Below are 57,034 nucleotides of genomic sequence, written 5' to 3'. Positions count from 1 at the left end.
ACCTGACCGGCTGCGATCGCGTCCGAAGGCAGGTTCGAGCGAAGCGAGAACCTGATCGCGCAGCGAGCCGCCAAGGCGAGACGTAGCGATGCCAGCGATCGCCCGCAGTGCTCGACGATGGAGGGCCACCAGGCCCGAAGGAGGAGAGCACTGCCATGAAGGAGTACGGCGCGGGCCGGGCGGCCCGCGCGAGGGGCGGCGCCGACGTTCGGAGAGTCGGGCTTGGCTGTAACCCAAGCGTCGTTGACTGAGTGGGTTCGAATCCCACCCGCCTCACACGGTGACGCGCCGTCCGGGACGCCGGACGTTGCGCGCACCCGCCTTCTGAACTAATGTCTGGACACGTGTCCGGAAAATCCGAGCCCATGACCGAGTCCACGCGGCGCCGCCTCACCGAGCGGCAGGCCGACACGGTGCGGCGGCTGACCGACGCCGCCGTGGTGGAGGTCGGCGAGACCGGCTACGAGGGCCTGACCGTCCGCAACGTGGCCCGCCGCGCAGGGGTGGCGCCCGCGACCGCCTACACCTACTTCGCCTCCAAGAACCACCTCATCACCGAGGTGTTCTGGCGGCGGCTCAGCGCCCTGCCCCCGGTGGAGGCGGACGGGACGCTCCGCGAGCGGGTCGTGGAGACGCTCCGCGAGATCGCGCTGCTGGTGTCGGACGAACCGGACCTCGCCGCGGCGTGCACCACCGCGCTGCTCGGCACCGACCCCGACGTCCGCGAACTGCGGATGCGGATCGGCTACGCGATCCGCGAACGGCTCCGCGCGGCGCTGCGCGAGCACGACGACCCCAAGATCCTCGGCGCGCTGGAGCTGGCCTACACCGGCGCGCTCGTGTACGCGGGCATGGGCTACACGTCCTACGCCCGCATGGCCGACCGGCTCGCCGAGATGGCGGAGCTCATCCTCCCCGAACTTCCCGAGTGAGGTGACGGCCGTGGACCCTGCCGCGCAGGTCTCCTACAGCCCCTTCGACTACTCCGTCCACGAGGACCCCTACCCCCTCTACGCGCGGCTGCGCGAGGAGGCGCCCCTCTACCGCAACGACGAGATCGGCTTCTGGGCGCTGTCCCGGCACGCCGACGTGTCCGCGGCCTTCCGCGACCACGCGACGTTCTCCAACTCCCACGGCGTATCCGTGGAGCCGAGCGCCTGGGGCCCGCACGCGCCCCGGACGATGTCGTTCCTCGCGCTCGATCCGCCGCGCCACACCCGGATGCGCGCCCTCGTCTCCAAGGGCTTCACGCCACGGCGGGTGAAGGAGCTGGAGGACGGCATCCTGTCGCTGACCAGGCGCTACCTGGAGCCCGCCCTGGAGAATGGCGAGTTCGACTTCGTCGCCGACTTCGCGGGCCTGCTGCCCATGGACGTCATCTCGGAGATGATGGGCGTCCCCGAGGCCGACCGGGCCGAGGTGCGCCGTCTCGCGGACACGGTCGTCCACCGGGAGGAGGGGCTGAACGACGTCCCGCCCGCCGGAATGGACGCGGCGCTCACCCTCGTCGGCTACTACCAGGACATGGTCGCCGAACGGCGCCGCGGGCCGACCGGCGACCTGACCTCGGCGCTGCTGGACGCCGAGATCGACGGCGACCGGCTCACCGACGAGGAGGTCATCGCGTTCCTGTTCCTGATGGTGGTCGCCGGGAACGAGACCACCACCAAGCTGCTCGCCAACGCCCTGTACTGGGGGGCGCGCAACCCGGACCAGGCCGCCAAGCCGCTCCGCGACCCGGCCCGCGTGGACGACTGGATCGAGGAGACGCTCCGCTACGACACCTCCAGCCAGATGCTCGCCAGGAAGGTCGTGCGGGACGTCGAACTGCACGGGCGGCGGGTCCGCGAGGGCGACCGCGTGCTCCTGCTCGTCGGCTCTGCCAACCGCGACCCGCGCGTGTTCCCCGACGCCGAGACCTACGACCTCGACCGCGACACCTCGCAGCTCGTCAGCTTCGGCGGCGGGCGGCACTTCTGCCTCGGCGCGAACCTGGCACGGCTGGAGGCGCGCATCGCGCTGACAGAGTTCGTGCGCCGCGTCGGCTCCTACGAGGTCGACCACGAGAACGCCGAGCGAGTCCACTCGGTGAACGTCCGCGGGTTCGCGACGCTGCCCGTACGTGTGGAGGTGCGGTAGATGCCCAGGTTCGACCCCCATCCCGAGCGGCGCGCGGCCGTGGTCGCCGGCGCCTCCTCGGGCATCGGCGCGGCGACGGCGACGGCGCTGGCGATGGCCGGGCACCCCGTCGCGCTCGGCGCGCGGCGCACCGACAAGTGCGAGGAACTGGCGGCGACGGTCCGCGCCGGCGGGGGAGAGGCGTTCGCGCACCCGCTGGACGTCGCCGACTCCGACTCGGTCAAGGCGTTCGCCGCGGCCGCAGAGGACGCGCTCGGCCCCATCGAGATCGTGGTGTCCAGCGCAGGCGACCTGTCCGCCGGGCGCGTCCACGAACTCGACACCGCCGAGTTCCTCGCGCAGGTGCAGGTCCACCTCGTCGGCGCGCACCGGCTCGTCTCGCATTTCGTCCCGCAGATGGTGGCGCGGCGGCGCGGCGACATCGTGTTCGTCTCCTCCGACACCGTCCCCGCCCCCCGTTCCTGGACGGGCGCCTACGTCGCGGCCAAGAACGGCGTGGAGGGCATGGCCCGCACCATGCAGATGGAGCTGGAGGGGACGGGTGTGCGGGCGTCGATCGTCCGGCCCGGACCGACCGCGACCGGCATGGGCATGAGCTGGGACGCGGAGACGACCGGCGCCGTCCTGGAGGACTGGGCGAAGTGGGGCCACGCCCGCCACCCGTACTTCCTGCGCCCGTCCGACGTGGCCGCCGCCGTCGCCGCGATCGTCGCGGCTCCGCGCGGGGCCCACCTCCGGCTCGTCGAAGTACAGCCCGAAGCGCCGCTGGAAGAGTCGTGACCGCCCTGACACCGCACGCCGTGTAGGACGGGCCCGCCCGTCTGCAGGAGCCGGTCCGGCCCGGGCCGGACGATCAGATCTGCCCCTCGGGCTTCGCCGGGATCGTCGCCTCGATCGCGGGGCCCAGCTCGATCAGCACGTCCCCGGCCGGGTTGTACTTCGGCGGCACGGTCACCTCGACGTAGGCCTGCCGCGCCACGGCGGTGAAGGTCACCGGCCGGTCGGCGGGCTGCCCGAACCAGTCGATCCCGTTGATGGTCACCAGCTCGGACGCCGGACGGAGCGTCGCGGGCCGCGGCACCCCGCAGCGCAGCGCGATCGCGGGCGATCCCCAGGCGGCGGTCAGCGGCGAGTCCGGGGAGGCGTCGCGGCGCTTCAGCCCGTGGACCTTCTCCGGCAGCCGCAGCCCCTGGCACAGCCGCTGGGTCACCGCGTCCGGACTCGGCACCGGAACCTGGACCGCCCCGTCACCGCACGCCGACGCGACCAGCGCCAGACCACCGAGCACGACCGCGGAACGCCTGCCCACCCCGAGCCGCCATCCCGCCGCACCTCGCCCCGCACTCATGAAGCGCGCGGGCGTCACGGAACGCACACCCACCGTCGAGCGCTCGGCGTTCGTAGAACGCCGGGGTGCCGCGGAGCGCACGACTGCCGTCAGACGTTCGGCTGTCCTGTGGCGCGCGGAGGCCCTGGGAGGCGCAGCCGCCGTCGAGCGCTCTGCGTTCGTCGAATGCCGGGGTGTCGTGGAGCGCGCAGCTGCCATCAAAGGCTCGGCTGCCGTGGAGCGCTCAGCCGGCCTGGGACGCACACCCGCCGTCGGGTGCTCGGCTTTCGTGGAGCGCCGGGGCGTTGTGGGGCGCGCGGGTCGCGTCGAGCACTCGGATGTCGGGGGGTGCTCAGATGTGGACGATCGGGCAGGTGAGGGTCCGCGTGATGCCCTCGACCGCCTGGATCTGCGCGACGACGAGCTTGCCCAGCTCGTCCACATTGCGCGCCTCCGCTCGGACGATCACGTCGTAGGGTCCGGTGACGTCCTCCGCCCGGGTGACGCCGGTTATGCCGGAGATGTGGCCCGCCACTTCGGCTGCCTTACCGACTTCGGTCTGGATGAGGATGTAGGCCTGCACCATCACGTCCTCCCCAAGCGGAGAATCAACCGTCGGACGGTTCACCGTATCGTGTTACGCGCCGCCACGGGCGGTCGGGGTACGGCGTGCCCGGTGGGAATCGGGAGAAACGCGGGAAAACGGGGGAACGGCGCAGATGGGGACGATCGGTGAGCTGGGCGAATTCGGCCTGATCGGCCGTTTGGTCCGGCGGTTGCCGCAGGGGCCGGCGGTCCGGCTCGGCCCCGGCGACGACGCCGCGGTGATCGCCGCACCGGACGGCCGCGTCGTCGCCACCACCGACCTCCTCGTGGAAGGACGGCACTTCCGGCGCGACTGGTCCGGCCCCTACGACATCGGCCGCAAGGCCGCCGCGCAGAACCTCGCCGACGTCGTCGCGATGGGCGCGGCCCCCACGGCGCTGCTCGTCGGCTTCGCGGCCCCGCCCGAGACGGACGCGGGCTGGGCCGAGCGGCTCTACGACGGGCTCGCCGACGAGTGCCGCGCGGCGGGGGCGTCCGTCGCGGGAGGCGACGTCGTCGCCGCGCCGCGGGTCACCCTCGCGATCACCGCGCTGGGCGACCTCGGCGGCGCCGCGCCGCTCACCCGGTCCGGGGCCCGCCCCGGCGACGTCGTGGCCGTCCGGGGCAGGCTCGGCTTCGCTGCCGCCGGCCTCGCGCTGCTGGAGGCCGGGCAGGACGGTCCCGAGGAGTTGATCGCGGCGCACCGCCGTCCCGAGCCCCCCTACACCGCAGGGGAGGAGGCGCGGAAGCACGGCGCCACCGCCCTGCTCGACGTGAGCGACGGGCTCGTCCAGGACCTCGGGCACATCGCCGAGGCGAGCGGCGTCCGGATCGACGTCGACTCCGCGTCGCTGCCCGTCCCGGAGATCCTCGGCCCGGACGGGCAGGGGCACGTGCTCACCGGCGGCGAGGACCACGGGTTCGCCGGAACCTACCCGCCGGACGCCGTCCTGCCTCCATCCTGGACACGGATCGGAACCGTCGCCGAAGGGACCGGTGTACGCGTGGATGGACGTGAACCGCCGGCCGGAGCGTGGGACCATTTCCCAGCCTGAACGCCCTGCGCGCACAGCGCGTACAGCCGGGTGCGTTGACGCATCCGGTAGGCATGCTTGATGCGGGTTTGGTATACATCCTGTGATCGAAGAGGGATGGGATGGGACGACACTCCAGGCTTGAGCAACCGGAAGACGACCCCGTACCCGGCGCCGATGCGTCGCGAGGGTCGTACTACGGGGCTCCGGTCGACCCCTCCTACGACATCTTCTCGGGGCCGACCGACGACCGGGTCTACGTGTCGCCGCACGACCGGGTCAGATCGGGGCCCCCGCCGGTCGCCGAACGCCAGCACGACCCGCCGCCAGAGCCATACCGGTTCGAACCGCTCCCTGGGGACTACCCCGGCGACTACCCGGGCTCTCCCACGTCGTCGTTCCCCGAACTGCCGCGCGAACGGCTTCTGGACCCCGCCGAGATGCCCGAGCTGGAATCCGCGGACCCGTCCGACGCCTCCGGCAAGCGCGGCTGGACGAAGCTCGTCTCCGTGCTCCCGCTCCCACTGCTCCCGATCGTCGCCCTGGTCATCGCCGTCGGGATCGTCTCCTACGCGCTGAGCACCCAGCAGATCTCCCTCAACTTCGCGGGCGGCTCACCGAAGACCAGCCAGACCGACCCGCGCGACAACCAGGTCTCCCAGCGCGGCCCCGGCGAGCGCGCCAGCCGCGGCGGCCGCCCCGACGGCCTGGTCGTCGGGTTCCGCGTCGCCTCCCGCACTCCCGGCGGCTTCAAGGCCACCGCCACCATCGCCAACAAGGGGCAGCTCCCCGTCAGCAAGTGGGCGCTCGCGTTCAAGATCCCGAACGCGACGGTCACCGCCCTCAGCGGCGCCACCGTCGTGCGGACCGGCGAGATCGGCTTCGTCCGCGGCCGCACCGGGATCGCGCCCGGCGGCACCGTGCGGATCGTGTTCACCGCGCAGGGGACCCCGTCCAAGCCGTCCAGCTGCGTCCTCAACAAGCTGTCCTGCACGCTGGTCTGAGCTCGGCTCCAGGCGGCTCGGCGCTTCCGGCGGCCTCCGATCCCCGCACCCCGGACCCTGGCGGGCGCGCCTTCAGGGGGCGTCGCCGTTCCTCCACGGCTCGCCGGTCCCGGCGGATCGCCATAAAGTGGGCGGTATGACGCGCTCCGCCCTTGCTCCGCCCCTCGTGCTCACCATCGCGGGCTCGGACTCCGGCGGCGGCGCCGGAATCCAAGCCGACCTGAAGACCATGCTGGCCCTCGGCGTCCACGGGATGAGCGTCATCGCCGCCGTCACCGCGCAGAACTCCCTCGGCGTCCAGGGCTACTGGGAGCTGCCGCCCGAGGCCGTTCGCGCCCAGCTCGACTCGGTGCTGTCCGACATCGGAGTCCACGCGATCAAGACCGGCATGCTCGCCTCCACGGGCCTGGTCGAGATCGTCGCCGAGGCGCTCGCCGCGTCCGACGCCCCCGCCGTCGTCGACCCGGTCGGCGTCTCCAAGCACGGCGACTCGCTGCTCGCCCCGGAGGCCGTGGACGCCGTCCGCTCGGTGCTGCTGCCTGCGGCGACCGTCGTCACGCCGAACCTGTACGAGGTGGAGCAGCTCACCGGCGTCAAGGTCGTGGACGAGTCGGGGCTGCGCGAGGCGGCCGAGGCGGTCAAGGCGCTGGGCCCCGCGTGGGTGCTGATCAAGGGAGGGCACCTGCCCGGCGAGCCCGCCGACCTGCTGTTCGACGGGGAGGACGAGCACCGCTTCACCGCCCCCCGGCACGACAACCGGCACACCCACGGGACCGGCTGCACGCTCGCGTCCGCCATCGCCTCGCACCTGGCACTCGGCGACGACGTCCCGGCGGCGGTGGCGAAGGCGAAGGAGTACGTGACGGGGGCGATCGCGGCGGGCTTCCCGCTCGGCGCCGGCATCGGTCCCGTCGACCACGCCTGGCGGCAGCGCGGCTGAACGGCGGCGGCAGCGTGCGGGAGCCCGTGGAAGCAGGGGAGCACGGAGCCCCGAGAATGCGAAAGTCGGCTCACCGGGAGATCCCGATGAGCCGACCGAAGCCGTGAAGCGGACCGCCCCGCCGGGGCGGCCCGGGGCGGGTCAGACCGTCGGCTTGACGACCTTGCCGGCCTTGATGCAGGACGTGCAGGCGTTGATCCGCTTGGTGCTGCCGTTCACGACGGCGCGCACGCGCTGGATGTTGGGGTTCCAGCGGCGCGGGGTGCGGCGGTGCGAGTGGGAGACGCGCATGCCGAAACCGGGTCCCTTGCCGCAGACGTCGCAGACGGAAGCCACGGGAAACTCCAAGTGGTGTCGATGCTCTGATCGGAGCGCCACCCGGTGCCGCCTCGGGCGGGCCGGGCATCATGGGCGCTCACTGATGAGCGCCACGAACGTGGCGCGTGGACCAGACTAGCCGACAGCCAGTCGGGTTAGCGAATCGACGGCGCCGGGACGCGGCGGCGCGGAAGGGAGCACGGTGGCGCTGGACGATGCGGCGGCCCTCGACGGTGCGGCGGTGCGGCGGTGGTGCAGGCTCGCGGCGGAGGCGCTCGGGCGGACCAGGGCCGAGATCGACGCGCTCAACGTCTTCCCCGTCCCGGACGGGGACACCGGCACCAACCTGCACCTGACCGTCATCGCGGCGGCCGACGCCCTGGACGAGCCGCCGGGCGGCGCCGACCCGTGGCGGACCCTGGCGCAGGGGGCGCTGCTCGGCGCGCGGGGCAACTCCGGCGTGATCCTGAGCCAGGTGTTCCGGGGCCTCGCCGACGTCCTCGGCCCCCTGGAGGCGCCGCCGGACGGCGCCTCCTTCGCGGCGGCCCTCGACCACGCGTCCGTCCTGGCCCGCGGGGCCGTCGAGCATCCCGTCGAGGGCACGATCCTCAGCGTCCTCGCCGAGGCCGCCGCGGCGTCCGCGACCGCCTCGGGAACCGGGCTCCCCGAGGCCGCGCGGGCCGCCGCCGCGGGCGCACGGCAGGCGCTGCGCCGCACCACCGGCCAGCTGGACGTGCTCGCGCGCAGCGGGGTCGTGGACGCCGGCGCGGCCGGGCTGTGCGTGGTGCTCGACGCCCTCGTCGCGGTGGCCACCGACGAGTACCCGGAGCGGTACGAGATCCCGGCCCGCACCGCCGGGACGCCTCCGCCCGCCGGGGAGCCCCCGGCCCCCCAGGGATTCGGATACGAGGTGATGTACCTGCTCGACGCGCCCGACGACGCCGTCCACACCCTGCGCGAGCGCCTCGACGGCCTCGGCGACTCCCTGGTCGTGGTCGGCGGCGACGGGCTGTGGAACGTCCACGTCCACGTCGACGACGCCGGGTCGGCGATCGAGGCGGGCATGGCGGCGGGACGCCCGCACCGGATCCGCGTCACCTACCTGCACGCCGCCGAGGGCCATCCGCACGCGCCGCACACCGGCCGCGCGGTGATCGCCGTCACCGCCGCCGACGGGTTGGCCGCGCTGTTCGAGGAGTGCGGAGCGCGGGTCGTGCGGCGCGAGCCCGGCGCCGTCCCGCCGCTCGCCGTGCTCGCCGAGGCGATCCTCGCCGCCGGCGACGAGGTGACCGTCCTGCCGAACGAACCAGAGGTCCTCGCCCTCGCCGAAGCCGCGGCGGAGCGCGCGCGGGACGGCGGGGCCCGCATCGCGGTGGTCCCGACCAAGGCGTCCGTCCAGGGGATGGCGGCGCTCGCCGTGCACGACCCGCTGCGCCGCTTCGCCGAGGACGTGATCGAGATGACCCGCGCCGCCGGAGCCACCCGCTTCGGCCATCTGGAGGTCGCCGCGCAGGAGGCCGTGACGAGCGCGGGCCTCTGCCAGCCGGGCGACGTCCTCGGCCTGATCGAGGGGGACGTCGCGACGATCGGCGCGGACCTCGCCGAGGTGGCCCGCGACGTCCTGGACCGGATGCTCTCGGGCGGCGGCGAGCTGGTCACCCTGATCGCCGGCCGCCACGCCCCGCCCGGGCTCGCCGCCGGACTGGAGGACCACCTGCGCCGCCGGCGCCCCGACGCGGAGGTCGGCGTGTACGCCGGCGACCAGGAACGCTACCCGCTGCTCATCGGCGTCGAGTGAATCCCGTCGCCCCCATCGGCTAGAAAAGACCCGTGGCTAACCTCGACGAGCCGTTGCGCAAGGTCCTCGGCGACAAGACGGCGGGCGCGCTGAAGAAGGGCCTCGACCTGCACACGGTCGGCGACCTGCTGCACCACTACCCGCGCCGCTACGCCCACCGCGGCGAGCTGACCCAGCTCAGCGGCCTGCAGGACGGCGAGCACGTCACGGTCATGGCGGAGGTCGTGAAGGTGCAGGGCCGCTCCCTCACCCGCAGCCCCGGCTACGTCCTGGAGATCACCGTCACCGACGGGACCGGCCTGCTCAAGCTCAGCTTCTTCGGCCGCAAGGGCTCCTACCGGCCCGAGAAGGAGCTGTCGCCGGGCACCCGCGGCCTGTTCGCCGGCAAGATCAGCACCTACGTGCCCCGCAGCGGCAAGACCGTCCGGCAGCTGACGCACCCGCAGTACAAGGTCGTCCACGAGAAGGGCGCCGAGGAGGCCGCGCAGGAGTGGGCCGACGAGATCATCCCGATCTACCCGTCCACCAAGGCGCTGCCCATCGAGGCGATCAGCACGTCCGTCGAGACCGTCCTCGCCCAGCTCGACCTGCCGGACGACCCCATGCCCGACGCGCTCCTCAGCCGCCGCCACCTGATCGGCCTGCGCGAGGCATACGAGGGCATCCACCGCCCCCGGACCTGGGACGAGCTGGGCCGCGCCAAGGCCCGCCTCAAATGGGACGAGGCCTTCGTCGTCCAGATCGCCCTCGCCCAGCGCCGCGTCGTCGCCGCCTCCCTGCCCGCCAAGCCGCGCTCCCCGTCCTTCGGCGGCATCCAAGCGGAGTTCGACGCCCGCCTCCCCTTCGAACTCACCGAGGGCCAACGCCAGGTGGGCGACGAGATAGCCGCCGACCTGGCCAAGAGCCACCCCATGCACCGCCTCCTCCAGGGCGACGTCGGAGCGGGAAAGACGGTGGTCGCGTTGCGGGCGATGTTGCAGGTGGTGGACGGGGGAGGGCAGGCGGCGCTGCTGGCGCCGACCGAGGTGCTGGCTCAGCAGCACTACCGGTCGATCACCGGAATGCTCGGCGATCTGGCGCAGGCGGGGCAGATCGGCGGGGCCGAGCACGCCACGCGGGTGGCGCTGCTGACCGGGTCGCAGGGGGCGAAGGCGCGCAAGGAGGCGCTGCTGGAGGCGGCGTCCGGGGCGGCGGGGATCGTCGTCGGCACCCATGCGCTGCTGCAGGAGACCGTCCAGTTCGCCGATCTCGGCCTCGTCGTGGTGGACGAGCAGCACAGGTTCGGTGTCGAGCAGCGCGACGCCCTGCGCGAGAAGGTCGACGGCGGCCGCCCGCACGTGCTGGTCATGACGGCGACGCCGATCCCGCGCACGGTCGCGATGACCGTCTTCGGCGACCTGGAGACCTCGGTGCTCGGCCAGCTCCCGGCGGGGCGGTCGCAGATCCAGACGCACGTCGTGCCGCCCGAGAAGCCGGCGTTCCTCGCCCGCACCTGGGAGCGGATCAAGGAGGAGGCGGCGAACGGTCGGCAGATCTACATCGTCTGCCCGCGCATCGGCGAGCAGGAGGGCGACGAGGGCGACTCCGTCGTCGCCGAGGAGGCCGACCGCCGGTCCCCGCTCGGGATCATGGAGGTGCTGCCGAAGCTGGAGGAGCTGCTCGACGGGCTGCGCATCGGCGTCCTGCACGGCAAGCTGCACCCGGACGAGAAGGACGCGGTCATGCGCCGGTTCACCGCGCGGGAGCTGGACGTCCTGCTCGCCACCACGGTCATCGAGGTCGGCGTGGACGTGCCCAACGCCACCGTCATGGTGATCATGGACGCGGACCGGTTCGGTGTCTCCCAGCTCCACCAGCTGCGCGGACGCGTCGGCCGCGGGTCGCTGCACGGCCTCTGCCTGCTCGTCACCGACGCCGCGCCGGGCAGCAAGGCCCGCGAGCGGCTGGACGCCGTCGCCTCCACCACCGACGGGTTCAAACTGTCCCGGCTCGACCTGGAGCAGCGCCGCGAGGGCGACGTGCTCGGCGCGGCGCAGGCCGGGCGCTCGTCCAGCCTGCGGCTGCTCACGCTCCAGCGGGACGAGGACGTGATTCGCGACGCGCGCGAGGAGGCGACCGCCCTCGTCGGGTCCGACCCGGACCTGTCGGCGCACCCCGGGCTGGCCACCGTCCTCGCGTCCCTGCTCGACGAGGAGCGCGCCGACTTCCTGGAGAAGACGTAACAGATATTGCCGACCTATTTAGTTGACAATATCTCCCGGCCAGGTCAGGATGAACGCGTGACTTCGAGTCGTGCTCTGATCGCCCGCCTGCACGTCGACCTCCGGCGCCAGGCGAGCGCCCTGTGTTCCCGTCGCTGATCCCGCGCCCCCGGCGGACTCATGCCCGCCACGGATCCGACGGCCAGACCAGGAGGCCACACCCATGACTCACACCACCCGGCTGCGACTGGACCAGGCGGAGGAACTCCTCCGCGACCCCGACCCCGCCACCCGCGCCGAGGCCCTCGCGGCGCTCACCAGGGCGGCCCGCACGGGCGAGGCGCCGCGCGGCACCGGCGACACCTTCGCCTGGGCCCTCGCCGACGAGCACGAGGACGTGCGCCGCGTCGCCGCGGACGCGCTGCGCGACCTGCCCGAGCTGTACTTCGGCGACGACGGCGTCGACGCCCTGCTGCTCGCCGCGGCCGACGGCCGCGACACCACCGTCCGCGAGACCGCGGCCGACCTCGTCGGGATCCTCGCCAAGGGCGCCGGAGAGCTCTACGCGCAGGGGTTCGAGGACGACGAGCCCCACGTCCGCATCCAGGCCGTCCTCGGCCTGGTGGCGCTGCGCGAGGTCGCCCGCGTCGCCGAGGCCGCCGACGACCCGTCCCGCGAGGTCCGCGTCGCCGTCGCCGAGGGACTCGCCCGCCTCGCCCGGCCCTCCGGCCTGCCCGCGCTCGAACACCTCCTCGCCGACCACGATCCCGTCGTCCGCATCGCCGCCCTCGACGCCGCGGCCGACCTCGGCGTCCCCGAACCGCTGGAAGGACGTGTCGTCACCGCGATCGCCCACGCCAACTGGCAGGTCCGCCGCCACGCCGTCCGCGCCCTGGCCGAGGCCCGCCCCGAGGTCGCCGTCCAGCCCCTGGTCAAGGCCCTGCGCGACCGCACGGTCGACGTCCGCCGCGCCGCCGTCCAGGCCCTCGAACAGTGGGCCACCGACCTCCCCGAGGTGGTCACCGCCCTGACCGAGACCCTCGCCGACCCAGACCCAGGCGTCCGCACCCAAGCACGCTGGTCTCTGGCCTGAGGGCAGAGACTCAGCGATTCACGGCCCGGTCTTCCTACTGGGAGGAAGACCGGCCATGAGCGGGACCGCCAGCGTGGCACGGCGCTGGCGGTCTTGCTTATTGCTTTTTCTCCTCCTTCGGGCCTGGCGGCCCTCCATCGTCGGAAAAGCGGGCGATCGCTGGCATCGCTCCGGCTCGCCTGGCGGCTCGCTGCGCGATCAGATTCTTGCTCCGCTCGAATCTGCCTTCGGACGCGATCGCACCATTGGGGTTGTTGCGTGGTGCTGTGGTGGCTGAGGTCGTCGCGGTGGGTGGCTCCCGTCGCGGGGACGCCTGGGGATGAGTTCCTGCGGCCTCCTTCGGTCGTTGGATTGTGCAACTTTTGTGCGGATCGCCCGGCCGGGGGCGGTTGTTGGCGTGATCAGCGGGGGGCGGGGCGGATACTGGGACGGTGAGCAGGGTCATCGCGGGCATCGCGGGAGGGCGGCGGCTGGCCGTCCCGGCGGGACGGGACACCAGGCCGACCAGCGACCGCGCCAGGGAGGGGCTCTTCTCCACGGTGCTGGCCCTGCTCGGGCCGCTGGACGGGCTGCGCGTCGCCGACCTGTACGCGGGCTCGGGCGCGGTCGGACTCGAGGCCCTGTCCCGGGGGGCCGCCCACGCGCTGCTGGTCGAGTCGCATCCGCGGGCGATGAAGGTGATCCGGCAGAACGCCGGGACGCTCGGGCTGCCCGGCGCGGTCCCCTGCGCGGAGAAGGTGGAGCGGCTCGTCCGCGGGAAGCCGGACGAGCCCTACGACCTGATCTTCGCCGACCCGCCCTACGCGGTGCCGGACGCGTCCGTCACCGCCCTGCTGGAGGGACTGCGCGACAACGGGTGGGCGGCCCCGGACGCGCTGGTCGTCGTGGAACGCGCCGCCCGCGGCCCCGCGCTGGAATGGCCCGACGGCTACGAGGCCGAGCGGGAGCGGCGCTACGGCGAGGCGGTGTTCTGGTACGGCCGCGCCGCCGTTGAGGACCGCCGTTGAGAAGCCGCCGGTTCGGGTAGGGGAGAGCGCATGAGGCCCGGGATCGACCGCGCGCTGGCGCGCACCTGGGTGATCACCCTGCTCCTGGTGCTCGCGCTCCTGGTGAACGTCACCTACGTGCAGGGCTTCCAGGCGCAGGGGCTGCGGGACGACTCGCTCAACGCCCGCCAGTTCGAGGACCGCTTCAAGATCGACCGGGGCCCCATCGTCGCGCGCGGCGAGCGGCTCGCCTGGTCCGACCAGGTGGACGGCGACCGTTTCCAGCGCCGCTACAAGGACGGCGCCGTCTTCGCGCCGATCACCGGCTACTTCTCGGTGTTCTCCCAGACCGGCCTGGAGGAGGCGGAGAACCACTTCCTGGACGGGACCGACGCCCGGCTCGCCACCTCCAACCTCGTCGACAAGCTGATCGGCAAGCACGTCCCGGGCGGCACGGTGGAGGCCACCGTCGACCCCGACGCGCAGCGCGCCGCCTACGAGGCGCTGAAGGCCGGCGGTGCGCGGCGCGGGGCGGCGGTCGCCCTCGACGCGCGCACCGGCGCGGTCCTGGTGATGGCGTCCACGCCGTCCTACGACCCGAACGAGGTGTCGACCCTCGACCGCAAGAAGGCAGTGGAGGCGTTCGACCGGCTCGGCGACCAGCCGCGCAAGCCGCTGCTCAACAAGGCCGCCTACGAGCTGTTCCCGCCCGGCTCCACGTTCAAGACCGTCGTCGCCGCGACGGCGCTGAAGGCCGGGACGGACGAGGGCACGCAGGTCAAGGCCGGACGGAGCTACCGGCCACCGGGCGCCGGGCGGGCGATCAACAACGACGCGGGCGACATCGGCGGATCCTGCGACCTGTCCCAGATCCCCCTCATCGAGGCGTACGCACAGTCCTGCAACACCACGTTCGCCTACATGGGCGCGCAGAAGCCCGGCAACGACGCCGTCAACGCGCAGGCGGGCAGATTCGGGTTCGGCGACCGGATCGAGTTCGCGGAGGGCCTGAAGAGCGCCCCCAGTTCCTTCCCCAGGACCGACCAGCCCTCGCTCAGCGCGCTCGGCTCCATCGGGCAGGGCAGCACGGTCGCCACCCCGCTCCAGATGGCCATGGTCGCCGCCGCGGTCCTCAACGACGGGGAGGTCATGCGGCCCCGGCTGGTGGACAGGCTGCGCGCACCGGACGGCTCGACGGTCGACAAGATCTCGCCCCAGCGGCTGTCCCGCGCCCTCACCGGCGACCAGGCGAAGCAGATGCGGGACATGATGGAGGCCGTCGTCGAGCGGGGCACCGGCAAGTCCCTGCGGGGGACGTCCGTCCTCGGCGGCAAGACCGGGACCGCCGACGTCGAGGGCGCCTCCTACAACGACCGCTGGTTCATCGGGTTCGGCCCGCGGAGCGACCCCAGGTACGCGGTCGCGGTGATGACGGAGGCGTCCGGGTACGGCATCGAGTCGGGCCCGATCGCCGCCAGGATCCTGGACGCCCTGGGCGGCTGAGGACGCCCCCGGCGAGCCCGGTGGAAACCCGGCCGAACGTGATTTGGTACGTTCACGCCGCAGGTCAGAAACCGGGACCGAAGGGGTTCGCGCCGTGCGCCGTGTCGTCTGTCCGGGATCGTTCGACCCCGTCACCAACGGGCATCTCGACATCATCAGCCGCGCCTCCCGCCTCTACGACGAGGTGGTCGTCGCCGTGCTGATCAACAAGAACAAGAAGAGCCTGTTCACCGTGGACGAGCGCGCCGACATGATCTCCGAGGTCACCCGGGAGTACGGCAACGTCACGGTCGACACCTTCTACGGGCTCACCGTCGACTACTGCAAGGAGCAGGACATCCCGGTGATCGTCCGGGGGCTGCGGGCCGTCAGCGACTACGAGTACGAGTTGCAGATGGCCCAGATGAACCACCGGATCGCGGGGGTGGAGACGCTGTTCATGGCGACGAACCCCGAGTACGCGTTCCTGTCCTCCAGCCTCATGAAGGAGGTCGTCAGGTTCGGTGGGGACGTCTCCGGGCTCGTCCCCGACAGCGTCCACGACCGCCTGGTCCAGCGGCTCCAGCACCAGGCCTGACCGCCCGGAGGCGGGCCCGCCCCTGGTGGCCGGGCCGCGAGTTGGGTCAGCGGCCGGTGTTCGGTACCCTGGGACATCGGCCATCACAGGCGGCCGCCGTTCACCATGCCTCACGAAAGCAGGATTCCGCTGACACGCAACGACCCCAGCGCTCCGTTCAAGCTCGACACCCGAGCTCTGAGCAGGCAACCCGGGTCGTCGCGGGAGGAGCACCTGTCCGTGCCGGCACCGGAGAATTTCGGCGTCGAGATGGTGGGCGTCCCCGAGGGCGCCGCGATCGAGCTGGACCTCCGGCTCGAAGCGGTCCTGGAGGGGGTGCTCGTCACCGGCACGGCGACGGTCCCTCTCAAGGGGGAGTGCTCCCGCTGCCTCGACCCGATCGCCTCGACCTTCGAGGCGGACTTCCAGGAGCTGTACGTCTACGACGACACCCGCTCGGGCGGGAACGCCGAGGACGACGAGCTCCGCCTCGAGGGCGACCTGATCGACCTCGAACCGGTCCTGCGGGACGCGGTGGTGCTCGCACTGCCGCTGTCCCCGCTGTGCCGGGACGACTGCCCGGGCCTGTGCCCGGACTGCGGTGCGCGGCTCGCCGACGTCGAGCCGGGCCATCGCCACGACGTCGCCGACCCCCGGTGGGCGGCGCTGCGGGACCTTGCCGGCGACATCGCGCCGGCAGCCCCCGACCGGGGGAACGGGAGCTCCGGCACCCGTGATTCATCGGATCGAGAAGGAAAGCAGGAGGGCTGACGTGGCCGTCCCGAAGCGGAAGAAGTCGCGCAGCAACACGCGGCACCGGCGCTCGCAGTGGAAGACCGCCGCGCCGAACCTGGTCGAGTGCCCGACGTGCCGCGACCACAAGCTGCCGCACACCGCGTGCGCGACATGCGGAACCTACGACCGGCGGCAGGTCATCGCCCCGTCGGCCTGAGTCTTCTCGCATCCTGGGGGGCGGAACCGCGCGAGCGGCCCGCCCCCCATGGTGCGGAAGGACACGCACCCCGACCACCCGGCGCGTGACGTCGGCGTGGTGACCGGCGCGGAGATCGCGCCCGGAGCCGTGGTGCACGCCGGGATCAGACCGACCGGCGCGCACCTCGTCTTCGCGGACCCCTCCGGCCGAGCGTCCTCGCCGTCCCGGCCTCCGGCCGCGCGCCGCAGACGCGACCGCGCGCTGCGCGGTGCACGGCCTGCGAGGAGGGCCTGTGAGCGCCAAGAAGAACGAACCCGCGCCGGATCGCGCGGAACTGACCGGCGCGCTCGGCGTCCACGTCGACGACGAGCTTCTCGAACGCGCCCTGACACACCGTTCCTACGCCTACGAGAACGGCGGCCTGCCCACCAACGAGCGCCTGGAGTTCCTCGGCGACTCGGTGCTCGGGCTCGTCGTCACCGACACGCTGTTCCGCGGCCATCCCGACCTGCCCGAGGGCCAGCTCGCGAAGCTGCGCGCCGCCGTGGTCAACATGCGCGCCCTCGCCGGCGTGGCCCGAGGCCTCGGTGTGGGCGCCCACATCCGGCTCGGCCGCGGCGAGGAGGGCACCGGGGGCCGCGACAAGGCCTCGATCCTCGCCGACACGCTGGAGGCGCTGATCGGCGCCGTGTACCTCGACCGGGGGCTGGAGGAGGCGTCCGCCCTGGTGCACCGGCTCTTCGACGCGCTGATCAAGCGCTCGGCCGGCCTCGGCGCCGGCCTGGACTGGAAGACCTCGCTGCAGGAGCTCACCGCCGTCGAGGACCTCGGCGTCCCCGAGTACCACGTCGCAGAGAGCGGCCCCGACCACCAGAAGACGTTCCGCGCCTCCGTGCGGGTCGGCGGGCAGACCTACGGGGCAGGGGAGGGCCGCAGCAAGAAGGAGGCCGAGCAGCACGCCGCCGAGGCCGCCTGGAACGCCATCCGGGAGATCGTCGTCCAGCGCGAGGCCGAGGCGCAGGGGGAGGCGGTGGCGCAGGCGGGGGCACAGGCGCAGGCAGCGGCGCAGGCGGAGCCTGAGCAGGGCGGAGACCCGGCCAGGGACGCCGGGCAGGCGGCGCAGGCCGGTGCCTGAGCTTCCCGAGGTCGAGGTCGTCCGGCGCGGCCTGGAGAGCTGGACGAGCGGGCGCACCGTCGCGTCCGCCGAGGTCCTCCATCCGAGATCCGTGCGCAGGCACGAGGCGGGGCCCGCCGACTTCGCCGGGCGCCTCGCGGGGCGCACCGTGCTGGCCCCTCGGCGGCGCGGGAAGTACCTGTGGATCCCGCTCCAGGCCGAGGAGGGCGGCGCCCCCGGCGAGGCGGTGCTCGCGCACCTCGGCATGAGCGGGCAGCTGCTCGTCGGCGAGCCCGACCGGGAGCGCGAGAAGCACCTGCGGGTCCGCGTCGAGTTCGAGGACAAGGGCCTCGACCTCCGCTTCGTCGACCAGCGGACGTTCGGGCACCTCATGGTCGCCGACCTCGTCCCCGACGCCTTCGACGCCCGGGCGCTCGTCCCCGCGCCGATCGCGCACATCGCGGCCGACCCGCTGGAGGACGCCTTCGACGCGGAGGCCTTCTACCGCGCCCTGCGCCGCCGCAAGACCGGCATCAAGCGGGCCCTCCTCGACCAGTCCCTCATCAGCGGGGTCGGCAACATCTACGCCGACGAGGCGCTGTGGCGCGCCAGGCTGCACTGGGCGCGCCCGACCGAGACGATGACCCGGGCGGAGGCCGAACGCGTCCTGGAGGCCGCGCGAGAGGTCATGGGGGCCGCCCTGGCGGTCGGCGGGACCTCCTTCGACAGCCTCTACGTGAACGTCAACGGCGAGAGCGGCTACTTCGAGCGGTCCCTGGACGCATACGGCAGGCGGGACGAGCCGTGCCGCCGCTGCGGCTCCCCGATCCGCCGCGACGAGTTCATGAACCGCTCGTCCTACAGCTGCCCGGTGTGCCAACCCCGCCCCAGGCGGGCACGGTACTAGCGGCGCCGAGGGGGGAGCGATGAACGTGGACGCCGAGCACGAGGGCGGGAACGACGACGAGACCGTGCGGCTCACGGCGTGGGTGCGCGGGCGCGTCCAGGGCGTCGGGTTCCGCTGGTGGGTGAGGTCGCGGGCGCTCGAACTGGGCCTGGACGGCAGCGCCACCAACCTGCGCGACGGCCGAGTCGAGGTCGTCGCCGAGGGGCCGCGCCACGGCTGCCGGCGGCTCCTGGAGATGCTGGACGGCGACGTGCCCGGCGGCGTTCCGGGACGTCCCGGCGCCGTGACCGGCGTCGCCGACCGCTGGAGCGCGCCCCGCGGCGAGGCCGCCGGGTTCCACGAACGGTGACCGGGTAGGGAGTACCGGTTTGTACCTGCTAAACTAGGAGTGGAAGGTTGTTACTGGCCTGTGATGTGCGCCTTGACCGGCGCAGGGGCCGGTGCGACTCTAGACGGTACGCGCACCGACTTCAGCAGTTTCTCGTGCGCGATCCCTGCTGGTTACTCAGCGTGGAGGACCCTTAGTCATGGCGAAGGCTCTACTCGGCCACGTCGGCGGTCCCGACCCCCGGATGGTCGCGGAGATGCGGCGCCTTCAGCAGCGCGTACGTGACCTGGAGGCCGAGCTCGTACGGCTCCAGGCGGAGAACGACGCGCTTGCGACGGCGACGGACGACGAAGTGATGTCGCTGCCGGTGAAGGAACGCGAACCGGCTCTTACTTGATTGCTTTTTTCTCCTCCTTCGGGCCTGGCGGCCCTCCATCGTCGTACAAAGCGGGCGATCGCTGGCATCGCTTCGGCTCGCCTTGGCGGCTCGCTGCGCGATCAGGTTCTCGCAAGCTCGAACCTGCCTTCGGACGCGATCGCAACCGTTGGGCTTGTCGCGTGGTTGCGCCGGTGGTTGGAGGTAGTTGCAGTAGACGGTTGCCGTCGTCGCGCATGGCTCACCCGGCTCGGTGCTTGATCGAGCTGTGTGGGCCTGAAGTTGTGCCGTGATGCGATCCCGGTCGTTGCCGGGGTGGCTGAGTTGGGGGCGGCGGTCGGTTCTCGCTATTGCGCGTGACTCGCTGGGGGCGCGGATTCGCTCGTGCTGGCGGGGTGCAGTCATCGGCTCCGTTTTTCTTCGGGACCTTCCTGGGGCGCGCCGCCCTGGGTGACTGGGCGTGTGCCGTGCTCTGGGGGTGTGCTGCCGGTATCGTTCGACCGATGTTCTTCGTGTGGATACCGGGGGGACGGCTGGCGCGTGTATCTGAAGAACCTGACGCTGCGCGGCTTCAAGTCCTTCGCGTCCTCCACGACGCTCAAGTTCGAGCCGGGGATCACCGCCGTCGTGGGGCCCAACGGGTCCGGCAAGTCCAATGTCGTGGACGCGCTGGCCTGGGTTATGGGGGAGCAGGGCGCCAAGTCGCTGCGCGGCGGCAAGATGGAGGACGTCATCTTCGCCGGGACGGCCAGCCGGGCGCCGCTCGGGCGGGCCGAGGTCGTGCTGACGATCGACAACTCCGACGGCGCGCTGCCGATCGACTACAGCGAGGTCACGATCAGCCGGCTGATGTTCCGGTCGGGATCGAGCGAGTACGCGATCAACGGCGACTCGTGCCGGCTGCTGGACATCCAGGAGCTGCTGTCGGACTCCGGCATCGGCCGCGAGATGCACGTGATCATCGGGCAGGGGCAGCTCGACCGCGTCCTGCACTCGGGGCCGGAGGGGCGCCGCGCGGTGATCGAGGAGGCCGCGGGCGTCCTCAAGCACCGCAAGCGCAAGGAGAAGGCCCTCCGCAAGCTGGACGCGATGCAGGGCAACCTCACGCGCGTGCAAGACCTCACGGGTGAGCTGCGGCGGCAGCTGAAGCCGCTCGGCAGGCAGGCCGAGATCGCGCGCCGGGCAGCCGTCATCCAGGCCGGCCTGCGGGACGCCCGGCTGCGGCTGCTCGCCGACGACCTGGTGACGCTGCGGACGAAGCTGGAGCAGGAGGCCGCCGACGAGGCCGCCATCCGGGAGCGGCGCACCGAGACCGAGCGGGCGCTGGCCGAGGCGCAGGAGCGCGAGGCCGTCCTGGAGGCCGAGGAGGCGGAGCAGGCGCCGAAGCTCGCGCAGGTCCAGGACACCTGGTTCCAGCTGTCGGCGCTGAAGGAGCGGCTGCGGGGCGTCGCCGACCTCGCCGGCGAGCGGCACCGCAACGCCGCCGAGGCGCGCGAGGAGGAGCGGCGCGGCCGCGACCCCGAGGACATGGAGCGCGAGGCCGCCGAGATCCGCGAGCAGGAGGAGATGCTCCGCGAAGCCCTCGACGAGGCGCGCGACGGCCTGTCCCACGCCGTCGACGAGCGGGCGGCGGCCGAGGAGGCCCTCGCCGCCGAGGAGCGCCGCCTGCAGTCCGCCGCGCGCGCCGCCGCCGACCGCCGCGAGGAGCTGGCCCGGCTGCGCGGCCGGGTGGAGGCGCTGCGCAGCAAGGCGCAGGCCGGGCGGTCGGAGATCGGGCGGCTCGCGCAGGCGCGGGAGGAGGCCGGGCAGCGCGCCGAGTCCGCGCAGGCCGAGTTCGAGGCGTTCGAGGCCGAGGTCGTCGAGGACCCGGCGCTCGCCGCCGAGCACGAGACCGCGCAAGCGGCGCTCGCCGCCGCCAAGGACGCCGCCGAGTCGGCCCGCGCCGCCGTGGACGGCCCGCGCCGCGCGCTGAAGGAGGCCCGGGCGGCCGCCGGGGCGGCGCGCACCGCCGACCAGGCGGCGCAGAAGCAGGTCGCGGCGCTCCAGGCGCGGATCGAGGCCCTGAACCTGACGCTCGCCAGCGCCGCCGACGGCGGGGAGGCGCTGCTGTCGGCGGCCTCCGACGGCTCGCTCGACGGGGTGCTCGGCACGGTCGCCTCGCTGCTGAACGTCCGGTCCGGATACCAGACCGCCATCGCCGCCGCGCTCGGCAACGCCGCCGAGGCCATCGCGGTCGGGTCCCTGGACACCGCCGAGGCCGCCCTCGCCCTCCTGCGCTCCCGCGACGCCGGACGCGCCGGGCTGGTCGTCGGGGGCGGCGTGCCGGCGCGGGCCGAGCGGGTCGCCGGGGCCGACTACGCGGTCGACGCGGTCACCGTCCCGGACGCCGTGCGTCCCGCGTTCGAGCACCTGCTGCGCGACGTGGTCGTGGCCGACGACGTCCCTGCCGCGGTCGCGCTCGTGCGCGGGGAGCCGTCGCTCCGGGCCGTCACGCGGGACGGGGAGCTCGTCGGGGCGCACTGGGCGCAGGGCGGCGGCGCGGGCGGCGGGCAGAGCCTGCTGCAGATGCGCGCGACACTCGACCAGGCCACCGAGGACCTCGCCGCGGCCGAGACGGCCGCGGCCGCCGCCGCGGACGGCCTCGCCGGGGTGGTGGAGCGCGAGCACGCCGCCCAGACCGCGGTCGAGGCGGCCGAGGCCGCCGCCGGTGAGGCCCGGGCCGGGGTCGACCACGCGCAGGCCGAACTCGACCGCGTCCGCGCGCGGCTGCGGGAGTACGACGCGCAGGCCGCGCAGGAGGCCAAGCGCGCCGCGCGCCTGGAGGCGGGCGTCCGGGCCGCGCAAGGGGAGGCCGAACGGCTCACCAAGGCCCTCGACGCGGCCGGGGAGTCCCTCGAACGCGACACCGAGGCGGCCGAGGAGCTCGCGGTCCGGCTCGCCGAGGCGGAGGAGGCCGCCGAGGTCGCCGACGAGGCCGGGCACGACACCGAGGCCCGCGACGAGCTGAACGCCCGCTGCCAGGAGCTGCGCAGCGTGGAGATGGAGGCGCGGCTCTCGGTCCGCACCGCCGAGGAGCGCGTCCAGGCCATCTCCGGACGCGCCGACGCGCTCGAACGCGGAGCCCGCCGCGAGCGCGAGGAGCGCGCCCGCGCCGCCCACCGCCGCGCCCGCCGCGAGGAGCAGGCCAGGGTTGCCAAGGCCGTCCTGCGGGGCGCGCGGACGACGCTGGAGCGCATCGAGCACTCCCTCGCCGCCGCCGTGCGGCGCCGCGAGGCGGCCGAGCAGGCCAAGGCGGCGCGCGAGGCCGAGCTGAAGGTCGTCCGCGGGCAGGTGCGGGAGCTCTCCTCCACGCTCGAACGCCTCGTCAACGTCGTGCACGGCAACGAGGTCGCCCGCGCCGAGCAGAGGCTGCGGCTGGAGCAGTACGAGCAGCGGGCCCTGGAGGAGTTCGGCCTGGAGGTCGAGGCGCTGGTGTCGGAGTACGGGCCCGACCAGCCCGTCCCCGCCGACCCGGAGAAGGGCGAGGACGCGCCGCCCGCCCCGTACGAGCGGGCCGTCCAGGAGAAGCGCGCCAAAGTCGCCGAGCGGCAGCTCAACCAGCTCGGCAAGGTCAACCCGCTCGCCCTGGAGGAGTTCGCGGCCCTGGAGGAGCGGCACGCTTTCCTCACCTCCCAGCTGGAGGACCTGAAGAAGACGCAGCGCGAGCTGCTCGGCCTGGTCAAGGAGGTCGACGAGCGCGTCCAGCAGGTCTTCGCCGCCGCCTACGACGACACCGCCCGCGAGTTCGAGCGGATCTTCGCCCGGCTGTTCCCCGGCGGTGAGGGCAGCCTCTCGCTGACCGAGCCGGACGACATGCTCGCCACGGGCGTCGAGGTCTCGGCCCGCCCGCCCGGCAAGAAGGTCAAGCGGCTGTCGCTGCTGTCGGGCGGCGAGCGGTCCCTCGTCGCCATCGCCTTCCTCGTCGCCGTGTTCAAGGCCCGCCCGTCCCCGTTCTACGTGCTGGACGAGGTCGAGGCCGCGCTCGACGACACCAACACCCAGCGGCTCATCACGGTCTTCGAGGAGCTGCGCGAGTCGTCCCAGCTGATCGTCATCACGCATCAGAAGCGCACCATGGAGGGCGCGGACGCGCTCTACGGCGTCAGCATGCGCGGCGACGGCGTCACCCAGGTCGTCAGCCAGCGCCTGCGCGACCTCGACTGACGCGCCGACCGCGCGGGGCCGGCTACGGCGCCGCGGCGGGCGCGAAGAGGTAGCCGCGCACGGCGGTGCGGCCGCACGCGGCTTGGACCGCCTCCAGCTCGCCGCTCTCCCCGGTGTCGACGCTCACGCACATGCCGTCGCCGCGCGTCGCCTCGGGGACGATGCGGAACAGCGACCTGCCCGCCGGCGTCAGCACGAACCGCTGCCGGGGATCCTTCCCGCACCTGTTCATGTGCAGCGGGGAGCGCTCGGCGCGGGCGTCGAGCGTGACGCACCACAGCGCGTCGTCCATCGTGTAGGCCTTCAGCTGGAACGTCCCAGAAGAGGCCGGGACGGGGGCGAGCCGGATCCGCTGGAGCCGGTCCTGCGCCACGCACCTGTCCTGCGCCAGCTGCGGCTTCAGGCGGTCGTCCGGCATGATCGAAAGGCAGTTGCCGGAGCGCTCCTCGCCGGGCAGCGGCATGACCGTGTACCAGCCGGGCAGGGGCGGCACGGACTCTCCGGGAGGGGAGGGCACGGCCCCTCCCGCCGGGGGCGGCGCGGGCTCGCCGGAGGCCCCCGGCCGCGGGTGCGGCTCCGCTCCGCCGCCGAACACCCCCGGCAGCGTCGACACCACCACGCCGAGCGTGATGACGACCGGCGCGGCCACCAGCAGGGACAGCCTGCGCCGGCCGCCCGGCCCGCTTCGGGACGTCCCGTGTCGCCCGGGACGCGGCGGTGGCGCGGCGGCGGCCAGGTTCAGCTCCATCGCCGGAAGCTCGGCGGTCCACGGGTCGTCGCCCTCGGCGGGGCCGCGAACGCGGTCGTAGGCCCGCAGCCAGCGCTCGCGCTCGTCCGGGGCGAGGCCGCAGGCGGTGACGAAGGCGGCGACCAGCTCCCGGCCGGGCGGGGCGCCTGCGCCGCGGAGCGCCTCGATTCCGGACGGGTCGGCCGCACCGTCCGCGCGCATGCGCTCCTCGACCTCGGAAAGGGACAGGCCGGCCCACTGCCGCAGACCGTGCATCAGGTCGAGGAAATCGACGGGGCCGCGAGCCGCATCCGGCCGCGGGACCGCTCTCGGAGCCTGCACCGGCGTCCTCCCGGGAACACTTGTTCTCGTGGGCATCGTAGCGATCTCCCCGTTCGGAATGGCTAATGTTCCCTCTGTGGTCTTTGACCAGATCCATGGCGCCATGAGTTCGGCGCCCGTCAACTGGAGGACTCCCCGCGATGCCGCGCTCCGGTGAACCGGCTCTGCCCGCTTTGCAGCGTCCAGTGGAGAGCAGGGTCGGTGCCGCGTTCGTCCTTCTGATGCAGCTGCGCGTCCTCGTCATCGGGGTGACCGTGCTCGTGGACGGGCAGGTGCGCGGCGACCCGTGGGCGATCGGCGTGCTCGTCCTCGCGGCCGTGGTCTCCGGCGTGGTGCTGGCGGGCTGGGAGAAGGTCGTGCTGCGGCTGTTCGAGCAGCCCGCGCTGCTGGCCTTCGACGTGCTCCTGGGTTACGCCGTGCTGGCGGTGGGCGGGATCTTCGGCCCCTACTTCCTCGTGACGGTGGTGACGGCCGGTCTCGCCGGGCTGCTGTACCGGTGGCCCGTCGCCGCGCTGCTCTGCGCGCAGCAGGCCGTCCTGTACTACACGGCGCTCTACCGCAACGCGTCCTCCGAGGACGGCGCCGCCGTGTCGCTGCTCGTCACCCTGCCCGTCTTCTACGGGGTGGCGGCGCTCGTCGGCACGGTGCTGCGCCGCCTGTTCGACGAGCACGCCGCCGCCGAGGAGTCGCGCTGGCGGGCCGAGGCGGTGGCGATGGCCGCCGAGGAGCGGACCCGGCTGGCCCGCGACATGCACGACTCGCTGACCGCGACGCTCTCCGGCATCGCGCTGTCGGCCAACGGCCTGCCGGCCTGGGTCCGCAAGTCCCCCGACCGGGCCGAGGCGGAGGCGCGGCGCATCGCCGCGGCCGCCCAGGTCGCCGCCCGCGAGGCGCGCTCGCTCATCACGGAGCTGCGCGAGGACGCCGCCGGTGTCCCGCTGGGGGACGCCCTGCGGGAGCTGGCGGGGGAGTGGGAGGCGCGCACCGGCGTCCCGGTACGGGTGGACGCCGGGCCGGGCGCGGACCTCGCCGCGGCCGCGCGGCGCGAGATGGTCACGATCGCGCGGGAGGCCTTGGAGAACGTGCGGCGGCACGCGCACGCGTCCGCCGTCGAGATCGTCGCCGAGATCGTGGACGGCGAACTGGAGGTGCGGGTGCGGGACGACGGTGCGGGCATGGCCGGACGGCCGGACGATCCCCGCCGACTGGACTCGCTCGCCGAGGGCGGCCACTATGGGCTCGTCGGCATGCACGAGCGGGCCGCGCGGGCGGGCGGCCGGCTGGCGGTGCGTTCCGCCCCGGGAGGCGGCACCGAGATCGCGGCCACCATGCCTATGGCGGGTGCGGCCGCAGACGCCGAGTCCGCACGGGTCCCGCCCGGGAGCCGGTGATGGACGAGCCTGTGGGAGACGAGACCGTGCCGGACGAGCCCGGCGGCTACCGCGTCATGGTCGTGGACGACAACCCCTTCATCCGCGCGGGCCTCACCTCCGCGCTGGAGGGCACCGACGACATCGAGGTGGTGGGCGAGGCGGGCGACGGCATCGAGGCCGAGGAGATGGCGCGGCGGCTCGTGCCCGACGTGGTCCTGCTCGACGTCCGGATGCCGCGCGCCGACGGGGTGAGCGCCGCCGCCGCGCTGAGCCGGACCAGCCGCGTGATCATGCTCTCCCAGGTGGAGGAGCCCGAGGTGGTGCTGGCCGCCGTCCGCAACGGCGCCGTCGGCTACCTGGTGCACAACACCTTCACGGTGGACGAGCTCGCGGCGGCGATCCGGGACACCGTCCGGCACCGGGCCCACCCCCTCTCGCAAGCGGCCGGCGCCGCGCTCATCGACGCCGTGCGGACGCGGCCCCCCGCGGCGCGCGCGGCCGATCCCGCCGAGCAGCGTGCGCGTTTCGGCCTTTCCTCGCGCGAGGCCGAGGTCATGGATCTGATCGTGCGCGGCCATGCGAACCACGACATCGCGGCCAAGCTATTTCTGACCGAGAAGACCGTCAAGAACTACATCAACCGCATTTACGCGAAACTCGGCGCACCGAACCGGGCCACGGCCATCGTGACCTGGCTCGGGCTGCCTCCCGGGGGCTGAGCTGCGCCTCCGCGGTTGGGGTCCCCGGCCGTCACCCCTAGGGCCCTAGGGCCCTAGGGGCTCCGCCGGCGGCCGCGTAGCGTCTCCGTCGAACGGAGTCCATGAAGGGCCGCCGCGGCGTCCGATGTCATTTCACGATCTGCCAGAGCCCCTCATGGCGGCGCAAGGTGAACTCGCTCTGGAGGGTGCTCTCCGACATGGTCCCGCTCGTCCAGTGCAGGGCGGAGAAAGGGATGACCGCCTTCCCTCCCGCCAGCCGGCCGCCCCGCACGCTCACGGTCCGGAGCGCCTGCCGCTCCCGCGGCCGGAGCCAGTGCGGCGTGTTGCGCACGCCGGCGGGGCAGTCGCCGCGCAGCGCGGGGCCGCGGACGAAGGCGCCGCCCTGCGCCACGTACCGGCACACCGCCGGGTTCCCGTCGGCCTGGCCGCGCAGGAACGCCTGGAGCGCGGCCCGCGCGCCCTCGATCCCCTCCGGGGCGCCCGGGTCGGAGTTCTGCGCGGTCTCCGAGGGCGACGGGGACGGCGACCCGGCCGCTTCGCCGGCGCCGTCCCCGCCGCCGCGGCCCGCGCCTCCGGCGTTTTCGCCGCCGCAGCCCGCCGTGAGGAGCGCCGCCGCGAGTGCCGCGGCGGCGAGCGCGCCGCCGGCGGCGCGGGCATCGGAACGGTGAGTCATGACGTGCCCTCCTCGGGCCGGGGACGCCGATCCCCTGTCCGGACACCGCCTTTTCAGGGTGATCAGGCGGACAGCCGGAAGATTAACGCCTTGACCGGAGATCGGCCAGGGTTCACGCGAACGTCCGGGCAGGAAACTGGACACTTGTCCGGGCGCCTTCCGCCTTGAAGTCGTACTTTAGCGAGCGCGCCCTGAATCTATTGTGATCGGAAAAGGGATAGCTCGGTCGCGTGGGTGGGCCGAATGGGTGCCTGTCGGTAAGGCGGGCCGCCCGATGAGAAGAAGAGATCGATGGCGGGCGGGCGTTCTCGGGCGGCGCGTGCTCGCGATGTCGATTATCCGGCTGGGCCTTCCGGGCCCGATCACCGGACCCGGCGGCCCGCCGCCTCCGGTGCGGTCGGCGGGCCCGGCGGGGCGCCGAGGGCCTCGCCGAAGCCGCAGGAAATCGTCCGGCGGCGAGGTCGAGAGGCGGGCCGGGATGCCGCGGACACAGGGGCGCGCGGCACCCCGGCACCCCGGCCCCCCGAGTCCCGCGCGGCGCGAAGAGGGCCGGTTCTCCATCGGCGTGATGCGTGTCACATATTTCTTGGAACGTGACATCACCCCACCGTTCGCATTTCGGGCGGGGCGGCGGATCTCACCCCCGGTCTCTTCCCCTGCCGTATCGCCGATTGGCGGCTTCGCATCCGCGCCGGTGACGCGTAATCGGCGGGGATCTGCGTACACCGACCGTGATGACCCGGCGACGCTGGCGGGCTTGTGTGCCCCGGGCCCATCCACTACCCATATGCACTGCGGTTCTCCGGCTCCCTCATCGGACTCCCCTCGTCCGGTGCCGAGAACCGCCGGAGAGGTGCTGCTCGTGGATCCGCAGAAACTCAAAGACAATTTCGCCCTCGTCGCGGCGAACGGCCTGGACGTCGCCGAATATTTCTACGCCGACCTTTTCGCGCGGGAACCGGGGCTCAGGTCGATGTTCCCGGCGGGGATGGCCAAGCAGCACGAGGTGCTGCTGGCGGCGCTGTCCCAGATCGTCTCGACGGTGGACGACCCCGAGGCGCTCGTCCCCTTCCTCACCGACCTCGGACACCGCCACCACGGCTTCGGCGTCGTCGCCGAGCACTACGCCCCCGTCGGCGCCAGCCTGCTCGCCACCCTCGCCTACTTCAGCGGCCCGGCGTGGAGCCCCGAACTCGAGCGCGACTGGACGGCCGCCTACGGCGTCGTCGCCAAGGTCATGACGGAGGCCGCGGCGGAGCCCGTCGCCTGATCCGTGGACGCCCAGCGACTCAAGGACAGCTTCGCGCAGGTCGCCGAGCAGGGCGACGCGGTCGCGCTGTTCTTCTACTCCGACCTCTTCGTGCGCAATCCCCACCTGCGCGACATGTTCCCGATCGGGATGAGCGGCCAGCGCGACAAGCTGCTGCGCGCGCTCGGCCACATCGTCTCCCAGGTGGACGACCTGGCCAACCTCGTCCCGTTCCTGCAGCAGCTCGGCCGTGACCACCGCCGGTTCGGCATCGTCGCGGAGCACTACCCGCACGTCGGGGCCAGCCTCCTGACCACCCTGCGGCACTATTCCGGCCAGTCCTGGAGCCACGATCTGGAGAGCGACTGGAACGCCGCCTACAGCCTCGTCGCCAAGGTCATGCTTGAGGCAGCCGACGAGAACGCCCTCAGCGCGCCCGCCTGGTGGAACGGCCAGGTCGTCGCCGTCGAGCGGCGGCGCTTCGACATCAGCGTCCTGCGCGTCCAGCCCGACCGGCCCCTTCCGTACGCGCCGGGCCAGTCCGTGGCGCTGGAGGTGCCGTCCAGGCTGCGGCACTGGCGGTACTACTCGATGGCGAACGCGCCGCGCCCCGATCACACCGTCGACTTCCACGTCCGGCTGGTGGACGGCGGGCCCGTGAGCCCCGTGCTGGTGCGCGCCACCCAGACCGGCGACCGCGTCCGCATGGGAGCCCCCATCGGCACGCTCACGCTGGACGAGAGCTCCCCGCGCGACGTCCTGCTCGTCGCGGGCAGCACCGGCCTCGCGCCGCTCAAGGCGATCCTGGAGCAGCTCTCCCGCCGCGACGTCCCGCCGCGCGTGCACCTGTTCTTCGGCGCCCGCAGCCGCGACGGCCTCTACGACCTGGAGGACCTGACCAAGCTGGCGGGCGAGTTCCCGTGGCTGACCGTCGTCCCGGCCGTGTCGGACGAGCCCGGCGGGCACGGGTTCTCCTCGCTGCTCCAGTCGGGGGACGACGGCGTCGAGCACGGCAACCTGTCCGACGTGGTCGCGAGGCGCGGCCCATGGGACGGTCACGACGCCTACGTGTGCGGGCCGTCCGTCATGGTCGGGCACACCGTCGAGCAGCTGACGCGGCTCGGCGTCCCCCGTGACCGCATCCGCCTCGAAACCTTCGCCGACGCACAGAGGTGAGAGCGTTGAACTCCCCGAACCTTCCGGTCGTGTCCGAGGGCTCGCGGTTGACCCCGGGCGAGCTCCACTCGGTGGTGTTCGCCCGGGCCGCCCTCGGGCGCCGCGGTTACGACGAGGAGCAGGTCCGCAACTTCCTGCAGTACGTGGAGCGGGAACTCGTCAAGATCTTCACCGACAAGGCCGCACTCGCCGACGAGGTCAACCGGCTGCGCGCCCAGGCGTCCTCGGGCGGCCGCGGCGTGATGGCCCCCGAGGACGCCCACTTCCAGGCCGTCCGCATCCTGTCGCAGGCCCAGCAGACCGCCGACCTGTACGTGGCGGACGCCGAGCGCTACACCAGGGAGCTGGCACACGAGGCGAGGCTGCACCGGGAGGCGATCCTGTCCGACGCCAAGGGGCGCGCGGAGCAGATGCTGGAGGAGGCCCACCGCAAGGCCGCGGCCGTGGCCGATGCGGCCGTCCGCGCGGCCGAGGCGAAACCCGCGGCCGCCTCCGCGCCCGCACCCGCCGCCGGCCAGGGCGTCGCCCTTCCTGACGGGGAGCGCCTCGCCCTGGAGCGCGAGATCGCCTACCTGCGCACCTACAGCGACGTCTACCGCACCCACCTGCGCTCCTACCTGGAGGCCCTCCTGCGCAACGTGGACGAGTGGGAGTCCTCCGAGCGGGCATCCCTCCCGGGGGACAACACCTGAGCGAAGCGAACCGGGGGGTGTGGGGGGTCGTCCCCCCACGGGGATAGTGCCTGAGCGAAGCGAACCGGGGGGTGTGGGGGGTCGTGCCCCCACGGGGATAGTGCCTGAGCGAAGCGAAGCGGGAGGGTGTGGGGGGTCGTGCCCCCACGGGGATAGTGCCTGAGCGAAGCGAACCCGGGGCGGCGTCCTCCACGGGGTAGTGCCTGAGAGGTGCGAACCGGGGGTGTGGGGGTCGTCCCCACAGGGATGGGATGATCTACCGTTCCGGTCGCGGGCACCGGGGTGTCCGGCGTCCCGCGCGGTTGCGCGCCCGGCCGGGCTCGCCGCATGATCGGCGGGCCCGGCGCAGCGTGTCCGCGCGGGGGTGCTCGTCTGGAAAACTGGGGGCGTTATGGAATATGTGATCGTCATCGCCGCGCTGGCCGTGCTCGCGCTGATCATCGGCGGCGTCACGCTGCTGCGCCCGCGCCGGACCCGTCCGCCCGTGGAGCGCCCCTCGGAACGCACCGGCGGCGCCACCGCCGCCGACGTCGCGGAGGCTGGCGCCCCCACGATCGAGAAGGCGCCGCCGACCGAGGTCCCGCCGCCGCGGCCCACGGTCGAGATCGAGAAGCCGCCGCCCGGCGCGGGGCGGCTCGTGCGGCTGCGCGCGAGGCTCGCCCGCTCCCAGAACGCCTTCGGCAAGACCCTCCTGGTGCTGCTGTCGCGCGACACGCTCGACGAGGACGCCTGGGAGGAGATCGAGGACACCCTGATCGCCGCCGACATGGGCACGTCGGTGGCCCGGCAGGTCACCGACGACCTGCGGACGCGCGTCCAGGTCCTCGGCACGCGCAGCCCGGAGGAGGTCCGGGAGATGCTCAAGCAGGAGCTGATCAAGCAGATCGGCCCGGACATCGACCGCTCCCTGCACACCGAGGCCCACGGCGACCGCCCCGCCGTGCTCATGGTCGTCGGCGTGAACGGCACCGGCAAGACCACCACGTGCGGCAAGCTCGGGCGCGTCCTCGTCGGCGACGGCAACACGGTCCTGCTGGGCGCCGCCGACACCTTCCGCGCCGCCGCCGCCGACCAGCTGGAGACGTGGGGGACGCGGGTGGGCGCCCAGGTCGTCCGCAAGGACGAGGGCGCCGACCCCGCCAGCGTCGCCTTCGACGCCGTCAAGCAGGGCATCGAGACCAAGGTCAACGTGGTGATCGTCGACACGGCGGGCCGGCTGCACACCAAGACCGGGCTGATGGACGAGCTCGGCAAGGTCAAGCGGGTGGTGGAGAAGCAGGCCACGGTCGACGAGGTCCTGCTCGTCCTCGACGCGACGACCGGCCAGAACGGCATGCAGCAGGCCCGCGTCTTCGCCGAGGTCGTCAACATCACCGGCGTGGTCCTCACCAAGCTGGACGGCACCGCCAAGGGCGGCATCGTCGTCCAGGTGCAGCGCGAGCTCGGCGTCCCGGTGAAGCTGGTCGGGCTGGGGGAGGGGCCGGACGACCTCGCGCCGTTCGAGCCCGAGGCGTTCGTGGACGCGATCCTCGGCGACTGATCGGGCTCCCGGCCCGGAGCCGGCTCGGGTGTCCGATCCGGTTTTCGGCACCGGGCACGGTCCGCGAACGGCCTGATCCGGCCATGCGAACCCCTTGATCCGGCCCGAAAACCGGCTGAATACGGCATGTGAGGATTTGGAAACAGAGGTGAAACACGCCGCGGACGGTTTTCACACCGCGGAAACTTAGTGGCATACCGGGCGAAACGGCCGCGCCCGAGTCTCTGAGCATTCGAGGTTCCTGGCGAGGAGGGACACGCTCAGAGATGAAGATCGATAGCGGTAGTACCGCCTGGATGTTGACGAGCACCGCGCTCGTCCTGCTGATGACACCGGGCCTGGCCTTCTTCTACGGAGGCATGAGCCGGGCCAAGAGCGTGCTCAACATGATGATGATGAGCTTCGTCAGCATCGCCGTGGTGGGCATGGCGTGGGTCGTCTACGGCTACTCCCTGACGTTCGGCGACGGCGGGCCCCTCAGCTCGTTCATCGGCGGATTCGGCGACTGGGGCCTCGTCGGCCTGGAGAACGCGGCCACGGCCGACGACGGGACGGGCATCCCGCAGCTGGTCTTCGTGGCGTTCCAGGCGACGTTCGCCATCATCACCGTCGCGCTGATCAGCGGCGCGGTCGCGGACCGTGCCAAATTCGGGGCGTGGGTGGTGTTCAGCCTGGTCTGGGCGACGCTGGTCTACTTCCCGATCGCCCACTGGGTCTGGTGGTCCGACGGCCAGGACGGCGGCAAGTCCGGCTGGCTGTTCGACCTCGGCGCGCTCGACTTCGCGGGCGGGACGGTCGTCCACATCAACGCCGGCGTCGCGGCGCTCGCACTGGTACTGGTGCTCGGCAAGCGCAAGGGCTGGCCGAAGGAGCCGATGCGGCCGCACAACCTGCCGTTCGTCCTGCTGGGCGCCGGTCTGCTGTGGTTCGGCTGGTTCGGCTTCAACGCCGGGTCCGCGCTGTCGGCCGGCTCCACCGCGGCGGTCGCGTTCATCAACACGCTCGTCGCGACCTGCGCCGCGGCGTTCGCCTGGATCGTCGTCGAGAAACTGCGCGACGGCTCGTCCACGACCCTCGGCATCGCCTCCGGCGTGGTGGCCGGCCTGGTGGCCATCACCCCGGCCTGCGCGTTCATCACCCCGCTCGGCGCCCTCGTCCTCGGCCTGATCGCCGGCGCGGTGTGCGCGTTCGCGGTCGGCCTGAAGTACAAGCTCGGCTACGACGACTCGCTCGACGTCGTCGGCGTCCACATGGTCGGCGGCATCGTCGGCGCCCTGCTGATCGGGTTCCTGGCGACCACCGCCGTCAACGACGCCGGCGCCGACGGGCTGTTCGCGGGCGGCGGGCTCGCGCTGCTCGGCAAGCAGGCCGTCGCCGTCCTGGCGACGCTGGCCTACTCCTTCGTCGTCACCTACGTGATCGCGAAGGTGATCGACCTGGTGATGGGCTTCCGGATCAGCGAGGACGACGAGGCCGCCGGCATCGACAGCACGGCGCACGCGGAGACCGCCTACGACTTCGGCACCATCCGCGCGGGCATCGGTTCCGGGGCGACCGCGGCGGCGCCCGCCCCGCCCGCCCCGGTGAAGAAGGTGGAGGCGAAGGGATGAAGCTCATCACGGCGGTCATCAAGCCGTTCAAGCTGGACGAGGTCAAGAAGGCCCTGGAGGCCTTCGGGGTCAAGGGGATGACCGTCAGCGAGGCCAGCGGCTACGGGCGGCAGAAGGGCCACACGGAGGTCTACCGGGGCGCCGAGTACCAGGTCGACCTGGTGCCCAAGCTGCGCGTCGAGGTCCTGGTCGACGCCGAGGACGCCGACGACATCATCGACGTGATCGTCAAGGCGGCGCGCACCGACAAGATCGGCGACGGGAAGGTGTGGGCCGTGCCGGTCGACACCGTCGTCCGGGTCCGCACCGGCGAGACCGGACCGGAAGCCCTCTAGGGACCACGGTGACCCTCGCCCACCCGCCGGCCGGAGACCGGGCCCAGGGGCCCGCTCCGGCCGGCGGCGCGGCCGGCCAGGAGGCCGCCCGCGCCGCCCTGGCCACCGCCCGCGCCGCCCGCGCAGCGGCCCTGGACCGCTGGCTGGCCTCCCTCCTGGCCACCGCCCCGCCCCACACGCCTCCACCGCATGAGCCGGAGGGGGTGGCGCTCGTCGCGGTGGGCAGCCACGCGCGGCGGGAGCTGACGCCCGGCGGCGACCTCGACCTCGTCCTGCTGCACCGCGGGCTGTCCGGTGTCGCCGCGATCGCCGACCGCGTCTGGTACCCGGTGTGGGACTCCGGGCTGCGGCTCGACCACTCCGTCCGCACCGTCGCCGAGGCCCGGACCGTGGCGCGCGGCGACATGAAGGCCGCCCTCGGCCTGCTGTCGGCCCGCCGCGTCGCCGGTGACCACGCCCTGGTCGACGAGCTGCGCGCCGCGGTCCTCGCGGACTGGCGCGCCGACGCCCCCGTCCGGCTGGCCGAACTGTCGCAGATGTGCCGCGAGCGCTGGGAGGCCCAGGGTGAGCTGGCGTTCCTGCTCGAACCCGACCTGAAAGAGGCCCGCGGCGGGCTGCGGGACGTCCACGTCATGCACGCCGTCGCCGCGTCCTGGGTGGCCTCCGCCCCGGACGCCCGCGTACGCGCCGCACACGACCTGCTCCTCGACATCCGCCACGCGCTCCACGAGGTCACCGGACGCTCCACCGACCGGCTCGTCCTCCAGGAGCAGGCGGCCGTGGCGCGCACCCTCGGGCTCCTGGACGCCGACGTGCTGCAACGCTCGATCGCCGAGGCCGCCCGCACGATCACCTACGGGGCGTCCCACCTGTGGCGCCGCGTCGACAACTTCACCAGGGCCGCCCACCGGCAGCCGCCCGGCGCCCCCAAGGGGACGGGCCGGCGCGGCGTGGAGCGCAGACCGGTCGGGGACGGAGCGGTCGAGCATGAGGGCGAGGTCGTCCTCGCGCGCAACGCCGACCTGAGCGACCCGGCCCTCGTCCTGCGCGTCGCCGCGGCCGCCGCCCAGACGGGCCTGCCGCTCGGCCCCGCCACGGTCGCCCGGCTCGCCGAACGCGCCGCCCTTCCGCGCGTCCCCTGGCCCGCCGAGGCCCGCGACGCGCTCGTCTCCCTGCTCGGCGCCGGGCCCGCCGCCATCGCGGTCTGGGAGGCCCTCGACCAGGCCGGGCTGGTCGTCCGGCTGCTGCCCGACTGGGAACGCGTCCGCAACCGCCCGCAGCGCAACCCCGTCCACCGCTTCACCGTCGACCGCCACCTCGTCGAGACCGCCGCGGGCGCCGCCGCCCTGACCCGCGACGTGGCCCGTCCCGACCTGCTCCTGGTCGGGGCCCTCCTGCACGACATCGGCAAGGGCTGGCCGGGCGACCACTCCACGAGCGGAGCGGTCGTCGCCCGCGACATCGGCGCCCGCCTCGGCTTCCCGGAGGAGGACGTCCGCGTCCTGGAGACCGTCGTCCGCCACCACCTGCTGCTCCCGGAGACCGCGACCCGCCGCGACATCGACGACCCGGTGACCGTCCAGAAGGTCACCGCCGCCGTGTCCGAGGTGCCCGGCCGCGAGCGCGAGGTGCTCGACCTCCTCGCCGCCCTCGCCGTCGCCGACGGCGGCGCCACCGGGCCGGCGGCCTGGGGCGGCTGGAAGGCGGGCCTCGTCGCCGAACTCGCCCGCCGCGCCGGCGCCGCGCTCTCCGGCGGCACGCCCCCGCCCGCTCCCGCGCTCGCCTCCGACCACCTCGCCCTGGCGCGCCACGACGGCGCCGCCGTCCGGGTGGCCGGCTCCCGGATCACGATCGCCGCCCCGGACCGGCCGGGCCTGCTGTGGCGCGCCGCCGGCGTCCTCGCCCTGCACCGCCTGGCCGTGAAGACCGCGCGGGTGGTCTCCTCCCCGTCGGTCTCGGGCGAGGCCGCCCCGTCCGCCCAGACGGCGGTGCTGGACTTCACCGCCGTCCCCGAGTACGGGACGCCGCCGGATCCGGCGGGCCTGGAGGCGGACCTGCGGCGGATGCTGGCCGGGCGCCTCGACGTGGCCGAGCGGCTCGAACGGCGGGCGCGGTCGGTCCGGGTCCGGCCCGGGACCGCCGCGCCGCCGCCCCGCGTCATGATCGTGGACGACGCGTCCCGGACCGCCACCGTCGTCGAGGTCAGGGCGCACGACCGTCCCGGCCTGCTCTGGCGGGTCGGGCAGGCGCTCGGGTCTTGCGGCCTCCAGGTCCGCGCGGCCCAGGTGGACACGCTCGGCGCCGAGGCCGTGGACGTCTTCTACGTGGTGGACGCCCAGGGCCGTCCACTGGACGACTCCGGGGCGCTGGACGCCGTCCGCGACCGGGTCCTCGAAACCCTCCACTGACCGGATCAGCGGAGGGGGCGGGGCTCGCCCGGCGACCCGATACGCTGATAGGCGATCCCAGAAGCTTTCCAAGGACGGTCCAGACACGTGTTCGAGACGCTCTCCGACCGGCTGACAACGGTCTTCTCGTCGCTGCGCAGCAAGGGCCGGCTCTCCGAGGCCGACATCGACGCGACCGCGCGCGAGATCCGGATCGCCCTGCTCGAGGCCGATGTCGCACTCCCCGTGGTCAAGGCCTTCATCGCGCAGATCAAGGAGCGGGCGCGCGGCTCGGAGGTCTCGCAGGCGCTGAACCCGGCGCAGCAGGTCGTCAAGATCGTCAACGAGGAGCTCATCACCATCCTCGGCGGCGAGACCCGGCGGATCCGGCTGGCCAAGACCCCACCCACCGTGATCATGCTCGCGGGCCTCCAGGGCGCCGGCAAGACGACCCTCGCCGGCAAGCTCGCCCGCTGGCTGAAGCAGGAGGGCCACACGCCGATGCTGGTGGCGGCCGACCTCCAGCGTCCGAACGCCGTCCAGCAGCTGCAGGTCGTCGGCGAGCGGGCCGGGGTGCCGGTGTTCGCCCCCGAGCCGGGCAGCGGCGTCGGCGACCCCGTCGACGTGGCCCGCCGCTCTCTCGACCAGGCCAGGCACGCCCAGCACGACGTCGTCGTCATCGACACCGCCGGCCGCCTCGGCATCGACGCCGAGATGATGCAGCAGGCCATCGACATCCGCGACGCCGTCCACCCCGACGACATCCTGTTCGTCGTCGACGCCATGGTCGGCCAGGACGCGGTCAACACCGCCCAGGCGTTCATGGACGGCGTGGGCTTCGACGGCGTCGTCCTCACCAAGCTCGACGGCGACGCCCGCGGCGGCGCGGCGCTGTCGGTCCGGCACATCACCGGACGCCCGATCATGTTCGCCTCGACGGGCGAGAAGCTCGAGGACTTCAGCGTCTTCCACCCGGACCGCATGGCGGGCCGGATCCTCGACATGGGCGACATCCTCACCCTGATCGAGCAGGCCGAGCAGGCGTTCGACGCCGAGCAGGCCGAGAAGATGTCCACCAAGTTCGCCTCGGGCGAGGACTTCACCCTCGAGGACTTCCTCGAGCAGATGATGATGATCCGCAAGCTCGGCCCGATCGGGAACCTGCTCGGGATGATGCCCGGCATGGGCCAGGTCCGCGACCAGATCAGCCAGATCGACGACCGGGACCTGGACCGCATCGCCGCGATCATCCGCTCGATGACCCCGCAGGAGCGCGCCCAGCCGAAGATCATCAACGGCTCGCGGCGGGCCCGCATCGCCAAGGGCTCCGGCGTCGGCGTCGGCGAGGTCAGCAGCCTGGTCACCCGGTTCTTCGACGCGCAGAAGATGATGCGGCAGATGGCCGGCGGCATGGGCCTGCCCGGCATGCCCGGCGGCCGCCGCAAGGCGACCAAGGCGGCGAAGGCGGCCAAGAACAAGAAGGGCAAGCAGCGCAGCGGCGACCCCCGCAAGCGCGCCGCCGGCAAGGGGCCGCAGGAGCAGTCGCCCGCGGCCGAGGGCATGCCGAAGGGCCTCCCGCCCGGCCTCGGCGGCGGCACCCTCCCGCCGGGCCTCGGCGGCCAGCTCCCGCCCGGCTTCCAGATGCCCGACCTGAACAAGCTCCAGGGCCGCAAGAAGAAGTGACCCGCCCCGCGTCCCCCCCTCGCCATAAGGCGAGCACCGGGGACGCGGACGGACGTCCCCCGAAGCGTCAGACCACCGGCGGCGGGGGCGCGGTCGACGGATTGTGCGAGGTGTCGTACGGCTGACGGCCAGGGGGCGGGACGGCGGGGCGACACCCGGGCGTCGCGATTGCGCTTTCGCGGCGAACGTCTGGCAGAATGACAGGCTGGAAACCCGGAATCGCGAGGCGCCCTCTCTCGTCCTGCGCGACCGGAGTCCATCGGACGGCCGTGAGCCGGTGTTCCCCACCTGGCACGGGCCCGTCCATCCCGTGATGAAGTTGGAGTACACCACACCCGTGGCAGTCAAGATCAAGCTCAAGCGTCTGGGGAAGATCCGGAACCCGCAGTACCGGATCGTCGTCGCCGACGCCCGCACCAAGCGCGACGGGCGGGCCATCGAGGAGATCGGGCTCTACCAGCCCAAGCAGGAGCCCTCGCTCATCAAGATCGACTCTGAGCGTGCGCAGTACTGGCTCGGTGTCGGCGCGCAGCCGACCGAGCCCGTCCTCAACCTGCTGAAGATCACCGGCGACTGGCAGAAGTTCAAGGGCGAGCCGGGTGCCGAGGGCACCCTCAAGGTCGCCGAGCCCAAGGCCGACCGCAAGGCCGCGTTCGAGGCCGCCGTCAAGGAGTCGCTGGGCGACGACGAGGCCGCCGGCACCGCGACCCGGGGCAAGAAGAAGGCCGAGCCGAAGAAGTCGGAGGCGAAGGCCACCGAGACCGACGAAGCCAAGAGCGAGGGCTGACGTGCTCGAAGAAGCGCTCGAGCACCTGGTCCGCGGGATCGTGGAGAACCCGGACGACGTCCGGGTCCGCGCCCGCCGGATCAGGGGCGGCCGGGTCCTCGAGGTGCGCGTGCACCCCGAGGACCTCGGGAAGGTCATCGGCCGCAGCGGTCGCACCGCCAAGGCCCTCCGCACGGTGATCAGCGCCCTCTCCGGAGGCCGCTACGTGCGTGTCGACCTGCTCGACGTCAACGAGGTCCGCTGAGTGGCGTCCCGATGAGCGAACCGCTCGTGGTGGGACGGATCGGACGGCCCCACGGGGTCCGGGGCGAGGTCGCCGTCGACGTTCGCACGGACGAGCCGGAGTCCCGGTTCGCCCCGGGCACGGCGATCGCCACCGACCCCGTCGCCGCCGGTCCGCTCACCATCGAGCGGAAACGCTGGCATTCGGGACGCCTGCTCGTGCGCTTCGCCGGGATCGGCGACCGCGACGCCGCGGAGGAACTGCGCGGTACGTGGCTCGTCGTCGATCCCGGTGACATCTCCCCGTCCGCCGATCCGGACGACTTCCACGACCAGGAGCTCCTCGGGCTCGCCGTGTTCACCGCGGACGGGGCCGAGGTCGGCCAGGTCGCGGACGTCCTGCACCACGGCCAGGACCTCCTTGTCGTGCGCGGGGCCGGAGGCGAGAAGCTGGTCCCCTTCGTGGCCGCGCTCGTCCCCGAGGTGGACGTTCCCGGGGGGCGGCTCGTCATCGACCCGCCCCCCGGCCTGCTCGACGAATCATGAGACTCGACATAGTCACGATCTTCCCCGAGTACTTCGCCCCCCTGGACATCTCCCTCCTGGGCAAGGCTCGGCGCACCGGACTCCTGGACGTCCGCGTCCACGACCTGCGCGACTGGACCCACGACCGTCACCGCACCGTCGACGACACCCCCTACGGCGGCGGTCCCGGCATGGTCATGAAACCCGACCCCTGGGGCGAGGCCCTCGACGCCCTGGTCCCCAGGTCCGACAACCCCACCCCCTCCAGCGGCCCCCCGTCCGACGACAGCGCGTCGACCGACAAGACGCCTCCCGGTGGTGCGCCTCCCGGCGGCGGTGCGTCGGCCAGCGAGACGTTCACCGGTGGTGTGTCGCCTGGTGGGGCGGTTTCCGGCAGGGGTGCGCCTCCCAGCAGCGGTGCGTCGGCCAGCGAGATGTTCACCGGCGGTGTGTCGCCTGGTGGGGCGGTTTCCGGCAGGGGTGCGCCTCCCGGCGGCGGTGGGTCGCCCGGCGATGGTGCGTCGGCCGGGGAGATGGCGTCCGGGCGGGTGCCGCGGCTGATCATTCCGACGCCCAGCGGGCGGCCGTTCACGCAGGCGGACGCGGTGCGGTACGCGGCCGAGCCGTGGCTGGTCTTCGCCTGCGGACGCTACGAGGGGATCGACTCCCGCGTCGCCGAAGAGGCCCGCACCCGGATGCCCGTGGACGAGGTCAGCCTGGGCGACTTCGTCCTGGCCGGCGGGGAGGTCGCCGTCCTCGTCATGGTGGAGGCGATCGGCCGCCTCCTGCCCGGCGTCCTCGGCAACGCCGACTCCGTCACCGACGACTCCTTCGCCCCCGGCGCCATGGAGTCGCTCCTGGAAGGCCCCGTCTACACCAAGCCCCCCGTGTGGCGTGAGCGGCCTGTTCCGGACATCCTCCTCTCGGGCCACCACGGCGCGATCGCCCGCTGGCGGCGCGACGAGGCGCTGCGGCGGACGGTCCGCCACCGCCCCGAACTGCTCTCCCGTCTGGCGCCGGAGGTCCTCGACGAGCACGACCGCGCCGTCCTGCGCGAGGCCGGTTTTCCGGTTGACGGCGAAGATATGGCAGACTGAGGCGTCCGTGCGTCCAGACCGCACGGCACCCGAAGACCACTCTCCGCGGCGCGACGCCCCCACGAAGGACCCACCGGGGCCTCTCGACGCCCGCGTTCGACCATGAGGAACCGCTGCGATGCACACCCTGATCCAGGAGATCGAGAAGGCCGCGATGCGTGCCGACGTCCCGGACTTCCGTCCGGGCGACACGCTGAAGGTGCACGTGCGTGTCACCGAGGGCAACCGGAGCCGTATCCAGGTCTTCCAGGGCGTGGTGATCCGGCGGCAGGGCGGCGGCGCCCGCGAGACCTTCACCGTCCGGAAGGTCAGCTACAGCGTCGGCGTCGAGCGGACCTTCCCGCTCAACAGCCCCTCCATCGACAAGATCGAGATCGTCACCCGCGGCGACGTCCGCCGCGCCAAGCTCTACTACCTGCGCAACCTGCGCGGCAAGGCCGCGCGCATCAAGGAGAAGCGCGAGCACTGAGCCGATGCACCACGACGCCCCGGGAACCCGCCACGGTGCCCGGGGCGTTGCCCGTTCTGGACCTAGTTGATCGACTTGGCCGTCGGCGACACGCCCGCGCGCAGCGACCCATGGGCCCCGCGCCGCTAGGCTTTCGCTTTGATGACTGACGAGGACGATCGGAGAGACGTGCGATCCGAAGCCGAGGGCGCGGCGCCCGAAGAGAAGGAGCCCGTCGACTCGGCCGATGAGACGGCCGACGGCCCCGAAGACGACGGCAAGCGCAAGAAGAAGCAGGGCTCCTTCTGGAAAGAGCTTCCCGTCCTCATCGTGGTCGCCGTCGTGCTGGCCCTTGTCATCAAGGCGTTCGCGGTCCAGGCGTTCTACATCCCGTCCGGCTCCATGGAGAACACCCTCCAGGTCGGCGACCGCGTCCTCGTGAACAAGATCGTCTACCACACGCGGGACATCGCCCGCGGTGACGTCATCGTCTTCAACGGCCTCGACTCCTGGGACCCCGAGGTCCAGGTCAACGAGCCCAGCAACCCCGTCTCCAAGGCGCTGCGCGCCGTCGGCACCGCCTTCGGCGTCGCGCCCAACGAGAAGGACTACATCAAGCGCGTCATCGGCATCCCCGGCGACCACATCAAGTGCTGCGACGCCAAGGGCCGCGTCACCGTCAACGGCGTCCCCCTGGAAGAGAAGTCCTACCTCTTCACCGATCCGATCACCCACGAGCAGAACAAGCCCTCCAACGACCCCTTCGACGTCACCGTGAAGCCGGGTCAGCTCTGGGTGATGGGCGACCACCGGGAACTGTCCTACGACTCCCGCTCCCACCGCGGCGACCCCGGCGGCGGCACCATCCCGGTCGACCGCGTCATCGGCCGCGCCTTCGTCATCGTCTGGCCTCTGGACCGCCTCGGCACCCTGCCGATCCCGAACACCTTCAAGCAGCCCGGCCTGGAGAAGACCGGCGCCGCCGCCGCCCTCCCCGCCGCTCCGTACGCCTTGGGCATCCTCTGCACCCTGCCCCTCGCCTACCTCAGACGCCGCCGCCACCAAAGACCCTGACCCCTGCAGGGCGGCCCCCCGAAACTCCAGCACCCCGCAGGCCCGGACCCACCAACACCGGCCACGCACCCACAAGCGGCTGGGGCAGCTCGGCCAACAGAGGGCGACACGCGCCCAGAGAAGCGTCCCCCGTTCCCCAACCGCCCTTCGGCAAGGGAAGGCGCCCGAACACGCCCGGCCGCAGAGAGCGTGCCCCGCAGGCCAGGCGGTGACCGGTCCTCCGGTCGCCCTCCGGCAGGGCCAGGCGCCCGAACCCCGCCGGCCGCAGAGAGCGTGCCCCGCAGGCCAGGCGGTCAGGAGCGGGCCTCCTCCAGGAGCGGTTACTCGTGGGCGTCGGCTACGGCCACAGCGGTGGCCATGTTGCGTCGGCCGCCTGGACAGCGTCGGGTCGAACGGCCTCGGCGGTGGCTGGGAGTGATCGGGAGCCCCGTTCACTCCGGTTCCCGGTACCACGAGCCTTCTGGGACGTCGCATCCGGCGGCAGTGCCATGTGAGCGTCAGTCGGACTGCAAACTCTGGCCAATTCGTATCTGTTGAGTCCGCGCCGCCTCGGACGTCCCTTGGGAAGCCACCCCGACGCCAGCGCGAACTTCATCCGCGCCTTGGGTGCCCTGGACTTCGGGGAAGGGCTTAGGGGCCCTCGGGCTCGAACGCCTTGAATGCCTCGGCCCGGCTCTACCTGGCCCCGCCGTGACGTCTTCACCGGCGTCGTCAAGGTCTGCACCGGCGGGAGCGGGCCTCCGGTGGCCGCCCGTTTAGAAATCTGACTGCTCCATGGCCAGGGGCGGCTTGCGTCGCTGTGAGGGGGCTGGGAGGTCGGATCGTCGCCGGCCGAACACGTCTGGCTCGGTCTGCGGCGCGGCGGGCCAGGCGCTGATGAATGTTCCCAGGACGGGTGCCGACGGCGCTGCCGCCGTTCCAGGACAACGCCGCCAAATGACCGGCGCGGGGGGCATCGGGGACGCACTCTGCCCTTTGGTCGGCGAGAAGGTGTGCGATGGCCGCCCTCTGGCCTGGGTGGTTTTCGGTGTGGTGGGGCATACGTGGGTAAGGGCGGCGTTCGGGGAGCGGTCGGGGGTTGCTGGGACGTACGCTGCGGAGCATGAACGGTCGTCCACTCCGTTTCACGCCGCGCCGGGACGCAGGGCTGTTCGCATACGAGCGGGCTCTCGGTCACGCCGGTTTCAGCCCCGTCGCCGGCGTCGACGAGGCAGGGCGGGGAGCGTGTGCGGGGCCGATGGTCGTCGCCGCGGTGATCCTCCAGGGCGGACGGGGCAGGATCGAAGGCCTCACGGATTCCAAGCTGCTCACCCCCGCGCGCCGGGAACGGCTGTACGGGGAGATCACCGAGCGCGCCTACGCGTGGAGCGCCGTGGTCATCCCGTGCCACGACATCGACCGGATCGGGCTGCACCGGTGCAACGTCACCGGGATGAGGCGGGCCCTGGCCGCTCTCGACAAGCGCCCCGCATATGTGATCAGCGACGGGTTCCCGGTGCCGGGGCTGGACGTCCCCGGCCTCCCGATGATCAAGGGTGACCAGGTCGCGGCCTGCGTCGCGGCGGCGTCCATCGTCGCGAAGGTCACCAGGGACCGGATCATGGTGGATCTCCATGAGAGGTATCCCGAGTACGGCTTCGACGTCCACAAGGGCTATGTGACCCGCGCGCACGGCAAGGCGCTCGCCGCGCACGGCCCGTGTCCTGAGCATCGGTTCTCCTACGTCAATGTCGGGCGTGCCTTGCGCGACAATGGAGATGTGGTCCTAGAGGAGGAGACCGAGGGGGATCTCCCCGACGAGGACCGCACGGAAGGGGCACGAGCGTGAGCGCGGAGGATCTCGAGAAGTACGAGACGGAGATGGAGCTCCAGCTCTATCGCGAGTACCGCGACGTCCTCGGGCTGTTCACCTACGTCGTCGAGACCGAGCGCAGGTTCTACCTCACGAACTCGGTCGACCTCCAGGTGCGCAGCGTCGACAACGGCGAAGTCTTCTTCGAGGTCACCATGCAGGACGCGTGGGTCTGGGACATGTACCGCCCCGCCCGCTTCGTCAAGAACGTGCGGGTCGTCACGTTCAAGGACGTCAACGTCGAGGAACTGGCGAAGAGCGACTTCGAACTCCCCGCCGACCAGTAGGACGAGGCCGGGCAGTGCTCGACTGGCCCCCGTCTCGTCGCGCCTGGGGCACAGCGACCGTGCCCTCCAGCGTCATGCTCGCCGACCGCTCTGCCAGGGGCCACCCGCAGGCCCCATCTGACCTCGCCTATGACGCGGAGGCGGCCGTCCTCTCGTCGGGCCGGGGCGCAGCCGCGTCGGGTTCCTCGGCCGCGCTTCCCACAGGAGCGCTGCCAGGGTCCGGTCGTTCTGGGATTGATCGCCGCGATTCATCAGAGCTCTTAGGGGTGGTCGTTGTCGGCGTCGGCATGTGGGGTTGGGCAGTGGGCGCGTCCCCCTTCCTTTTGCGCCGCAGGTGCGCTGTCCGAGGTGATGTGTGGGGGATCGCTGCGGTCGTGGGGCTCATGGCGTTAGTCGGTGTCGGTGTCGGTGTCGGTGTGTGTGAGTGGGCGGTGGGGAGCTGGGCAGGGTGATCGCTACGGTCATCCGGGCCCCCGGGATTGGTCGGTGCCTGCGTTCGCGCGGTCGGGAGCGGGTGGGCTGTTCGACCTGCCGGACTTCGTCAGGCGCCAGCCTGAGGACGTGCGCTCTACGAAGCCACCTGCGGCCAGCAGGCCGAGCTTGGCGTTGACGGTGTTCAAGCCCACGCCCGCCTTGACGGCCAGCTGGGCGGGCCCGGTGGTGCCACGCGCCGGGAACGCCTCCAGAACGGAACGGGTGACCGGTTCCAGGCGGTCGCGGGGCAGGACGGGAGTGGCGGGCGGCGGGGCCAGGTCGGCGCCGATGCGGCCGACGGCCTCGATGATCTCTTCGGGGCGGGTGACCAGGGTGGTCCCCTCCTCCCGCAGGAGGCGGTGGCAGCCGATCGAGGAGCGGGAGGTGATCGGACCCGGCACGGCCATGACCACGCGGCCGAGCTTGACCGCCCAGCCGGCGGTGTTGAGGGCGCCGCTGCGCGCCTCCGCCTCGACGATGACCGTGCCGCGGGAGAGGGCGGCGATCACCCGGTTGCGGACGAGGAAGCGCAGGCGGTGCGGGTGCGTGCCCGGAGGCGACTCGCTCACCAGGAGCGTCCGCCGCGCCATCTCGGCGAAGAGCCCCTCGTTGGACGCCGGGTAGGGGACGTCCACACCGTTCGCCAGGACCGCGACGGTCGGGCCGTCGGCGGCCAGGGAACCGCGGTGGGCCGCCGCGTCGATGCCGAGGGCACCGCCGGAGACCACCGTCCAGCCCCGGTCGGCGAGCTCGGACGCGAACTCTGCGGCGGCGCGCAGGCCGTACGGGGACGCGGCGCGGGAACCGACGATGGCGACCGAACGCAGGCAGCTGTAGCGCAGGTCGCCGGGGCCGCGCAGCCACAGGGCGTACGGGCGCCCTGTGCCGAGGTCGTCGAGGGTCGTCGGCCATTCGGGATCTCCCGGGCAGATGAGGCGGCCGCGGAAACGGGCGCACACGGCCATGTCCTGGTCGGGTTCGGCGGCGATGAGCCGGATCCGCCAAGTGTCGAGACGCCGTGCCTCCTGGGGCGTGGCCGCCAGGCCGTTGGGCAGGCGGGTGGTCCGGATGGCCTCCAGCGCGCCTTCGGGGCCGCAGTGGTCGATCATGCGGTTGAGAAAGGCGTCGCCGGGTTCGGCGACCGCGGTCAGGGTGGCGCGGGCGGTTCGCTCGTCGCTCATTGGCGCCCCGCTGACCAGAGGGTGAGCGCGCCGCCGACATCGTCGGGTGCGGGCTCGTCATGACCCGCGAGGTCGGCGATCGTCCAGGCCACCCGCAGGACACGGTCGAGACCGCGCGCGCTGAGCGTCCCCCTATGCAAGGCCTCGTCGACGCCGTGCATCGCGTCCTGGGACGGGGTGAAGCGCCGGCGCAGCTCCGGCCCGGGGACCTCGGAGTTGGACCGCCACGGGGTGCCGGACAACCGCCTCAACGTTCTTTCGCGGGCCGACATGACCCGATCGGCCACCACCTTGCTCGACTCGGCGAACTCCAGGTCGTAGCGGAGTTCGGCGCGGCTGGCCGGGGTGAGCTCCAGCTTGAGGTCGACGCGATCGAGGAGGGGACCGGACAACCGGCTGGCGTACTTGCGGCGGACGCCCGGGGCGCAGGAGCAGTCGATCTGCTTCGCCGCGGCGCACGGGCACGGGTTCGCCGCGAGGACGAGAGTGAACCGCGCCGGGAAGTGCGCCATGCCCTCGATGCGGCTGATCCGCACTTCGCCCTCCTCCAGCGGCTGCCGAAGGGCGTCGAGCGTCCCGGCCATGAACTCGGGGGCCTCGTCCAGGAACAGGATCCCGCGGTGAGCGAGGGAGACCGCGCCCGGTTGGAGCACGCGTCCGGAACCGCCGCCGACCATCGAGGCGCGGGAGGCGGTGTGGTGCGGCGCGTAGAACGGCGGCTGCGTGATCAGCGGCTGGCCCGGCCGGAGGGTCCCGGCGACGGAGTGGATGGCGGTGACCTCCAGGGCGACCTCCGGTTCGAGGGGCGGCATCAGCGTCGGGAGCCGTTCCGCGAGCATGGTCTTCCCGCAGCCCGGAGGGCCCGCGAAGAACAGGTGGTGCCCTCCCGCGGCGCTGATCTCCAGGGCGCGTCGGGCCTCGGCCTGGCCCCGTACGTCGGCGAGGTCGAGGTCGGGGGCGATCTCCTGCTGCCGCAGGGCGAGCCCGTTCGGGGGCGAGGCGGTGGCCTCCTGGTCCTCGTCCTCCTCGATGGGCGGTGGCTCGTCGCGCAGCAGGCACAGGAGCCCGCGAAGGGTGCCCGCCGACACGACCTTCATGTCCGGGACGAGTTCGGCCTCCGCGGCGTTGGCGCGCGGGATCACGACCGTGCGGCACCCCCGGTTGGCGGCTGCCAGCACCGCGGGTAGTACGCCCTGAATGGGGCGGATGCGCCCGTCCAGGCCCAGCTCGCCGATCAGCACCAGGTCGGCGCAACCGCGCGGCGGGACGACCTCCGCCGCCCCGAGCAGGGCAATCGCTATGGCCAGATCGAAGGCCGATCCCTTCTTCGGCATGCTCGCCGGGAACAACGAGACCGTGACGTGGCGGTTCGGCCAGTCCTCGCCGGAGTTGAAGATCGCGGCCCGGACGCGGTCACGGGCCTCGCTGAGGGCGGTGTCGGGGAGGCCGACGAGGTGCAGCCCGGGCACTCCGCTGGTAATGGCCGCCTCTACGTCTACGACGAATCCGTCCACACCGACCAGGGAGACCGAACGCGTCTTCGCCAGCGTCATTCAGCACACCTCCCGGAGATGATCGATCGAGAAGGCGTCGCCGTCGCCGATCAGGCCGAGCACGTCGACCCGCATCGAAGTGCCGCCGACGCCGTGCGCGGCGGCCCACCGCCATGCCAGCCGCCGTAAGCGGGCGGCCTTGTCGGCGGTGATCGCGTCGAGCGGATCACCGAAGCGGTTGGATCGGCGGGTCTTCACCTCGCACGCGATGTGCCCCCGTCCGTCGTGGGCGACGATGTCGAGTTCGCCCTCCTGGCAGCGCCAGTTGCGGTCGAGGATCGTCCAGCCGAGCCCGGCCAGGTACTCGGCGGCGGCGTCCTCGCCGCGGCGTCCGAGATCGATGTGGGTGTTCATGGGGCTCACCTCCGGCCTTCGACGGTGCCGGAGTGCGGCGGAGAGTAGTCGCAGAACGACGTTCTGTGGATAACGCTCTGAGGGGGCTGCCGGTCGACCCGAAGAACATCGCCCGCGCCTACCAGGCGATCCTCGCCCCATTCCGGGTGATTCGCTCGAAACCGGGGTTCGGTGCTTGCTTCGGTCGTGGCCTTGGCCCAGCGTGGCGCGTGTGACCAACGCGCTGGAGGACGCCGTCGACGAGTTCGGGCGCCATCTGCGCGCCGAACGGGACGTCTCGCCCCATACTCTGCGGGCCTATCTCGGTGACCTGGCCGACCTCTGCGCCTACGCCGCCCTCGCCGGTCTCACCGAGCCCGCGGAACTGGACATCACGGTGCTGCGGGCATGGCTCGCCCGGCAACACGCCCTCGGCCGTTCCCGGGCGACCCTGGCCCGCCGCACGGCGGCGGTCCGCGCGTTCACCCGCCACCTCCACCGGCGGGGGCTCCTTGAAGACGATCCCGGTCTGCTGCTCGGCACGCCCAAACGGCTGCGTGATCTGCCGACGGTGCTCACGCAGGACGATGCGGCGCATCTCCTCGACACCGTGGACCCTGAAGGCCCCCTGGGACTCCGCGACCTGGCCGTCCTGGAGGTCCTCTACGGGACGGGCGTTCGCGTGAGCGAACTGTGCGGGCTCGACATAGACGACTTGGACACCGGACGTGGAACCGTACGAGTCCTGGGGAAGGGCGGGCGTGAGCGCACGGTCCCGCTAGGGGAGCCGGCTTCCCGCGCCGTCCAGGATTGGCTGCGCGCCGGACGTCCCGCCCTCGCGACCGAGAGCAGCGGCCCCGCCCTCTTCCTTGGTGCGCGCGGAGGCCGCCTGCATCCCACGAGCGCGCGTCGGATCGTCCACGCGCGGATCTCGGAGGTCGGGCAGATTCCGGACATCGGCCCGCACGGCCTCCGCCACTCCGCCGCCACCCACCTCCTGGAAGGCGGCGCCGATCTCCGGAGCGTCCAGGAGATCCTCGGGCACGCCTCTCTGCAGACGACCCAGATCTACACGCACGTGTCAGCCGAACGCCTGAGACAAGTCCACCGCCAAGCCCACCCCCGTGGAACCCGCTCCGACTAGCGCCCTAGAAGCAGGCCCAGAAGGTCCAGCAGATCCGGGCGAGGTCCGATGGTGTCTTGGATCCCGCTGGGGTCGCCGATGCAGGCGGTTGGTGTCCTCCGCTTCCCTCCAAGCGCACGAGCGGCTGGTTGTGGCCGCTCGCGGGGTGCGGAGTGGGGCTGCCGCCCGGCTTGTGGAGCCGGGCGGCAGGAGTGGGGGACGGGTCAGGGGGCGCGGCGTAGGCGGCGTTCCTGGGAGAGGTTGATGACGCCCGGAGGCTGACGGCGGCGACGGTGCAGGCGGAAGCGGATGCGGGTTCGACGCCATAGGAAGGCCAGGGCGAAGGACAGGACCATCCCCGTGAGCGCGCCGCCTGTGGCCGTGGCGGCGTCCCGCAAGGCCATCCTCGGCTGCGCGGAGGGCGGATCTGGGGGTCGGGGGACCGCCGACGGTGAGGGCTGCCGCCAGAGGGGCAGGAGGCGGACCTGGTGCTGGACGAGGTTGAGCGGGTTCAGGTAGAGGGCGCCGCGGCGCAGGCCCCAGTGCAGGCACGCCATGGGGCAGTGGAGTAACCCGTGCTGCAGGACGCCGATGCGCGTGCCGGACGTCACGCGTCGGCCCACGTGGACGCTCGGCCGGACGGGCAGGTAAGTGGTCCGCAGGGCGCCGTGGTCGATCGCCACGACGCCCCGTCCGGCCAGATCGTCGGCGTAGGCGACACGGCCCGGCCCGGCGGCGTAGACGGCCTGCCCGGGGCCGGCCGCGAGGTCGACGCCGCGGTGGCCCGCGGCCCACGGGACGGGCGGCGGCGAGAATCCCCGGACCACCCGGGGCGCGGGCGGCCCTAACGGCCAGCGCCAGGCTTGCGGGCCGGGAGACCCGATGGCGATCATGCACGTCAGGAGCAGCGAGAACACGGTCATGCACCGAACCCTGCCGTCCGCGGGGCACCGCGTCGACGGTGTTCGCGAACTGTGGATAACCGCTCGGATCGATGGGGCCCGGACACTTTCGCGCCCTGATAATCTGTAGGGGTGTCCGAAAGGACATCGGTCAGGGCCAGGCCGTCGTCGTCCCGCTCTCGCGGGCAGGCGAGAAGCCGCTCTCGGAGCGGACGGGACCCAGACCCGGAGACGGGTCACAGCCGCCTGGAGGTATCCCGGCGGCTGATTTCACGCGTCCGCATGCCACCGCAATCCTGGTGGGGCGCAGTCCCTCGGTCCGTCGCCTCGGCGACGGTGGGGCAGCACCCGGGCGCAGGCAGACAACCAAATGCGGCCCGGCAGGGCCAGAGAAGGAGAACACGGGCAATGGCACCCGTCGTCACCATGCGGCAGCTCCTCGAGAGCGGCGTCCACTTCGGCCACCAGACCCGCCGGTGGAACCCGAAGATGAAGCGCTTCATCCTCACCGAGCGCAACGGCATCTACATCATCGACCTGCAGCAGTCGCTGTCCTACATCGACCGCGCGTTCGAGTTCGTCAAGGCCACCGTGGCCCACGGCGGCACGATCCTGTTCGTCGGCACCAAGAAGCAGGCCCAGGAGTCCATCGCCGAGCAGGCCACCCGGGTCGGCATGCCCTACGTCAACCAGCGCTGGCTGGGCGGCATGCTCACGAACTTCTCCACCGTCCACAAGCGGCTCACCCGGCTCAAGGAGCTGGAGGAGATCAACTACGACGACGTGGCCGGCTCCGGCATGACCAAGAAGGAGCTCCTCGGCCTGCGCCGCGAGAAGGACAAGCTGGAGCGCACCCTCGGCGGTATCCGCGACATGGCGAAGGTTCCGAGCGCCATCTGGATCGTGGACACCAAGAAGGAGCACATCGCGGTCAACGAGGCCAAGAAGCTCGGCATCCCGGTCGTGGCCATCCTCGACACCAACTGCGACCCCGACGAGGTCGACTACCCGGTCCCGGGCAACGACGACGCCATCCGCAGCGTCAGCCTGCTGACCCGCGTCGTGGCCGACTCCGTCGCGGACGGCCTCATCGCCCGCGCGGGCGCCGCGTCCGGTGGCGACGAGAAGCCCGCCGAGGGCGCCGCGGCCGCCGGCAGCGAGCCCCTGGCCGAGTGGGAGCGCGACCTGCTGAAGCCCGGCGAGGCCGACGGCGCCGCGCAGGCGCCCGCCGAGGCCCCGGCCGAGGCTCCGGCTGAGGCTCCGGCCGAGGCGTCGGCCGAGACTCCGGCTGAGGCGCCCGCCGAGTCCCCGGCCGAGACGCCCGCTGAGGCCCCGGCCGAGGCCCCGGCCGAGGCGGCCGCGAGCGCCGAGGCCGCCCCGGCCGAGGAGGCCCCGAAGGCCGCCGAGGACGAGCAGGCTTGATCCCGCGGTCCCGGCGGCACCCGCGCGGGTGCCGCCGGGACCGTCGCGGGTCACACGACCAACGACGAGAGAAGCGAAGAGAGCGATGGCCAACTTCACCGCCGCTGACGTCAAGCGGCTGCGCGACCTGACCGGCTCCGGCATGATGGCCGTGAAGAACGCCCTCACCGAGGCCGACGGCGACTTCGAGAAGGCGACCGAACTGCTGCGCCTCAAGGGCGCCAAGGACGTCGGCAAGCGCGCCGAGCGCACCGCCGCCAACGGCTTGGTCGCCGAGCACTTTGCGGGCTCCGGTGACGGGGCGCTCCTGGAGCTCAACTGCGAGACCGACTTCGTCGCCAAGAACGCGCAGTTCATCGAGCTCGCCCAGCGCCTGGTCGAGTTCGCCGCCGGCAGCGGCGCCGCCGACGCCGACGCCGTGCTGGCCGCCGAGATCGAGCCGGGCAAGACCGTCCGGGCCCTGATCGAGGAGAACAGCGCCAAGATCGGCGAGAAGCTGGAGCTGCGCCGCTTCGCCCACTTCCAGGGCGCCTATGTGGCCAGCTACCTGCACAAGTCCGACCCGTCCCTGCCGCCGACCACCGGCGTGCTGGTCGAGCTGGACACCGAGAACGCCGAGGTCGCCAAGGACGTCGCCCAGCAGATCGCGGCGATGGCCCCCAAGTACCTCACCCGCGAGGAGATCCCCGCCGAGGCGATCGAGAAGGAGCGGGCGCTCGCCGAGCAGCTCACCCGCGACGAGGGCAAGCCCGAGCAGGCCATCCCGAAGATCGTCGAGGGCCGGGTGAACGCCTACTTCCGCGACTTCGTGCTCGTGGAGCAGGCGTTCGTGAAGGACAACAAGAAGACGATCGCGAAGGTCCTCGACGAGGCCGGCGTGAAGGTCGTCCGCTTCGCCCGGTTCAAGGTCGGGCAGGCATAAGGGCACTCTGGAGACGAGTACCCCGAAAGACGCAGCGATGCAACGAGGAGGCCGCCGACGTGCCGGACAAGACGACCAGTAGCGCGACGGCGGCCTCGTCGTCCCGCCAGCACGCGCCCCGCGCGGGCTGGAAGAGGGTGCTGCTGAAGCTCTCGGGCGAGGCCTTCGCCGGACGCGACCCGCTCGGCATCGACCCGGAGGTCGTCCAGCACGTCGCCGAGGCGATCGCCGAAGCCGTCCGGGACGGCGTGCAGGTGGCGGTCGTGTGCGGCGGCGGCAACATGTTCCGCGGCGCCGTCATGGCCGAGCGCGGCATGGACCGCGGCCGCGCCGACTACATGGGGATGATCGGCACCGTCATCAACTGCCTGGCCCTGCAGGACTTCCTGGAGAAGCTGGGGCTCGACACGCGCGTGCAGACGGCCATCACCATGAGCCAGGTGGCCGAGCCCTACATCCCGCGCCGCGCCATGCGGCACCTGGAGAAGGGCCGCGTGGTCATCTTCGGTGCCGGTCTCGGCCAGCCCTTCTTCTCCACCGACACCACCGCCGCGCAGCGCGCGCTGGAGATCGGTGCGGAGGCGGTGCTGAAGGCGACGCAAGTGGACGGCGTCTACGATGCCGACCCCCGAAAGAATCCAGACGCGGTCAAGTTCGACCGTTTGGAATACGGTGAAGTTCTACAGCGGGGCCTGAAGGTCATGGACGCCACGGCCATCAGCCTCTGCATGGACAACGCGCTCCCCATCGTGGTCTTCGACCTCATGGGGCAGGGCAACATCGTCCGGGCCGTCCGGGGTGAGAAGATCGGCACGCTGGTCAGCCCGGCGGAGGGCTGACCGCAGCCCACGTCCGCGCCGGACGCGGCGCGGAACCGCAGGACCAGGGCCGACCAGATGACACGGGAGTCACAGTGATCGACGAGACCCTCCTCGAAGCCGAGGAGAAGATGGAGAAGGCGGTCGCGGTCGCCAAGGAGGACTTCCAGGCCATCCGCACCGGCCGCGTCACCCCCGCGATGTTCAACAAGATCACCGCCGAGTACTACGGGACGCCGACGCCGATCAACCAGCTCGCGTCGTTCACGCTGCCCGAGCCGCGCATGGTCATCGTCCAGGTCTTCGACAAGTCGTCCATGCAGGCGGTGGAGAAGGCCATCCGGGACAGCGACCTCGGCGTGAACCCCACCAACGACGGCAACGTCATCCGGGTCGTGTTCCCCGACCTGTCGGAGGAGCGCCGCAGGGAGTTCATCAAGGTCGCCGGCACCAAGGCGGAGGAGAGCCGGGTCTCCATCCGCAACATCCGCCGCCGTGCCAAGGACGCCCTCGACAAGCTCGCCAAGGACGGTGAGGTCGGCGAGGACGAGGTCAGGCGTGCCGAGAAGGAACTCGACGACACGACGCACCGCTACGTGGCGCAGATCGACGAGATGCTCGAGCACAAGAAGGCCGAACTGCTCGAAGTCTGATGGAACTCGACGACGCCGGGGAGCCCTCGGGCTCCCCGGACGAGCCGGAGGTCGACATGTCCGGCCCACCCCCCGGAGAAGCACTGGACTCGCCCCCCGGGCAGGGACCGGACGGCTCCGGCGACCCCGCGCCTCCCGGCGACCCGGCGCCCGGCGGCGAGTCGACGCCGCCTGGCGGCGTGACGTCCGCGGGGAAGCGTGAAAGCAGGACAGGGCGGAACCTTCCGCTCGCCATAGGCGTGGGCCTCGCACTCGGCGCCCTCGTCCTGCTCTCGCTCTACACGGTCAAGGAGATCTTCCTTGGCGTGATGGTCGTGTTCCTGTTCCTCGGCATGCGGGAAGTGACCGAGGCGTTCAAGAGCCGCGACATCCGCGTCCCGTTCATCCCCGTCGCGACCGGCATGGTCGGCACGCCCGTCGTCGCCTACGTGTGGGGCGCCACGGCGACCGTCGCGGCGGTTTCGCTGACGGTCCTGGCACTGCTGATGACGCGCATGACCGAAGGCGCGGCCGGATACGTGCGCGACGTCACCGCCGGGTCGCTCGTGGCAGGCTACCTGGTGCTGATGGGCGGCATCGTCGCGCTGCTCATGCGCCCGGAAGACGGCGACCACCGCATCGTCATCTTCATCGCCACGACCGTCGCCAGCGACATCGGCGGCTACTTCGCCGGGTCCTTCCTGGGCAGGCACAAACTGGCGCCCGCGATCAGCCCGAAGAAGACCTGGGAGGGCGTCACCGGATCCGCCATCACCTGCATGGCCGTCGGCGGATGGCTGGTGTGGTGGCTCCTGGACGGCGGCCATGTCTGGCAGGGCGTGATCATCGGGCTCGCCGCCGTGGTCACCGCCACCGCCGGCGACCTCGTCGAATCGATGATCAAGCGGGACCTCGGTATCAAGGACATGGGAACGCTCCTGCCCGGCCACGGCGGGGTGATGGACCGCCTCGACTCCCTCGTCGCGACCGCCCCCGTCGTCTGGCTGCTGCTGGAGCTGTTCGTCCCCAGCTAAGGCGGCCTTAGGAGGCGCCCCAGGGCCGTCTACCGGTCGGCTGCCTGCGGCGGGTCTCCTTAGGAGACGATCCAGGAGCGGCCCTGCTGGGCGAGACGCCGTATGAGCGCGTCCGACCCCTCGCTCTTGGCGAAGCGGTGCTCCTCACCCGTGATGGGCACGAGCCACAGCCAGCGGACGGCGTCCCCGTTGAGCGTCAGGCCGGTCACCGCAGGCGCCCCAGGGCCCGCGAGACGGTTCGGGTCGTCCAGGAGGAGCACACCCTCCCAGGACGACTCACCGCTCCCCAGGGGGAACGTGCGCGCCTCGTGGTACCACTTGACGACGTCCCCTGGGGCGAACCAGGTCACCGACCGCCAGGGGTACTGCGCCAGCCACGGGAAGATGCTCCCCGCTCGCTGGCTGGGAAGGGTGCTGGCGACGGCCAACTCGATACGTCCGTACGGGGCGACGTCGTCCTCGTAGAGTTCGACCGTGGGCATCCGCTGGCGGCTCATCCCTACCGTGCTCAGGACGGTGAACTCCCGGGCGCCCATTGCGGGCCGCTCCGACACACCCACAGTCGGGGCCACACTCGGCCTACCGCTCGCCAGTTGCCGTCCGACGTCGTGCCAGTAGTGGCCACTAGGGCCGAGACGTTGGAGCAGGTGGCCGAGCACCGATTGCTGGAACTCCGCCCACGACCCGTCCGCGCGGCACCTCTTCCAGTGCTCGCGAGCCTGGTCGATGCGCGGTCCGAAGTCCTCGATCTCCTCGTCCAGGGGGAAGGCGAACGGGCTCTGCAGCGTGGCGTCGCGGGCGTAGCCGGGGATGCCTCGTCCCATGTCGGACCAGCCGGGGATCACCAGCAGCGGGTCGCCCGCCTCCAGGACGGCGACTCCGTCGCCCTCCTCGAACCACACGATCTCCAGGGCCTCGGGGTCCAGGGCGGGGCGGCCTTCGGGGTGGCGCACATGGGTCTCCGGCAGGAGCGGCGTGAGCCCCGCCTCCAGCCGCGACCGGTCCAGTTCCCGCGGGGCCTTGCGATGGTTCGCGACCCAGACCGCTCCGACCACCGAGTCGCGCGCGTCCTTCAGGTAGGCCGCGGTGACCTCGCCGTCGGTCTCGACGATGAGCCGGCGGCTGCCGTACGGGCTGGCCGCCGCGTGCACCACCGTGGCCGCCGACCCCCGGGGCGAGCCGGTGCCCCTGCGCAATACCGACATGATCGAGACCTTAGCCGCAGACAAAGGCCATGCGCAGGAATGTCGCCGTTCGGTGATGGCGCCGCCGGGAGGCGGGGGAGCGGCGGCACGTCATGGACGGACGATGCACGCGCAGGTGTTTGCGACACTGGAAGGACCATGTCTACCACCCAGCCCGCCGCGACCGGCACCGCGTCCGAGAAGACCCCGGCGAAGCTCGTCTTCGCCGCCCCCAGGCGCGGCAAGCCGCCGAGGCACCTCGCCGACCTCACCGCGGCCGAGCGCCGCGAGGCGGTCGCCGCGCTGGGGGAGAAACCGTTCCGCGCCGACCAGCTGTCGCGCCACTACTTCGCGCGCCTCGTCGACGACCCCGCCGAGATGACGGACCTGCCGGCCGCCGTCCGTGAACGCCTCGTCTCCGAGCTGCTGCCCTCGCTGCTGACCCCGGTGCGCGAGCTGGACTGCGACGGGGGGACGACCCTCAAGACCGTCTGGAAGGCCTTCGACGGCGTCCTGTTCGAGTCGGTCCTGATGCGCTACCCGGATCGGGCCACGATGTGTGTCTCGTCCCAGGCGGGCTGCGGGATGAACTGCCCCTTCTGCGCGACCGGTCAGGCGGGCCTCACGCGCAACCTGTCCACTGCGGAGATCGTCGAGCAGGTCGCGGCCGGTGCGCGCGCACTCGCCCGCGGACGCATCCCAGGCGGGCCCGGACGCGTCTCCAACATCGTCTTCATGGGCATGGGCGAGCCCCTGGCCAACTACAAGGCCGTGATAGGCGCGGTCAGGCGCATCACCGATCCGGCACCCGCCGGGCTGGGCATCTCCCAGCGTTCGGTGACGGTCTCCACGGTCGGGCTCGTTCCGGCCATCGAGAAGCTCGCTGCGGAGGACATGTCGGTCAGGCTGGCCGTCTCCCTGCACGCGCCCGACGACGAGCTCCGCGACGACCTCGTGCCCGTGAACAACCGGTGGAAGGTCTCGGAGGTGCTGGACGCGGCCTGGGCCTACGCCGACCGGAGCGGCCGCCGCGTCTCGATCGAGTACGCCCTCATCAAGGACGTCAACGACCAGGCCTGGCGGGCCGATCTTCTCGGAAGGCTCTTGCGCGGTCACCTCGTGCACGTCAATCTGATTCCGTTGAACCCAACGCCGGGTTCCAAGTGGACCGCCTCCCGGCCCGAGGACGAGCGCGAGTTCGTCCGGCGGCTGGAGGCCCACGGGGTCCCGGTCACGGTGCGCGACACTCGGGGCAGGGAGATCGACGGGGCCTGCGGGCAGCTGGCCGCGGCGACCAAGGACTGAGCGCGCC

The 57,034-nt window shown here is 72.5% G+C and carries 54 protein-coding genes, 1 tRNA gene and 2 pseudogenes; 47 read left to right on the top strand and 10 right to left on the bottom strand.

From position 1 onward, the window contains the following. Positions 1–192 precede the first annotated feature (192 nt). The 4 genes from FKD65_RS44160 (at position 193) to FKD65_RS12210 (ending at position 2,919) form a co-directional block, all read left to right on the top strand. Positions 193–276: transfer RNA gene (locus FKD65_RS44160), tRNA-Tyr, on the top strand. 89 nt (positions 277–365) lie between these two features. Continuing rightward, positions 366–932: a TetR/AcrR family transcriptional regulator gene (locus FKD65_RS12220; protein ID WP_205718639.1), complete on the top strand. Its 567-nt coding sequence runs from the start codon at positions 366–368 to the stop codon at positions 930–932. Between the two features lie 10 nt (positions 933–942). Next, complete coding sequence (locus FKD65_RS12215) at positions 943–2,139, top strand: cytochrome P450 (RefSeq protein ID WP_205718638.1); 1,197 nt, start codon at positions 943–945, stop codon at positions 2,137–2,139. Further along, positions 2,140–2,919, top strand: coding sequence for an SDR family oxidoreductase (locus FKD65_RS12210; protein ID WP_141577614.1), 780 nt, complete (start codon positions 2,140–2,142; stop codon positions 2,917–2,919). Positions 2,920–2,992: 73 nt separating this feature from the next. Here the strand turns inward: FKD65_RS12210 and FKD65_RS12205 are convergent, their stop codons facing one another. Beyond that, positions 2,993–3,448: a DUF3515 domain-containing protein gene (locus tag FKD65_RS12205; RefSeq protein ID WP_240810106.1), complete on the bottom strand. Its 456-nt coding sequence runs from the start codon at positions 3,446–3,448 to the stop codon at positions 2,993–2,995. 370 nt (positions 3,449–3,818) lie between these two features. Continuing rightward, the gene (locus tag FKD65_RS12200) at positions 3,819–4,052 is read right to left on the bottom strand and encodes an Lrp/AsnC family transcriptional regulator (RefSeq protein WP_141577613.1); all 234 of its coding nucleotides are present in this window, start codon (positions 4,050–4,052) and stop codon (positions 3,819–3,821) included. Between the two features lie 133 nt (positions 4,053–4,185). Between FKD65_RS12200 and FKD65_RS12195 the strand changes: the two genes are divergently transcribed. The 3 genes from FKD65_RS12195 to thiD all read left to right on the top strand — a co-directional run bounded on the left by FKD65_RS12195 (position 4,186) and on the right by thiD (position 7,029). Further along, entirely contained in the window at positions 4,186–5,106 is a 921-nt protein-coding gene (locus FKD65_RS12195) for a thiamine-phosphate kinase (protein ID WP_141577612.1), read from the top strand. A gap of 101 nt (positions 5,107–5,207) precedes the next feature. Continuing rightward, positions 5,208–6,089, top strand: coding sequence for a cellulose binding domain-containing protein (locus FKD65_RS12190; protein ID WP_141577611.1), 882 nt, complete (start codon positions 5,208–5,210; stop codon positions 6,087–6,089). Positions 6,090–6,225: 136 nt separating this feature from the next. After that, the gene (gene thiD, locus FKD65_RS12185) at positions 6,226–7,029 is read left to right on the top strand and encodes a bifunctional hydroxymethylpyrimidine kinase/phosphomethylpyrimidine kinase (protein ID WP_141577610.1); all 804 of its coding nucleotides are present in this window, start codon (positions 6,226–6,228) and stop codon (positions 7,027–7,029) included. Positions 7,030–7,170: 141 nt separating this feature from the next. On the opposite strand, the gene rpmB is transcribed toward thiD, so the two are convergent. Beyond that, the gene (rpmB, locus tag FKD65_RS12180) at positions 7,171–7,365 is read right to left on the bottom strand and encodes a 50S ribosomal protein L28 (protein ID WP_030164391.1); all 195 of its coding nucleotides are present in this window, start codon (positions 7,363–7,365) and stop codon (positions 7,171–7,173) included. Positions 7,366–7,549: 184 nt separating this feature from the next. Here rpmB and FKD65_RS12175 point away from each other — a divergent pair, with 184 nt between their 5' ends. The 14 genes from FKD65_RS12175 to smc all read left to right on the top strand — a co-directional run bounded on the left by FKD65_RS12175 (position 7,550) and on the right by smc (position 23,346). Continuing rightward, positions 7,550–9,145, top strand: coding sequence for a DAK2 domain-containing protein (locus tag FKD65_RS12175; protein WP_240810105.1), 1,596 nt, complete (start codon positions 7,550–7,552; stop codon positions 9,143–9,145). A 32-nt stretch (positions 9,146–9,177) separates the two neighbouring features. Then, on the top strand, positions 9,178–11,367 hold the full coding sequence (gene recG, locus FKD65_RS12170; RefSeq protein WP_141577608.1) for an ATP-dependent DNA helicase RecG: 2,190 nt from the start codon (positions 9,178–9,180) through the stop codon (positions 11,365–11,367). Between the two features lie 57 nt (positions 11,368–11,424). Further along, positions 11,425–11,505 (top strand): putative leader peptide, encoded by an 81-nt coding sequence (locus tag FKD65_RS46590; RefSeq protein ID WP_141586769.1) that lies wholly within the window; start codon positions 11,425–11,427, stop codon positions 11,503–11,505. A 64-nt stretch (positions 11,506–11,569) separates the two neighbouring features. Continuing rightward, complete coding sequence (locus tag FKD65_RS12160; protein ID WP_141577606.1) at positions 11,570–12,439, top strand: HEAT repeat domain-containing protein; 870 nt, start codon at positions 11,570–11,572, stop codon at positions 12,437–12,439. A 431-nt stretch (positions 12,440–12,870) separates the two neighbouring features. Next, entirely contained in the window at positions 12,871–13,446 is a 576-nt protein-coding gene (gene rsmD / locus FKD65_RS12155; protein ID WP_141577604.1) for a 16S rRNA (guanine(966)-N(2))-methyltransferase RsmD, read from the top strand. Between the two features lie 30 nt (positions 13,447–13,476). Beyond that, entirely contained in the window at positions 13,477–14,928 is a 1,452-nt protein-coding gene (locus FKD65_RS12150; protein WP_141577602.1) for a penicillin-binding protein 2, read from the top strand. A gap of 94 nt (positions 14,929–15,022) precedes the next feature. Then, complete coding sequence (gene coaD / locus FKD65_RS12145; protein WP_141577600.1) at positions 15,023–15,505, top strand: pantetheine-phosphate adenylyltransferase; 483 nt, start codon at positions 15,023–15,025, stop codon at positions 15,503–15,505. Between the two features lie 105 nt (positions 15,506–15,610). Then, the gene (locus FKD65_RS12140) at positions 15,611–16,255 is read left to right on the top strand and encodes a DUF177 domain-containing protein (protein WP_141577598.1); all 645 of its coding nucleotides are present in this window, start codon (positions 15,611–15,613) and stop codon (positions 16,253–16,255) included. 1 nt (position 16,256) lies between these two features. Further along, on the top strand, positions 16,257–16,436 hold the full coding sequence (gene rpmF / locus FKD65_RS12135; RefSeq protein WP_067632153.1) for a 50S ribosomal protein L32: 180 nt from the start codon (positions 16,257–16,259) through the stop codon (positions 16,434–16,436). 274 nt (positions 16,437–16,710) lie between these two features. Further along, the gene (rnc, locus tag FKD65_RS12130; RefSeq protein WP_141577596.1) at positions 16,711–17,553 is read left to right on the top strand and encodes a ribonuclease III; all 843 of its coding nucleotides are present in this window, start codon (positions 16,711–16,713) and stop codon (positions 17,551–17,553) included. After that, positions 17,546–18,439, top strand: a complete 894-nt coding sequence (gene mutM / locus FKD65_RS12125; protein ID WP_141577594.1) for a bifunctional DNA-formamidopyrimidine glycosylase/DNA-(apurinic or apyrimidinic site) lyase — start codon at positions 17,546–17,548, stop codon at positions 18,437–18,439. The genes rnc and mutM overlap by 8 nt, the downstream gene beginning before the upstream one ends. A gap of 19 nt (positions 18,440–18,458) precedes the next feature. Next, complete coding sequence (locus tag FKD65_RS12120) at positions 18,459–18,788, top strand: acylphosphatase (RefSeq protein WP_141577592.1); 330 nt, start codon at positions 18,459–18,461, stop codon at positions 18,786–18,788. A gap of 178 nt (positions 18,789–18,966) precedes the next feature. Then, on the top strand, positions 18,967–19,164 hold the full coding sequence (locus FKD65_RS12115) for a hypothetical protein (RefSeq protein ID WP_141577590.1): 198 nt from the start codon (positions 18,967–18,969) through the stop codon (positions 19,162–19,164). 519 nt (positions 19,165–19,683) lie between these two features. Continuing rightward, positions 19,684–23,346: a chromosome segregation protein SMC gene (smc, locus tag FKD65_RS12110; protein ID WP_141577588.1), complete on the top strand. Its 3,663-nt coding sequence runs from the start codon at positions 19,684–19,686 to the stop codon at positions 23,344–23,346. A gap of 22 nt (positions 23,347–23,368) precedes the next feature. Here smc and FKD65_RS12105 read toward each other — a convergent pair whose 3' ends face one another. Continuing rightward, complete coding sequence (locus FKD65_RS12105) at positions 23,369–24,349, bottom strand: helix-turn-helix domain-containing protein (RefSeq protein ID WP_141577586.1); 981 nt, start codon at positions 24,347–24,349, stop codon at positions 23,369–23,371. 206 nt (positions 24,350–24,555) lie between these two features. Between FKD65_RS12105 and FKD65_RS12100 the strand changes: the two genes are divergently transcribed. Both FKD65_RS12100 and FKD65_RS12095 read left to right on the top strand, forming a co-directional pair. Next, a complete protein-coding gene (locus FKD65_RS12100) occupies positions 24,556–25,806 on the top strand; it encodes a sensor histidine kinase (protein ID WP_141577584.1) in 1,251 nt (416 codons plus the stop codon). Further along, complete coding sequence (locus tag FKD65_RS12095) at positions 25,806–26,507, top strand: response regulator transcription factor (RefSeq protein ID WP_168221016.1); 702 nt, start codon at positions 25,806–25,808, stop codon at positions 26,505–26,507. The genes FKD65_RS12100 and FKD65_RS12095 overlap by 1 nt, the downstream gene beginning before the upstream one ends. A gap of 127 nt (positions 26,508–26,634) precedes the next feature. Here FKD65_RS12095 and FKD65_RS12090 read toward each other — a convergent pair whose 3' ends face one another. Continuing rightward, positions 26,635–27,180, bottom strand: a complete 546-nt coding sequence (locus FKD65_RS12090) for a hypothetical protein (RefSeq protein WP_141577582.1) — start codon at positions 27,178–27,180, stop codon at positions 26,635–26,637. 832 nt (positions 27,181–28,012) lie between these two features. On the opposite strand from FKD65_RS12090, the gene FKD65_RS44155 reads away from it, so the two are divergent. The 17 genes and pseudogenes from FKD65_RS44155 to FKD65_RS12010 all read left to right on the top strand — a co-directional run bounded on the left by FKD65_RS44155 (position 28,013) and on the right by FKD65_RS12010 (position 44,144). Further along, a complete protein-coding gene (locus FKD65_RS44155) occupies positions 28,013–28,450 on the top strand; it encodes a globin domain-containing protein (protein ID WP_168221015.1) in 438 nt (145 codons plus the stop codon). Between the two features lie 3 nt (positions 28,451–28,453). Next, positions 28,454–29,605 carry a globin domain-containing protein gene (locus tag FKD65_RS12080; protein ID WP_141577578.1) on the top strand — a complete coding sequence of 384 codons (1,152 nt, stop codon included), beginning with the start codon at positions 28,454–28,456 and terminating at the stop codon, positions 29,603–29,605. Between the two features lie 5 nt (positions 29,606–29,610). Continuing rightward, positions 29,611–30,297: a DivIVA domain-containing protein gene (locus tag FKD65_RS12075; RefSeq protein ID WP_168221014.1), complete on the top strand. Its 687-nt coding sequence runs from the start codon at positions 29,611–29,613 to the stop codon at positions 30,295–30,297. Between the two features lie 391 nt (positions 30,298–30,688). After that, positions 30,689–31,837 carry a signal recognition particle-docking protein FtsY gene (ftsY, locus tag FKD65_RS12070; RefSeq protein WP_141577574.1) on the top strand — a complete coding sequence of 383 codons (1,149 nt, stop codon included), beginning with the start codon at positions 30,689–30,691 and terminating at the stop codon, positions 31,835–31,837. 266 nt (positions 31,838–32,103) lie between these two features. After that, positions 32,104–33,447 (top strand): ammonium transporter, encoded by a 1,344-nt coding sequence (locus tag FKD65_RS12065; protein ID WP_141577572.1) that lies wholly within the window; start codon positions 32,104–32,106, stop codon positions 33,445–33,447. Then, positions 33,444–33,782 (top strand): P-II family nitrogen regulator, encoded by a 339-nt coding sequence (locus FKD65_RS12060; protein ID WP_141577570.1) that lies wholly within the window; start codon positions 33,444–33,446, stop codon positions 33,780–33,782. Before FKD65_RS12065 ends, FKD65_RS12060 begins: the two co-directional genes overlap by 4 nt. 8 nt (positions 33,783–33,790) lie before the next feature. Continuing rightward, on the top strand, positions 33,791–36,190 hold the full coding sequence (locus FKD65_RS12055; protein WP_141577568.1) for a [protein-PII] uridylyltransferase: 2,400 nt from the start codon (positions 33,791–33,793) through the stop codon (positions 36,188–36,190). 87 nt (positions 36,191–36,277) lie between these two features. Beyond that, positions 36,278–37,852, top strand: a complete 1,575-nt coding sequence (gene ffh / locus FKD65_RS12050; RefSeq protein WP_141577566.1) for a signal recognition particle protein — start codon at positions 36,278–36,280, stop codon at positions 37,850–37,852. A 337-nt stretch (positions 37,853–38,189) separates the two neighbouring features. Then, entirely contained in the window at positions 38,190–38,639 is a 450-nt protein-coding gene (gene rpsP / locus FKD65_RS12045) for a 30S ribosomal protein S16 (RefSeq protein ID WP_141577564.1), read from the top strand. A gap of 1 nt (position 38,640) precedes the next feature. Further along, positions 38,641–38,883, top strand: coding sequence for an RNA-binding protein (locus FKD65_RS12040; protein ID WP_021598307.1), 243 nt, complete (start codon positions 38,641–38,643; stop codon positions 38,881–38,883). Positions 38,884–38,894: 11 nt separating this feature from the next. After that, a complete protein-coding gene (gene rimM / locus FKD65_RS12035) occupies positions 38,895–39,407 on the top strand; it encodes a ribosome maturation factor RimM (protein ID WP_141577562.1) in 513 nt (170 codons plus the stop codon). Next, positions 39,404–39,616, top strand: a pseudogene (locus FKD65_RS44150) (tRNA (guanosine(37)-N1)-methyltransferase TrmD); the annotation flags it as partial. The gene rimM and the pseudogene FKD65_RS44150, both read left to right, overlap by 4 nt. 321 nt (positions 39,617–39,937) lie before the next feature. After that, a pseudogene (locus FKD65_RS44145) lies at positions 39,938–40,483 on the top strand (tRNA (guanine(37)-N(1))-methyltransferase); the annotation flags it as partial. A gap of 118 nt (positions 40,484–40,601) precedes the next feature. Continuing rightward, the gene (gene rplS, locus FKD65_RS12025) at positions 40,602–40,952 is read left to right on the top strand and encodes a 50S ribosomal protein L19 (protein ID WP_141577557.1); all 351 of its coding nucleotides are present in this window, start codon (positions 40,602–40,604) and stop codon (positions 40,950–40,952) included. A 168-nt stretch (positions 40,953–41,120) separates the two neighbouring features. Continuing rightward, positions 41,121–42,005 carry a signal peptidase I gene (gene lepB, locus FKD65_RS12020; RefSeq protein ID WP_240810104.1) on the top strand — a complete coding sequence of 295 codons (885 nt, stop codon included), beginning with the start codon at positions 41,121–41,123 and terminating at the stop codon, positions 42,003–42,005. 1,102 nt (positions 42,006–43,107) lie between these two features. Beyond that, positions 43,108–43,833, top strand: coding sequence for a ribonuclease HII (locus tag FKD65_RS12015; protein WP_141577553.1), 726 nt, complete (start codon positions 43,108–43,110; stop codon positions 43,831–43,833). Then, positions 43,830–44,144: a DUF2469 domain-containing protein gene (locus FKD65_RS12010; RefSeq protein ID WP_141577551.1), complete on the top strand. Its 315-nt coding sequence runs from the start codon at positions 43,830–43,832 to the stop codon at positions 44,142–44,144. The genes FKD65_RS12015 and FKD65_RS12010 overlap by 4 nt, the downstream gene beginning before the upstream one ends. 461 nt (positions 44,145–44,605) lie before the next feature. On the opposite strand, the gene dprA is transcribed toward FKD65_RS12010, so the two are convergent. Genes dprA through FKD65_RS11995 form a run of 3 tightly spaced genes read right to left on the bottom strand, consistent with a single transcriptional unit; the run spans position 44,606 to position 47,706 of the window. Continuing rightward, positions 44,606–45,799: a DNA-processing protein DprA gene (dprA, locus tag FKD65_RS12005; protein WP_141577549.1), complete on the bottom strand. Its 1,194-nt coding sequence runs from the start codon at positions 45,797–45,799 to the stop codon at positions 44,606–44,608. Beyond that, the gene (locus FKD65_RS12000) at positions 45,796–47,352 is read right to left on the bottom strand and encodes a YifB family Mg chelatase-like AAA ATPase (protein WP_141577547.1); all 1,557 of its coding nucleotides are present in this window, start codon (positions 47,350–47,352) and stop codon (positions 45,796–45,798) included. Before FKD65_RS12000 ends, dprA begins: the two co-directional genes overlap by 4 nt. Next, a complete protein-coding gene (locus FKD65_RS11995) occupies positions 47,353–47,706 on the bottom strand; it encodes a YraN family protein (protein ID WP_141577545.1) in 354 nt (117 codons plus the stop codon). A gap of 211 nt (positions 47,707–47,917) precedes the next feature. Between FKD65_RS11995 and FKD65_RS11990 the strand changes: the two genes are divergently transcribed. Beyond that, positions 47,918–48,829: a tyrosine recombinase XerC gene (locus tag FKD65_RS11990; RefSeq protein ID WP_240810103.1), complete on the top strand. Its 912-nt coding sequence runs from the start codon at positions 47,918–47,920 to the stop codon at positions 48,827–48,829. A 203-nt stretch (positions 48,830–49,032) separates the two neighbouring features. Here the strand turns inward: FKD65_RS11990 and FKD65_RS11985 are convergent, their stop codons facing one another. After that, on the bottom strand, positions 49,033–49,731 hold the full coding sequence (locus FKD65_RS11985; protein ID WP_205718637.1) for a murein hydrolase activator EnvC: 699 nt from the start codon (positions 49,729–49,731) through the stop codon (positions 49,033–49,035). Between the two features lie 387 nt (positions 49,732–50,118). Here FKD65_RS11985 and rpsB point away from each other — a divergent pair, with 387 nt between their 5' ends. The 5 genes from rpsB to FKD65_RS11960 all read left to right on the top strand — a co-directional run bounded on the left by rpsB (position 50,119) and on the right by FKD65_RS11960 (position 54,538). Then, on the top strand, positions 50,119–51,132 hold the full coding sequence (rpsB, locus tag FKD65_RS11980; RefSeq protein WP_141577540.1) for a 30S ribosomal protein S2: 1,014 nt from the start codon (positions 50,119–50,121) through the stop codon (positions 51,130–51,132). Positions 51,133–51,217: 85 nt separating this feature from the next. After that, entirely contained in the window at positions 51,218–52,054 is an 837-nt protein-coding gene (gene tsf / locus FKD65_RS11975) for a translation elongation factor Ts (RefSeq protein ID WP_141577538.1), read from the top strand. A gap of 59 nt (positions 52,055–52,113) precedes the next feature. Continuing rightward, positions 52,114–52,893, top strand: a complete 780-nt coding sequence (gene pyrH / locus FKD65_RS11970) for a UMP kinase (protein WP_141577536.1) — start codon at positions 52,114–52,116, stop codon at positions 52,891–52,893. Positions 52,894–52,967: 74 nt separating this feature from the next. Beyond that, a complete protein-coding gene (gene frr / locus FKD65_RS11965; protein WP_141577534.1) occupies positions 52,968–53,525 on the top strand; it encodes a ribosome recycling factor in 558 nt (185 codons plus the stop codon). Continuing rightward, entirely contained in the window at positions 53,525–54,538 is a 1,014-nt protein-coding gene (locus FKD65_RS11960) for a phosphatidate cytidylyltransferase (protein WP_240810102.1), read from the top strand. The genes frr and FKD65_RS11960 overlap by 1 nt, the downstream gene beginning before the upstream one ends. A gap of 59 nt (positions 54,539–54,597) precedes the next feature. On the opposite strand, the gene FKD65_RS11955 is transcribed toward FKD65_RS11960, so the two are convergent. Beyond that, positions 54,598–55,743 (bottom strand): suppressor of fused domain protein, encoded by a 1,146-nt coding sequence (locus FKD65_RS11955; RefSeq protein ID WP_141577532.1) that lies wholly within the window; start codon positions 55,741–55,743, stop codon positions 54,598–54,600. A 138-nt stretch (positions 55,744–55,881) separates the two neighbouring features. Between FKD65_RS11955 and rlmN the strand changes: the two genes are divergently transcribed. Further along, a complete protein-coding gene (gene rlmN / locus FKD65_RS11950; protein WP_141577530.1) occupies positions 55,882–57,027 on the top strand; it encodes a 23S rRNA (adenine(2503)-C(2))-methyltransferase RlmN in 1,146 nt (381 codons plus the stop codon). The last annotated feature ends 7 nt before the right edge of the window (positions 57,028–57,034 follow it).

Source organism: Actinomadura sp. WMMA1423 (assembly GCF_006547145.1).
Lineage (GTDB): Bacteria > Actinomycetota > Actinomycetes > Streptosporangiales > Streptosporangiaceae > Spirillospora.
The sequence above is the reverse complement of the archived record's forward strand: the minus strand, read 5'-3'. Positions and strand labels throughout refer to the sequence as shown.

Bases quoted from the DNA above. Each gene is read 5' to 3' on its own strand.
- FKD65_RS12220 (WP_205718639.1), top strand. From the start codon at position 366: ATGACCGAGTCCACGCGGCGCCGCCTCACCGAGCGGCAGGCCGACACG.
- FKD65_RS12210 (WP_141577614.1), top strand. From the start codon at position 2,140: ATGCCCAGGTTCGACCCCCATCCCGAGCGGCGCGCGGCCGTGGTCGCC.
- FKD65_RS12200 (WP_141577613.1), bottom strand. From the start codon at position 4,052: ATGGTGCAGGCCTACATCCTCATCCAGACCGAAGTCGGTAAGGCAGCC.
- FKD65_RS12195 (WP_141577612.1), top strand. From the start codon at position 4,186: ATGGGGACGATCGGTGAGCTGGGCGAATTCGGCCTGATCGGCCGTTTG.
- FKD65_RS12190 (WP_141577611.1), top strand. From the start codon at position 5,208: ATGGGACGACACTCCAGGCTTGAGCAACCGGAAGACGACCCCGTACCC.
- thiD (WP_141577610.1), top strand. From the start codon at position 6,226: ATGACGCGCTCCGCCCTTGCTCCGCCCCTCGTGCTCACCATCGCGGGC.
- FKD65_RS12160 (WP_141577606.1), top strand. From the start codon at position 11,570: ATGACTCACACCACCCGGCTGCGACTGGACCAGGCGGAGGAACTCCTC.
- FKD65_RS12150 (WP_141577602.1), top strand. From the start codon at position 13,477: ATGAGGCCCGGGATCGACCGCGCGCTGGCGCGCACCTGGGTGATCACC.
- FKD65_RS12140 (WP_141577598.1), top strand. From the start codon at position 15,611: ATGCCTCACGAAAGCAGGATTCCGCTGACACGCAACGACCCCAGCGCT.
- FKD65_RS12120 (WP_141577592.1), top strand. From the start codon at position 18,459: ATGAACGTGGACGCCGAGCACGAGGGCGGGAACGACGACGAGACCGTG.
- FKD65_RS12115 (WP_141577590.1), top strand. From the start codon at position 18,967: ATGGCGAAGGCTCTACTCGGCCACGTCGGCGGTCCCGACCCCCGGATG.
- FKD65_RS12105 (WP_141577586.1), bottom strand. From the start codon at position 24,349: ATGCACGGTCTGCGGCAGTGGGCCGGCCTGTCCCTTTCCGAGGTCGAG.
- FKD65_RS12100 (WP_141577584.1), top strand. From the start codon at position 24,556: ATGCCGCGCTCCGGTGAACCGGCTCTGCCCGCTTTGCAGCGTCCAGTG.
- FKD65_RS12095 (WP_168221016.1), top strand. From the start codon at position 25,806: ATGGACGAGCCTGTGGGAGACGAGACCGTGCCGGACGAGCCCGGCGGC.
- FKD65_RS12090 (WP_141577582.1), bottom strand. From the start codon at position 27,180: ATGACTCACCGTTCCGATGCCCGCGCCGCCGGCGGCGCGCTCGCCGCC.
- ftsY (WP_141577574.1), top strand. From the start codon at position 30,689: ATGGAATATGTGATCGTCATCGCCGCGCTGGCCGTGCTCGCGCTGATC.
- FKD65_RS12065 (WP_141577572.1), top strand. From the start codon at position 32,104: ATGAAGATCGATAGCGGTAGTACCGCCTGGATGTTGACGAGCACCGCG.
- FKD65_RS12060 (WP_141577570.1), top strand. From the start codon at position 33,444: ATGAAGCTCATCACGGCGGTCATCAAGCCGTTCAAGCTGGACGAGGTC.
- rimM (WP_141577562.1), top strand. From the start codon at position 38,895: ATGAGCGAACCGCTCGTGGTGGGACGGATCGGACGGCCCCACGGGGTC.
- rplS (WP_141577557.1), top strand. From the start codon at position 40,602: ATGCACACCCTGATCCAGGAGATCGAGAAGGCCGCGATGCGTGCCGAC.
- FKD65_RS12015 (WP_141577553.1), top strand. From the start codon at position 43,108: ATGAACGGTCGTCCACTCCGTTTCACGCCGCGCCGGGACGCAGGGCTG.
- dprA (WP_141577549.1), bottom strand. From the start codon at position 45,799: ATGAGCGACGAGCGAACCGCCCGCGCCACCCTGACCGCGGTCGCCGAA.
- FKD65_RS12000 (WP_141577547.1), bottom strand. From the start codon at position 47,352: ATGACGCTGGCGAAGACGCGTTCGGTCTCCCTGGTCGGTGTGGACGGA.
- FKD65_RS11995 (WP_141577545.1), bottom strand. From the start codon at position 47,706: ATGAACACCCACATCGATCTCGGACGCCGCGGCGAGGACGCCGCCGCC.
- FKD65_RS11985 (WP_205718637.1), bottom strand. From the start codon at position 49,731: ATGACCGTGTTCTCGCTGCTCCTGACGTGCATGATCGCCATCGGGTCT.
- rpsB (WP_141577540.1), top strand. From the start codon at position 50,119: ATGGCACCCGTCGTCACCATGCGGCAGCTCCTCGAGAGCGGCGTCCAC.
- tsf (WP_141577538.1), top strand. From the start codon at position 51,218: ATGGCCAACTTCACCGCCGCTGACGTCAAGCGGCTGCGCGACCTGACC.
- FKD65_RS11960 (WP_240810102.1), top strand. From the start codon at position 53,525: ATGGAACTCGACGACGCCGGGGAGCCCTCGGGCTCCCCGGACGAGCCG.
- FKD65_RS11955 (WP_141577532.1), bottom strand. From the start codon at position 55,743: ATGTCGGTATTGCGCAGGGGCACCGGCTCGCCCCGGGGGTCGGCGGCC.
- rlmN (WP_141577530.1), top strand. From the start codon at position 55,882: ATGTCTACCACCCAGCCCGCCGCGACCGGCACCGCGTCCGAGAAGACC.